The organism is Nocardia sp. NPDC101769, from assembly GCF_044766925.1.
GTDB lineage: Bacteria > Actinomycetota > Actinomycetes > Mycobacteriales > Mycobacteriaceae > Nocardia.
In genome coordinates, this window is sequence record NZ_JBIWMX010000043.1 from 1 (window position 1) to 50927 (window position 50927).

A 50927-nucleotide genomic window follows, 5' to 3' on the forward strand; every position below is an offset into this window, starting at 1 on the left:
ACCTGCATCGTTCACCTGCTGCGAGCCTCGTTCTCCTACGCCGGCCGCCAGCACTGGGCCGCGATCGCCGCAGCCCTCAAACCGATCTACACCGCACCGACCGAAGCCGCTGCGCTGGAACGGTTCTACGAGTTCAGCGAGGCATGGGGCACGAAATACCCTGCCATCGTGCGGCTTTGGGAGAACGCCTGGGCCGAGTTCGTGCCGTTTCTGGCGTTCGACACCGAGATCCGGCGGGTCGTCTGCTCGACCAATGCCATCGAGTCGGTCAATGCTCGCATCCGATGTGCCGTGCGGGCTCGCGGGCACTTCCCCAACGAGCAAGCCGCCCTGAAATGCGTCTACCTGGCCATCATGGCCCTCGATCCCACTGGGGCAGGCCAGAAACGGTGGATCACCCGATGGAAAGCGGCGCTGAACGCCTTCGACATCACCTTCGAAGGCCGACTCACCGCCGGACGGAAATAACCCAATCAACCCGAGTTACACCGTTATCTGGACAGACCCCAGCATGGCAGGCACCAAGAAATCCTCAACGTCTCGTATCTCCACCGGCACTGCGCATGGGAACAGGACGTGCGGGTAGGGACCTACACACGCCGCTCCACCACCGAAGACAACCAGCCCTACTCCATCGAAGCCCAGGACGCCCGCCTGGACTCCTACGTCGATTCCCAACCGGGCTGGCGACACACGACGTCCTTCACCGATGACGCCTCGGGTGCGAACACCGAGCGCCCCGGCTTCCAACGCGCGCTGCAAGCCGCGCGTGCCGGACTCATCGATGTGCTCGTGGTCTACCGGGTCGACCGGTTCTCCCGCAACCTGCGCGACCTGGTCACCCTGCTCGACGAGCTGGACCGCGCCAAGGTCGTGTTCCGCTCCGCCACAGAACCATTCGACACCTCCACGCCCATGGGTCGCATGCTGGTGCAAATGCTGGGCATGTTCGCCCAGTTCGAACGCGACACCATCATCGACCGCGTCATCGCCGGAATGGAACGCAAAGCCGCCAAAGGACTTTGGAAGGGCGGCAAACGGCCCTACGGATACCGGGTCGACAAAGCCACTCGAACCCTGGTCGTGGACGAGGCCGAAGCCGTGGTTGTGCGCATGATCTTCGACCTCTACGCCTGCCGCCGTCTCGGTGCCCGTGCCGTCGCCGCGGAGTTGAACGCACGCGGGCATCGCGCCAGCACCGGCCGCGAATGGTCCGGCCACCACGTCCTGCGCATCCTCAACAGCCGGATCTACCTCGGCGAGTTGACCTTCCGGGGCACCACTGTCACCGATGCCCACCCCGCCCTCATCGACACTGCCATCTTCGACCACGCCCAATCCGTCCTCGACGCGCGCGGGGAATCCCATGCCCACCGCGCGGCCAACTCCTCGGACTATCTGCTCACCGGCCGCTTGCGCTGCCCACGCTGTGGGCGGGCCATGATCGGCACTCGCGCCACCGGACGCTCCCGCACCTACCGCTACTACACCTGCTTCAACCGTGCCCGCTACGACAGCGACAAGTGCGACTTCACCCGCCTCGACGCCGACTCCGTCGACGCTGCCGTCCTGGAAGCCTTGGGCACGTTCTACCGCACTCAGCATGATCTGATCAGCCAAGCCGTCACCGCCCAGCATCGACGCCACCACGATTCGAGTAGTGACACCCGCGTCGAACTGGACGCCGTCACCGCCGAACTCGCCAAAGCTCAGCAGGCGATCGACCGCTATCTGAATGCCTTCGAAAACGGCGCCCTCGACCCTGAGCTCCTCGCCGGACGGCTCGGCGAATTGCGCACCAAGACAACCCAGCTCGCCACCCGCCGCGACCAACTCACGATCACGCTCGACAACGAGCCCGTCGCCCCCGGGACCGCCACGCTCGACGGCATCGCTGACCACATCGCAGAAATCATCGGCACCGGTACTCGCACCCAAGCCAAGGCACTCATCGAGGCCCTCGTCGCTCAGGTCGCCATCACCGGCCCCGACCGCCTTGTTCCCACCTTCCGCATCCCACAACCCGGAAACGACATTGGGGCTGGTACCGCTTCCGCGGTACCAGCCCCAATGGAGTCGGTTCGTGCAATGACACGATTGGTGGAGCTAAGGGGACTCGAACCCCTGACCCCCACACTGCCAGTGTGGTGCGCTACCAGCTGCGCCATAGCCCCGTGTTCACTTCTCCGCCAGCGGGGCGTTGCCCTGCTTGCTTGAACGAAGTTACACGACTGGTGTCGAACAAACCAAATCGCCTGTACAGAGGCTGGCGGCGGCGATCTTCTCGATGTAGTCTCGAACGCATGTTCGATAGCCGAGAGGTGGAGGCGATGGGCGAGGAAGAGCTGATCGACGCGCTGCGGCGGGCACACGGGGCGGCGGCGTTCGCACAGGCGGCGGAAATCACAGCGGTGCGGGAGGTGTATCGCCGGCATCGGGCCGAGAATGCCGCGCCGGGGACGGGCGGGGTGCGTGCCGGGGAGTTCGCCGCGGCGGAGATCGCCGTGGCGGTGCACGTGTCGGAGGCGGTGGCGGCGGCCCTCATCGATATCGGGTTGGCGCTGGATTCCCTACCGCAGACCAAACACGCCTTCGCGGCCGGGCGGATCGACCTGTCGCGGGTACAGGTGATCGCGGACAGTCTGCGCGGCCTGCCGCACGAGGTGCGAGAAGTGCTGGAGCCCAAGTTGATCGAGGCGGCTCTGCGCTCGGATCCGGCCCGATTACGTCAGACCGCCCAGCGCTGGGTCACCCGCCTGGATCCCGAGGGTGAGACCCGCCGCCGCGAGGAACGCGAGCAGGATCGCGATGTCCGGATTCGCGCGGTGCAGGACGGCATGGCCGTATTCGACGGCCTGCTGCCGGCCGCCGGAGCCCAGGCGCTCGCCATGCGGCTGCGCGAAATGAGCCTCCAGGTCTGTGAGGCCGATCCGCGCACCATGTCCCAGCGCCGCACCGACGCACTGGTCGCGCTCGCCGACGGTTCCGGTCGCCTACGCTGCGGCTGCGGCCGGAATCTCGACTGCCCGAAGGCCGATGCCCCCACCACGCCCCGCCGTCCGCTCATCCAGGTCGGGGTCTCCGCCGAAACCCTGCTGGGTCTGCGCGACGATCCGGCCTTCCTCGCCGGCTACGGCCCCATCGACGGCGCCCTCGCCCGCACCCTTGCCGAACACGCGCGTTTCCAGGTGATTCCGGAGTATTTCCCGAATGAGGCCACCCAGGAGACGAACGCAACGGACGGAGCGGCCACCCAGCGCCCCGAGCCGGCCGACGCGCCGGGCCTCCGCACCTCGCGCAGGCCGGAGTCACGGACCATCCCGGTTCGGCAGGCTCCCTGGGAACGCGCCATGACCGCTGTGGAGTCGAAACCCGTGGCGGTACGCGCTTTTTCGAGCGCGCCGCCCCGTGAGGTCCGCGCCGTCGATGGCCTGTGCCGCTTCCCCGGCTGCACCATGCCCGCGGCGGAAACCACTCTGGTCCAGTTCGAGCCGCATCCCTCGCGAGGCGCCACAGGCCCGAATCCCGCCTACCGCGCCGTCCTGTGCACCCATCACCATCGGCTGAAGTTACTGGCCGACAGGGGAAAACACCCCTGGCGCGTCTATCTCGCGGATACCGATCGCATGCGCTGGATCGACCCCAGTGGCGAATCGCACGAGACCGTCCGCGAGGGCGCGCGCTACCTGTTCCCCCACACCGATATCGACGCACCCGCCAGGCCACACCCCTTGCGCGTCGTTCCCGACCTCATCGAAACCGCCACGACTGGAGCGCCTTTCACCCAGGACCTGGCCTACCCGATGGAATCCCACGTCCTCATCCACCCCCAGCTGTCCCGCGCCACCCCGGACAACGACATCCCCGAAACCCCCACCCGAGCCGCATCCCGCTGACCCGTAAGGTCCCCTCCCCCGACCAAGGAGCCGAGCCTCCAGCCCGGCTCCCTACCCGGGGTGCGGCTCACTTCTCCGTTCCCCCGAGGGCCGCACCCCACCCATTCCGCCCGGCATGCGGTGGCGCACGAGAACATCCGACTTCCTGTGCGCCACCGCATGTCCGCGCTCCACTGCATGTTCTCGCGCACCACTGCATGCTGGTCGCATGAACGACCACGAACCGCGCGCGGACGCCGACCTGCGGGACCCGTTGCTGTTGGAGCAGCGGCGGCAGCTCCTGCAGGATCGCCTGCGGACCCTCCGTGCGGACCTGGCGGACCTGACCGCCGCCTACCGCGATCTCCCCGATTCGGGCCTGCTGCTCGATACGCCGGGCACCGGCGCACTCACCACCCCGGCCTACTGCGTCGCCGGCGCCGCCGAGGTGTTCGACGAGGCCCTCATCGAACTCGACGCCGCCGAGGACGCGCTGGGTCGGGCGGCCACGTACACAGGTCGTCTACGCCGGCCCGTCCTCGACGTCTGAAGCCTTACCGCCCAGCCTATTTCGCCGCGTCGAGGACCCAGTTCTTGTTGTTCACGTCGACCTTCTTGCCGTCGATGAACACCGACGGGGTGGCGGCGCGATTGTTGAGGGCGTCGTTGAGGGCCTTCAGCGCGGCTTCGGCGTGGGCGCGGCCGGTGTCGGCGCGGTCGCCGGAGGTGATGCATTTGGCGACGTCGTCACCGGCGCCCGCCTCCTTGGCGATGGCGGCCAGTTCCTTGTTGTCGTGGTCGGAACCGCCCTCGGCGGGCTGCTTGGTGGTGAAGAGCAGCGAGTGGAACTTCGAGTAGGCCGGACCATCACCGGCTTGGGCGACGCATTCGTTGGCGGCCACCGCGCGGGTGGAGTAGTCCTTGCTCGCCGACCGCGAGTCGAGGAAGTTCACCAGGCGATACCGCACCGCGATCTTGCCGAGGTCGACCTGCTGGGCAATCTCCTGGCCGTAGATCTTCTCCAGCTGACCACACGCCGGGCACAGCGGATCCTCGTAGATGTCAATGGTTTTCGCATTGGTCTTGCCCAACACAATGGCTCCATCGGAATCCAGCGCCACCGACACCGCGGGATCGTGCACCGGACCGTACCCGTCGTTGCGCACCTCGTCCCCGCCGCCGCGATTCCACAGGTAGAGGGCCGCCACGATCACCGCGACCACGACAACGGCCAGCCCGGCCAGCGCGTAGGTGGTCTTGCTCGAGACCGGCCGCGGTGTGTGCTTCGAAGTCGGTTTGCTCACCCGCAACACTCTGCCCGACGCCCCCACCCGAGCAACACCCACCCCGCCCCACCAAAATCTGTTGCCGACCCGCTAGACGGGGGTGGACGCGGCTGGTTCCCTCCGGCGGAGGGTTTCCGGCGCCACCAGCCACACCGCCGACGCCGAGGCCAGTACAGCGCCGGTCACTCCGAGGGCCACGCCGTAGGAGACGCGGTCGGCGAGCATGCCGATGGCGTAGGGGCCCAGGAAGGTGCCCAGGTCGGCGGACATCTGATAGCCCGCCAGGACCGGGCCGCCGCGGGTGCCGGGGCCGATGATGTCCGCGACCGCCGCCTGCAGGGCGGGGGTGAACATGCCGGAGCCGATGCCCGCCACGCAGGAGGCGGCCAAGAGCCAGACGAGCGTGGGCGCGAGGCCGATGCCCGCGGTGCCGACTGCGCAGACCAGGGTTCCCGCGATGAGGAAGGGCTTGCGGCCCGCCGTGTCCGACCACCGCCCGGACAGGAACAGGACCGAGGCATTGCCGAGCGCGAAGGCGGTCAGCGCCACACCCGCGAGCGCGGCATCCTGCTTCAGCACCTCCACCACGATGAGCGGCACCAGCGCCATGCGCACACCGAAAACGGCTGCGCCATTGCCGAAATTGGCCCACAGCGCGGCCCGGTACGCGGGCCGGGCCAGCCCCTCGCGGAAGGTCATCACGGGCGCGCCGTTCGATTTCTCCGGCAGCGCCAGCGGGGAATCGCGCAGCGCCACATACACGATGAGGCTGGCGATCAGCAGCGCCACGCAATAGATGAGGAACGGTGCGCGCAGGCCCAGGAAGGACAGCGCACCGCCGACCAGCGGCCCGCTGATGGACCCGATCAGGAAGCTCGTCGAGTACACCCCCGAGACCCGCCCGCGTTCGGCGGGCGGCGACATGCGGATGACCAGCCCCAGCGAGGACACCGTGAACATCGTCGACCCGATCCCGCCCAGCGACCGCAATACCAGCAGCTGCCAATAACTCTGGGCCAGCGCGCACGCACCGGTCGACACCGCCACGATCAACAGCCCGGTCAGATAGACCGGCCGCTCCCCGAGCTTCTGCAACAACCGACCCGCCAGCGGCGCGAAGATCAACCGCATCAACGCGAACGCGCTCACGATGAACGAGGCCGCCGCCACCCCCACATCGAAACTCCGCGCGAACTGCGGCAACGCCGGTGCCACCAACCCGAACCCGATGGCGATCGTGAACGCCGACCCCACCAGCACCCAGATCTCCACCGGCAGCCGATGCCGCCCGCCCACGGGCCCCTCGACCTCACTCACCGCAACGCACCGCCCACCCCGAACCGTCTGACGCACACACTGATCCATCCATTCGCCACACCTGACCGAAGGCCGAGCTATTCACCCGTGAGGGCGTGCCCGACGATCTCCTCGGCCGCGGCCTGGACCTGCACGAGGTGCTCCGGGCCCTGGAAGGATTCGGCGTAGATCTTGTATTTGTCCTCGGTGCCCGACGGGCGGGCGGCGAACCAGGCGTTCTCGGTGGTGACCTTGACGCCGCCGAGGGCCGCTCCATTACCCCGGGCTCGGGTCTGGATGCCGGTGATGGGCTCGCCGGCGATTTCGGTCGCGGTGATCATGTCCGGCGTCAACGCCGCCAGGCGGGTCTTCTGTTCCGGGGTGGCGGTGGCATCGACGCGGGCGTAGGCGGGTGAGCCGTAGCGTTTTTCGAGTTCGGTGTAGCGGGTGGACGGGCTCTGCCCGGTGACGGCGGTGATCTCCGCGGCCAGCAGCGCGAGCAGGATACCGTCCTTGTCGGTGGTCCACACGGTGCCGTCCATGCGCAGGAACGACGCGCCCGCGGATTCCTCACCACCGAAAGCCAGGCTGCCGCTGAACAATCCGGGCACGAACCACTTGAACCCGACCGGCACCTCGTACACGTCGCGGCCGAACACGCCGACCACCCGGTCGATCAAGGAGGACGTCACGACCGTCTTGCCGATCTTGGTGAGCGCGTCCCACCCCATCCGGTTGGCGATCATGTACTCGATCGCGACCGCCAGGTAGTGGTTCGGATTCATCAGTCCCGCATCGGGAGTCACGATTCCGTGCCGGTCCGCGTCCGCGTCGTTGCCGGTGGAAATGTCGTAATCATCGCGAATCGCCACGAGCGAGGCCATGGCGTACCGCGACGAGGGATCCATCCGGATCCGCCCGTCGGAGTCCAGCGTCATGAACCGCCAGGTCGGATCGACGAACGGATTCACCACCTCGAGCTCGAGGTCGTACCGCTGCCCGATCTCCTCCCAGTAGTCCACCGAGGCCCCGCCCATGGGATCCGCGCCCAGCCGAATCCCGGCGCCCCGAATGGCGTCCAGGTTCAGCACATTGGGTAGGTCCGAGATGTAGCGGTCCAGGTAGTCGTAGCGCTCCACATTGCCGGCCAGCGCCTGCGCCAGCGACGTGCGCTTGACGTCGGCGAGCCCGGTGCGCAGCAGCTGGTTGGCGCGCGCGGCAATGGCGTCGGTGGCGATGGTATCGGCGGGACCGCCGTGCGGCGGGTTGTATTTGAACCCGCCGTCGCGCGGCGGATTGTGCGAGGGCGTCACCACGATGCCGTCGGCCTGATACCGGGTCCCGCCCCGGTTGTGCCGCAGCACGGCGTGGCTCAAAGCCGGTGTGGGCGTGTACCTGTCGCGCGAGTCGATGACGGCGGTGACGTCATTGGCGGCCAGCACCTCCAGCGCGGTGGTCCAGGCGGGCTCGGACAGCGCGTGCGTATCCCGCGCCAGATACACCGGCCCGGTGATGCCGCGCGACGCACGGTATTCCACGATCGCCTGGGTGATGGCCAGGATGTGCGCCTCGTTGAAGGCGCAGTCCAGGCTCGACCCGCGATGACCGGAGGTGCCGAAGGACACCAGCTGCGCGGGATCCGACGGATCCGGAATCCGGCTGTAGTAGGCCGTCACCAAGTGCGCGATGTCCTCGAGGTCCGTGGCCCTGGCCGGTCGTCCGGCTCGATCGTGGGCCATGCTCGCACCTCCCTTCCGTATCGCCTGCGCCCGGCTCGTCATGAGAATCACGGCCATACCCACTGCCCGAGGAAGGCACCGAGGTAGGCCGCGGCCAGGCTTGCGCCGACGCCGATCACGACGTTCGCCACCGCATAGCTGTAAGCGCCCTCCTCGGCCAATCGAACCGTTTCGTAACCGAACGTACTGAACGTGGTCAGCGCGCCGCAGAACCCCGTTCCCACGGCAGCCAGGAGCCAATGATTTGCTCCCGCACCGATCAACGCGCCCAGCACGGCCGAACCGCCCATGTTCACCGCCAGTGTGCCCAGGGGGAGAACACTATCGAATCGATGGGCCAGCGCGCGATCCACCAGATACCGGGTGGGCGCCCCGAAGAGCGCGCCGAGGATCACCAGCAGCCCTGTCACCGCCGCACTCCGGCGAATACTTCGACCGGAGAGAGCGCCACCGTCACCGAATCCAGCAGGTCCGCATTGCTTTCCACGAAGGCCCGCAGCCGTGCGGTGTCGTCGATGATCATCACCATCACCGGCAACCGCTCGGCCAGATCGAGCAGCCGGGCGGTGTGGATATGGGAGGACACCCCGTAGCCCTCGACACCGCGCCAAACACTGGCCCCGGCCAATCCGGCATCCCGGGCACGCCGCACGATCTCGTGGTAACGGGGCCGATGCCGATAGGTGTCGTCCTCGCCGAGCAGCACCGTCAGCCGAGACGCGGGTACCCACTGCCGAACCATGTCACTCATCGTCTGCCCCCAATCGTCGTGCCGTCTCCGATACCCATCGTGTCGCACTCACGCCCAGCACGACCGAAATCAGCCCTGTCACCACAGTTCCCCCGAGGTAGGCCAGTCCGGCGCCGACCCGGCCCGATTCGAGCAGTGTACGAACTTCCACCGCGTAGGTGGACATGGTGGTGAATCCGCCGAGAATGCCGACTCCGAGAAAGGGCCGCAGCAGCCGGTGCGCCACCCAGATCTCGGTGATACACACCATCAGTACCCCGATGAGGAAGCAACCGATCACGTTGACCGCCAAGGTCTGCCACGGAATCGAACCGCGGTGCGGCACCCACAGGCTCGCGGCGTAGCGCGCTTCCGCACCGATCGCGCCGCCGAGGGCGATGACACCGAGCAGGGCGGTGTCCACACCTGCGACTCTCACTGCCACCGCCCCTCCTCTCCAATTAGCCAAATAGTTGCTGTTCGGTGTGTTACTGAAGCCGAAGAGCCGTCCGGAACTGCGAGGATAGTGCCGCTTGCCAGGAGTTGTCCCACCGGCCTCGAGGAGTCGCGTTGGCGGTGCGGCAGTCGATCAGAAAGCTGCTGGTCCAAGGGTTCGGAATCGCCACGGTACCGGTGGCCGCCATGGCTGCCGCCCCCGCCGCCCAGGCCGGGGCGATTTACCCGGTTTCCCCCCGGACGGGTTCGACTACGCCGCAGAGAATCTCGACGCCGCCCAGAACGGTGATGTCCCCAATGCCCGCCTGGCACCCAACCATCCCTGGCCAGGAGCGACGGTGTGGCAACTGCTGTTTCACTCCATCGCCCCGACTACGCGCCCGAGCTGCCGATCGTCGGCGTCGCGGAGGGCGGCGCACCGGTGAATCCGGCCTGGCCCCGCCCTCCAACTGCCGCTGATCACGGTAAGCCGAAAAAGAAGCGGCCCCACTCACTTTCGTGAGCGGGGCCGCTTCCATGTCCGGAACTCAGTGCGCCAGAACGGGTTCGCCCTCGGCCGGGACCGGCGCCTGGTTGGGCATGATCAGACCGGTGATCACCGCGCCGACCACGAAGATAGCGGCGGCCCACCAGAAGGTGGTGGTGTAGCTCTTCACGGCGGCCTCGGCCAGCACCGCCGCCGACGGCGGCACATGGCTCGACGCGTAGTTGTCGAAGGCCGTCGCGGCCAGCGTGCTCAGCAACGCGGTGCCGATGGAACCGCCGACCTGCTGGCTGGTGTTCACCATGGCCGAGGCGACACCGGCGTCACTGTGGTGCACGCCCGAGGTCGCACCGCTGAAGGCCGTCGACATCGCCATACCGAGACCCAGGCCCATCAGGACCAGGCTGGGCAGGATGTGGCTCGCGTAGCCGGTGTCCACGCCGATGCGGGTCAGCAGCACCATTCCCACTGTGGCGAGCAGGAATCCGCTCACCACGGTCACCTTCGGGCCCACCCGGGGAATCAGCAGGGCGGGCACGGTGGTGGAGGCCGCCACCATGCCGGCGACCATGGGCAGGAACGCCACGCCGGTCCGGATCGGCGAGTACCCCAGCTGCTGCTGCATGTAGTAGGTGAGGAACAGGAACATGGCGAACATGCCGATGCCGATGGTGAACACCGTGATGTAGGACGCACCGCGGGTCTTGTCCAGCACCACGCGCAGCGGCAGCAGCGGATGCGCGACCCGCTGTTCCAGCCAGGCGAACACGCCGAGCAGCACCACGCCGCCGATCAGGAAGGACAGCGTCAGGCCGTTGGTCCAGCCGTCCGACTCGGCGTGCGAGAAGCCGTAGACGATGGCGAACAGCGCGGCGGTCACCGCCAGGGTGCCGGGCAGATCCAGCTTGGGTCGCTCGGTGGCGGTGTGCTTGGCCAGCAGCAGCACCGCGCCGACCAGCGCGATGGCCGCGAAGACCAAGTTCACGTACATCACCCAGCGCCACGAGGCCCACTCGGTGAGCGCGCCGCCCAGCAGCAGGCCGAGTGCGCCGCCGGCGCCGGCGATGGCACCGAAGATGCCGAAAGCCTTTGCGCGCTCGGCGGGTTCGGTGAAGGTGACGGTCAGCAGCGAGAGCGCGGCGGGCGCGAGCAGCGCGGCGAACACACCCTGCGCGACGCGGGAGCCGACCAGCACCTCGAAGTTGCCGGCCGCGCCGCCGACGGCCGAGGCGACCGCGAAGCCGACCAGGCCGGTGATGAAGGTGGTGCGCCGCCCGAACAGATCGGAGAGCCGTCCGCCCAGCAGCAGCAGGCTGCCGAAGGCGAGCGCGTAGCCGGTGATGACCCACTGCCGATCGCCATTGGAGAAGCCCAGGTCGGCCTGCGCGTGCGGCAGCGCGATGTTCACGACGGTCGCGTCCAGCACGACCATCAGCTGGGCGACGCCGAGTACGGCGAGCACCCACCAGCGCAGCGCGTGCGATCCGCGCCGCGGCGCGGCGGCCGGTGCCGCGACCTCTTTCTCGAGAGCTGTCGTCATGGTGGTTTCCTCGTCCCCTAGGATTAGCGGAGAACCGTTCTCCGCTTACCGGTAAAAGCTATCAGCAAAACGGAGACCGGTCCTCCAGATAATCCCGATTGCTGTTAGGATCAGGGTGTGAATCACGTCACCACCGCGCCCCCACCTCGGCGTCTGCGCGCGGACGCCGCCCGCAATCAGCAGCGCATCATCGCGGCCGCCCGCGAGTTGTTCGCCGATCGCGGGCTGGAGGTCACCCTCGACGATGTGGCGGAACGCGCCGGCGTCGGCGTCGGCACCGTCTACCGCCGCTTCGCCAACAAGCAGGAGCTCATCTCCGAGGTCTTCGACCAGATGGTCACCGAGCTCGCCGGGGCCGTGGATGTGGCACTACACCATCCGGACCCGTGGGAGGGCCTGGTCGACCTGTTCGAGTACTCGTGCCGGCACGTCGCGGTCAACCGCGGCTTCGGCGAGGTCATCCTCGAATTACACGACAGCATGGATCGCTTCTGCGCCATGAAGGATCACATCCGGCCCGGCATGCAGGCGGTCATCCAGCGCGCCAAGGACGCGGGCGCGTTGCAGCCCGACATCGAGGCGGGCGACTTCTTCGCCTTGGTGAACATGGTCGACGGCATCGCCGGATTCGCCCGGCCGGTCAATCCCCAGGTCTGGGAGCGCTATATGGCGCTGATTCTCAATGGCGTGCGTGGCGACGGCGTGCCCCGCCTGGCACTGGCCCAGCCGCCGCTCACCGAGGACGAGGTGGAGCGGGCAAAAGCCGCGGCATATACCCCGCGCAAACGGTAGCGCACATCACACTCGCGGTTTAAAGTTGGTCGCATGACCAACTCTTGGGTGAACTGGGCCGGGGATCAGAGCTGTACCCCGGCGGCCATCGCCGAACCGAGCTCGCCCGAGGACGTCGCGGCAGTACTCGCACAGGCCGAAGCGAACGGCCACACCGTCCGGGTCGCCGGATCGGGACACTCCTTCACCGAGACCGTGCTCACCGACGGCACGCTCCTGCGCCTGAACAAGCTGGACCGGATCCTGAACGTGGACCGCGAATCCGGGCTGGTCCGGGCGGAAGCCGGTATCACGCTCAATGCCGCCAGCAATGCGCTGCATCCGCTGGGCCTGGCCTTCCCCAACCTCGGCGACATCGACGTGCAGTCCATCGCCGGCGCCACCGCGACCGGCACCCACGGAACCGGATCCAAGCTGCAGAACCTCTCGGCCGCACTGCATTCCGTCGAGCTCACGCTCGCCGACGGCAGCCGGGTCGAACTCAACGAGCAAACCGACCCCGACGGCTGGCGCGCCGCCCGCGTGAACGTGGGCGCGCTGGGAGTGGTCACCGCCGTAACCCTGCAGATGGTGCCGTCCTTCGTCCTCGAGGGCGTCGAACGGCCGGTCCCGGTCGAGGAGGTGCTGGCCGATCTCGACAGCTACGTCGAGGGCAACGAGCACTTCGAGTTCTACATGTTCGCGCACAGCCCGCTGGCAATGACCAAGCGCAACAACAGAGTCGAGCTGCCCGAGCAACCGCGCGGCAAAGCCGTGGACTGGTTCTCCGACATCCTCATGACCAACTACACCTTCGACGCGCTGTGCCGCCTCACCCGCCGCCGCCCGAGCCTGATCCCGCTGGTCCAGCGCAGCGCTGCCTACGCGGGCAGCTACCGCCGCCAGGTCGAGCGCTCCTATCGGGTCTTCGCCAGCCCCCGGCTGTTCCGCTTCACCGAGATGGAATACGCACTGCCACGCGAGCATTCGGCCGACGCCATCCGCGAGATCAAGGACGTGGCCAAGCATTTCGACACCCCGATGCCGATCGAGGTGCGCTGGGTCGCCCCCGACGACGCCTTCCTCTCCCCCGCCGGCGGCCGCGAGACCTGCTACATCGCCGTGCATCAGTACCAGGGCATGAACTACGAGCCGTATTTCCGCGCCTGCGAACGCGTCTTCGACCGCTACAACGGCCGCCCGCACTGGGGCAAGCGGCACTTCCAGACCGCCGAGACCCTGCGCGAGCGCTACCCGGACTGGGAGAAGTTCGCCGAGGTCCGCCGCCGCTTCGACCCGAAGGGGCGCTTCACGAACGAGTACATCGAGCGCGTCCTGGGTCCCGTGCACTGAAAGTGCTGGCTACCGTGCACTGAAATGAGTGCCGATGGCGCACCGAAAGAGGACTACTATCGGTTGCTAAAAGATCGCTGTAACTGCCCGAGCGTGACCAACGTAGGGAGGTTCCGATGTCTTCTTTCGGCGACGGGATGAACGAGGCGACCTCGGACATGTCCGGCAGGGCCCGTCACAGGGCCGAGGACATGACCGGCAATGCCGAGCACATGACCAAGCGGATGGAAGAGCGGCTCGAGCACGCCACCGACGACGTGAAGGACAAGGTCGGCGGGTTCATGGGCAGGATGAAGGAGAAACTGAGCGGCGGATCGAAGTAGAGGAACACGACAATGCCCACCAATGACGACTCCGATGACAAGGTCGAGCGCCTTGCCGATGACCTGCGCACCACCGCCGACGATCTGACCACAGACCTCGGGGTCACCGCCTCCGACCTGCGAGAGCGAGCCGAATCAGCGGCAGGAGCGCTGGCCGAGCGGGCCAGCGGAGCCGCCGCCGAACTGGCCGACCGGGCACAGAGCGCGGCCGCCGATCTCGCCGATATGGCGAAAGCCTTCGCCGACAAGATCACTCCCGAGGATCTCCAGAGCACCCTGGAAACGGTGCGCGCCAACCTCGACCACGCCGCCCAGGACGTGCTCGCCGCGGTCAACGAGATCGTCACCGCCCTCAAGAACAGGGCCGGCGGAAAGTAATCCGCCCAGCCCCGGTTCCGGGCCACACGGCCCGGAACCGGGGCTGTTCGCTTCTGCCCGCCGGCTTCGTTCGTTCCGGAGGGTGCACCTCCGGTGAGCGCAGCGCGCGGATGAACATGCTGTCCACGGGTGGCAATCCGGAACCGCCTGCCTGGAGCCGCGCCTTCTGGACCTGCGAGCAGGGTGCGGTGGCGTTGGCGCTCGTGAAGACCTTCCGGGCCGAGCGCGGGAGCTGACCCGGCCCGCGGATTTGCCAATTGTGTGCCAGACCCCGACCAACCGTCCGGAGTGATGCACGTCAAGGGGGGTATGCCATGGACACACCACTCCGCGACCAGCCCTTAAACTCCCATCCGAAAGATAACGAAAACGTCTCGGATTGGATCTGCGCGCATCATGCTCAAGGGCTTCAAAGACTTCCTGATGAGGGGCAATGTCATCGATCTCGCGGTGGCCGTGGTCATGGGCACGGCCTTCACCGCCATTGTGACCTCGGTGACCAAGGGTGTGATCGAGCCGCTCCTGGCCACCCTCGGCGGCAACAGGGAATACGGTCTGGGCTTCCAGCTCCTGTCCGACAAGCCGTCCACCTTCGTCGCCCTCGGTCCGATCATCAGCGCCGGCATCAACTTCCTGTGTGTGGCCGCGGTCCTCTACTTCGTGCTCATCCTCCCGATGAACACCCTCAGGAACCGGCTCGGCAAGCCCACCGCGGTGAAGGCCGATCCCACCGAGCTGGAGCTCCTCACCGAGATCCGCGACCTGCTGGCGAAGCAGAACGCGAACAAGTGAGCCGGGCACCCCGGGTAGTCTTAGCCAGGTTGTTGCCAGAAGCTTGACCCATGCCTAGCCGAGGAGGCGGAAAACGTGGGCCGCATCCCACCCCGGGAACAGCCGGACGATCTGGCGGACCGGGTGGCGCCCGCGCCGGCGAGCCGGTGGGCCATGCTCGCTGTGCTGTGCGCGAGCCTGCTGCTGGTGGCGATGGACGCGACGATCCTCAATGTCGCGCTGCCGTCGCTCATCGATCACATGGCACCCACTCCGATGGAACAGCTCTGGATCGTCGACCTGTACGGCCTGGTGCTGGGCGGCCTGCTCATCACCTGCGGCGCGATCGGCGACCGCTACGGCCGCAAGCGGCTGTTCCTGTCCGGCTTCGTGCTCTTCGGCCTGGCCTCGGTGGTGGCGGCGACCGCGCACACGCCCGCGCAGCTCATCGCGGGACGCGCGCTGCTCGGCGTCGGCGGGGCCATGGTGATGCCGTCCACACTCTCGCTGATCCGCAATATCTTCGCCGATGACCGGGAACGCACCCTGGCCATCGGCATCTGGGCCTCGGTGGCCGGTGCGGGCGCGGCCATCGGCCCGCTGGTCGGTGGCCACCTGGTCGAGGCGTTCGGGTGGTCGGCGGCCTTCTGGCTGAACGTGCCGGTGGTGATCGTCACGGTGGCCGCCGGACTGTGGTTGCTGCCGGAATACAAGGCGCCGCAGCGCGGCAGCCTGGACTGGGCGAGCGCGGCGCTGTCGGTGCTGGGCGTCGTGGCGCTGGCGTGGGGCATCAAGCATGTGTCCAAGGGCAATCCGGCCCCGATCGATCTGGTGATCTTGGCCGCCTCGGTGCTCCTGCTGGGGTTGTTCGCCTATCGGCAGCTGAAGTCGCCGGATCCGCTGCTGGATGTGCGGCTGTTCCGCAATCGCGCGTTCACCGCGGCGGCACTGGCCACCCTGCTGGCCATGCTGGCCATCGGCGCGGCACTGTTCCTGATCTCGTTGTGGCTGCAGTACATTCACGGCTACTCGCCCTCCCAGGCGGGCATGCGCACGCTGCCCGCGGCGCTGGCCACCCTGTTCGGCTCGCTGTCCACCCCGTGGCTCATGCAGCAGGTGAGCGTGCGCGCGCTGATGGGCGTCGCGCTGGGCGCGCTGGCTGGGGGCTTCGCGGTGCTGGCGGCGGTGCCGGACACCACCTATCCGATCGTCGCGCTGGTGCTGGTGTGCCTGGGCATCGGCGACGGCATCGCCATCACCACCGCCGCCGCGGTGCTGGTATCAGCGGTGCCGGCCGAGCGCGCCGGGCAGGCGGGCGCGGTCGAGGAGACCAACTACGAGCTGGGCATCGGCCTGGGCGTCGCGCTGCTGGGCAGCATTCACGGTCGTCTGTTCACCGGCCACATGACCGGATTGCCGCTACAGGGCAGCGATCTGGCCGAGGCGCGCGGCTCGGTGGGCGGCGCGGCCTATATCGCGGAGAAGATCGCCGGGCCCACCGGTGACGAGGTGCTGCGCATCGCCCAGCACGCCTACGATGCCGCGCTCACCACCACCTCCTGGATCTCGACCGCCATGGTGGGCACGGTCGCGGTGCTCACCGTGATCCTGGTCCCGCGTGGCTTCAAGGCCACCGCCACGCACTGATCGGCACGCCGTATCCGGTTATGCCAGTGACACTTTGAGCTGGGCCAGTGCCGAGCGGATGCGAGCCTTGACCGCCGGCAGCCCGATGCCCAGTCGCGCCGCGACCTGTGGGTAGGTGAGGCCGTCGTAGAACGCCAGCACCACCGACTCGCGCTGGTAGGGGGTGAGTGTGGCCAGGCCGCGGCGGATGGCGCGCTCGTCGTGGCGGCGCAGGATCTCCTCGGCCACCACATCGATGGCGGGCCGGTAATCGCAGAGGCCCCGGCGGTGTTCGTGCCCGGCCGCACTGCATTCGCGCCGCACCCGGTCCACCGCCTGATGGTGGGCCAAGGTGGTGAGCCAGGTCAGGGCATTGCCGCGGGCCGGGTCGAAGGCGGCGGCGCTGCGCCAGACCTGCAGGTAGACCTCGTGACAGGTTTCCTCGGCATATCCGGTGTCGCACACGATGTTCAGGACTCGCGAGTAGATGAGGCCGCGGGTGCGGCGGTAGAGCTCCTCGTAAGCATCCCGATCGCCGGCGCCGATGCGGCGCACGAGCTGGTCGAATTCACTGCCGCGCCGCGTGGATCGGGAGGTGGTGGGCCGGATGGATGGGGCGGGACTGGAATGAGTTACGGGATGGGTAGCGGAATATTGCGGTGCACGTGAGGAATTCACGATTGCCCCCAGATCGACGGAAAGCGAGTACAGACTTGCCGAACGAGCCGTCGAGGACTGGGACGGTCGCAAACCGCGAACGGAAACCGGCCGGGGACAGGGGCTTTCGGTTCCGCCAACTCTCCAGGCTACTCCACGATCACCCTATTCCCGCCAGGATCTATTTTCGGGGATGGAATTCCGGGCAAAGTGTGCGAATATCTCGCGGATCAAATCCGAAGGCCCAGTTCGACTATGCCCTGGGCGACCGCGTGCACGGTGACGCGATTGCGCCGTGCGTGGGCGCGGATGAGTGCGAAGGCGGCTTCCGGGGTGGTGTGGTGGGCGTGCGCGATCACGCCCTTGGCCTGTTCCACCACGATGCGGGTGGAGAGGGCGTGCTGTAGCTGCTCGGTCACCCGCTGATGGCGCTGCACCAGATTGGCGGTGACGATGTGGCCGGTGGCCATGCCCGCCAGCAGGGTGGCGACCGAGAGGTCCCTGCCGGTCCAGTGCCGCGGATCGCGCGAATACAGGCTCAGCACGCCGGCCTCGGTGTCGTCGAGGCGCATGGGGACGGCGGCTACCGAGGAAATCCGGTGCCGCCCGGCCAGACTCGTGTACTCCGGCCACATGTCGCCATAGCTACCGATATCGGTGACGGTCACCGGCGCGCCGCAGACGTGGGCGACCACGCCGGGTCCGCGAGCGTGATCGCGCTGGCAGACCTCGAGATCCAGCAGTTCCTCGGGGATGCCACCTAAGAGTTCCGACTGGTCACCCCGCAGTTTTGGGGACAGCGCCACCGTCACACCACCCGGTTCCAGCACATCGATGGCACTGTGCATCAATTCGTCCAGAATATGGGGCAGTTCGGTTGCCGCCGGTAGCAGGCGCGCGAACCTGGCCAGCACCGCCACCAGCAACTCACTGTCGGACACCGTAATCACCCCTCGGCAAACGCCGGGGCGCCCGCCATGAAAGTCTTCCTGTGCCGCTCTTGCCGTCAGCTCATGGTATTTGCCGGGCAGGGTGCTGCGGAACAGTTGCGCTCATTCGGCTTCGATCCGAATCTCACGCTCCACCACCCGCCGTGCCACCTCCACCAGGGAAAGCCCATGGGTGAAGGCGTATCCGCGCAGGCGGGCATAGGCATCGGCGATCTCGATGCCGAGCCGGGCGCCCGTCATCCCGGCCGCCTGGTGAATCCACCTGCTGGACAACGGCTGTGCCCACTGCCGGGCGTCGTCCCCGGTGGCCAGCACCAGACTGGCGGTGACCAGATCCGTGATGTGCAGCGCCGCCGACAGCAGTCGCGGCCCCGGCCGCCCGACCGAATCGCGGTACAGATCCACCGCGCCGAGCCGAATCGCTCCCAGCCGCAAGGGCACTGCGAACAGGGAACCCGACACCGGCTCCCCCGAGAGAGCCTCGGCGAACCCGGGCCAGTGCTCGCAGTCCGCGCTCAGATCGGTCACCACCACCGGCACCCCGTCGGCCACCGCAGAGACCGCGGGCCCCTCCCCCGCGGTGGCCTGCGCCTGCTCCACCCGCTCGGCGAATCCGTCACTGGCACACCAGGGTTGCATGCCGGCGTCGCGTTCCTCGAGCACGATGGCCGCGCGCCGGACCGGCAGCACCCGCACACACGCGGTGCACACCGCGCCCAGCCCGCCGCCGGTATCACGCACGGCGCGCAGGAACTGTCCCGTCAGCTGATCGAACTGCGACGAAGCCATCACCATCGAACCGCCCCACAATCATCGCCCGGCGATGGGTAATTCGGTGCCCGGGGCCAGTATCACCGTCACAGCTCGACACTGAACAGGGCCGAAAGTCACTGTGGCGGACGGTCGTCAGGGCTGGTGGGCCACGCCGAGCCGGGACAGGCCGCGCAGGTCGTAGGTGTGGGTGGCGACCGCGCCCAGTAGCAGACCCAGGGTCAGGCCGAACACCGTCATCCAGATGCCGGTGCTCAGACCCGCCTCCAGGTGCCCGTCGAAGAACAGGATGGCGCGCACCGACAGGTAGATCTGGTGCATGGGCTCGAAGCTGGACAGCGCGGCGATCCACCGCGGAATCGCCTCCACCGGAATCGAACCCGAGGAGGACGGCAGGCCCAGCACCACGAAGACGATCATGTTGATCAGCAGGCCCGCGGTGCCGAAGGCCGCCAGCACCGACAGCCCGGTCACCCCCACCGCGATGATGGCCAGCGCGCCGTAGAGGAACAGCGGCAGCGGCTGGTCGATCGGCATGCCGAAGATCCTCGCGATACCCATGAACATGCCCGAGAGGACCGGGGCGGTGATGATGGTGATGGCCCACTTCACCAGCAGGGTGTGCCAGCGGCTGATGGACGCCGGCTCCGGCGCGCGGAACCACGGGCCGAATTCGGCCGGGGCGTAACCGAGCACGTTGTCGATCATGGAGTGGATGATCATGGCGCCGCTGAAGCCCGCGAACAGCAGCACGAGGGTGTAGAAGAAGGCCGACAGGCCCTGGCCGGTGCCCGCGGGCAATGGCCGGTACGGGCTGACCACGATGTCGATGGGCTTGGCCAGCTGCAGCCGTGCCGCGCCGGACAATTCGGTGGCGGGAGCGCCCGCCCGGGGCGCCAGCTTGGCCTTCACCTGATCGGTGAGCTGCGTGCCGACGGTCGTATTGACCTGTGCCATCGCACGATCGGTGATGCGCTGCATGATCGAGGACGCGTAGGTGCCCGCACGCGGATTGGTCTGCACGGTGATGACCGGGCGCTCCACGTCGCCGGGGACCACCGAGGCCGCCGCCAGAATGGACAGCCGCTTGGTGAAGTCGCTCGGAATGATGATGGCGCCGTAGATCTGGCCGTTGCTCAGCTGCTGGCGGGCGTCATTGATGCCGACCAGCCGCAGATCGATCTTATTCTTCGGAATCTGCTCGGTCAGCGCGCCGGTGATCTGGTCGCCGACATTGACGGTCCTGCCGTCCATCACGTCGCCCACATCCTGATTGACCAGGGCGATTGGGAAGTTGTGCAGGTTCTTCTCCGGGTCGGAGGTGTAGCCGAGGTACATGGTGCCGATCAGCGCCGCGAGCAGCGTGAGCACCAGCATCGGGCCGATCCAGCCGCGCAGCGGCACGGCCCGCCGGGCCGGGGTCGCCGCCGGGGTCACCGTGGCCTCCGGGCCGGTGGGGGCACTGTCATTCGCCATGCGACGAATGTAGGCAGCGACAACAAAGTAGTCAACGTCAACATCTCCGAATGTGTCCTATATCCTGCTCTCACCATGAGCATCGCCAAGCGCAAAGCCCGCGAGGTGGTGGAGCGCGCGCGGTCCTACCACCACGGGGACCTGCGCGCCGAACTACTCCGGCGCGCCGAGGAGACCCTGCGCGGCGCGGGTGTCGACGGCCTGTCGCTGCGACAGCTCGCCCGCGACACCGGCGTCAGCCACGCCGCGCCGAGCCGGCACTTCCGCGACAAGCAGGCACTGCTGGACGCGCTGACCGTAGCCGGATTCGAGCGGCTCGGAGCCGGATTCGAACAGGCCGCCGCCACCGGCGCCTTCCTGGAGCGCCTGCGCGCCATGGCGCACACCTACCTGCGCTTCGCCATCGACAATCCGGCGCTGCTGGCACTCATGTTCGCGCGCAAGAACAGTCCGACTCCGGCCATCGGCGAGGCCGCCGCGCGCGCCTTCACCGTCCCCATCGAAATGGTCACCGACGCGCAGGCGAGCGGCGAGGTGGTGCCCGGCGACGCGCGGCGCATCTGCCTGTCGGCGGTCGCCGCGCTGCACGGGCTGGCCGCCATCATGGGTTCGGGCCTGGTCGACGCCGAGGAGGCCGACGGTCTCTTCGATGAGATGGTCACCCACATGATGAACGGTTTGCGTCCGCGACGCTGACGCCGCGTCCGCGAACCGGGCTGCGGAGGTCCGCGAACCGGAATCCGTGGGCCCGCACCCGTAACCTTTCAGGCGTGACGATCGAGAAACGACAGTGACGATCGAAGGCAGGCAGTACGGCGGACGCGCCGTGACCGAACGAAAAGCCGAGCGCCGGCAGCGCTTCCTCGACGCGGCCATCCAGATTTTCGGTGAGCGCGGCTACGCCAACTGTTCGCTGGCCGATGTGTGCGCGGCCGCCGGACTGTCCAAACGCCAGTTCTACGAGGAGTTCCAGACCCGCGAGGACGTGCTGGTCGCGGCGTACGACCAGATCCAGGACCAGGCCGGCGCCGCGCTGGCCACAGCCCTGAGCGCCATGGGACCGGACCCGGACCCGACCGACACCGTGACGCGGGCCCTCTCTGCGTTCCTCGGCTCGATCGGCACCGACCCGCACCGCGCCAAGGTCGCCTTCGTCGAGGTGGTCGGCGTGAGCGAGCGCATGGAGCAGCACCGGCGCGATCGACGGCACGCCTGGGTCGCCACCCTGTATCTGGCGGTGGAGCCGCTGGCCGGTTCGGGCGCGCGCGTGCGCGGCACGGGCGAGCTCGCGGGCAGCGCCCTGATCGGCGCAATCAACGGCCTGGCCCACGAGTGGCTGCTGTCCGAACCGCGCCCGCCGGTGAGCGACCTGGTGGAAGTGCTCGTCCCGATGGCGGTTTCGCTCATCGTGCGGGATCCGGCCTAGGCGGTCACCTCACACTGAGCCGGTCACATCAGCTGCCGTATGAAGTAGGTGTACTCCAGCGCGCTGGTGTGCGCCTTCTCGTCGTTGTTCGCGCCGGCCCCGTGGCCGCCCTGGGTGGCCTCGTAGAACAGGTACGGATCGCCGAATTCGGCTAGTCGGGCGGCGAATTTACGCGCGTGCTGGGGCCCGACCCGGTCGTCCTTGGTGGTCGTCCAGATCAGCGGCTCGGGGTACTTCACGCCCTTCTTCAGCTGTGCGTACGGCGAAATGGACGCGAGGAAGGCACGTTCGTCCGGATCGGCCACCGATCCGTACTCCCCCACCCAGGACGCGCCCGCCGCAATCTGCTCGTAGCGGACCATGTCCAGCAGCGGAACCTGGATGTCCACCGCACTCCACAGTTCCGGATGCTGCGTGAATTCGACACCCATGAGCAGCCCGCCATTGGACCCGCCCTGGATCCCCAGCCGCCGCGGCGAGGTGATCTTACGCGCGACGAGATCGCCGGCCACGGCCGCGAAGTCGTCGAAGGCCTTCTGCCGGTGGGTCTTCAGGGCCGCGTCGTGCCAGGCGGGCCCGTATTCGCCGCCCCCGCGGATGTTCGCGATGACATACGCGCCGCCGTGTTCCAGCCACGACTTGCCGAGCAGCCCGTTGTAGCCGGGCGTGGACGAGGAGGCGAAGCCGCCGTACCCCCACAGGATCGTCGGGGTGCTGCCGTCATAGGGCAGCGCGGCCGGATGCACGATGAAGTAGGGCACCTTGGTCCCGTCGGGCGAGGTGGCCTTCAGTTGCTCCACGACGAACCCGGACGAATCGAACCGTGCCGGTGCGGTCTTCACCTGGCTCAGCCGTCCGGCCGCGGTGTCCAGGCTCCAGATGGTGGCCGGGGTGAGCATCGAGGTGACCGAGAGGTAGGCCGTCTCGCCCTGGGAATCGGCGTCCACGCCGGAGACGGTCGCATTGTCCGGCAGGGGAACCGGTGTGGACGTCCAGTCGCCGTCGGGCTGTGGAGTGTAGACGGTGGCGCGGCCCTTCACGTCGTAGAGCGAGATCACCACGACGTGGTCCCGGGTCGTCATGACCCCTTCGAGGGTCTCCTGCGGCCCGGGGTCGTAGACGAGGGTGACCTTCGGCTGATCCGGGTGCGCGGTCAGGTCGTCGGCATCGAGGGACACCAGTGAGCCGGACTTGAAGGTAGCGCCACCGGTGGTCCAATCCTGTTGCAGCGCAACCAGGACCCGATTGCCGACCATGCCCTCGAGCCCGGACTTCGGCGGCAGCCCCAGCCGCACGGGCTGCGCGCCGGCGAGCAGGCTGACCTCCGACTCGTAGAACGACGGCCGCCGCTCCACCAGGTTCATCCGCCGCCCGGTCCCGTTGTCCAGCAGCACCGCCGCGGTGGCGAGCCCATCGCCCTGGCCACCGCGGGCGACCTCCACCGCCTGGTCGAGCCTCTGCCCGCGCCCCAGGCGCTTCACGACGTATGGATAGCCCGAGGTGGTCTTCTCCCCCGGCTGCCATTCCCGCGACACCAGCAGCGTGTCGGTGTCCACCCAGGCGGCGTTCTGCTTGCCGCGATCGAGCACGAATCCACCGGCCACGAACGTCCCTGTCCCCAGATCGAATTCGCGCAGTGTGACGGCGTCCTCGCCACCCTCGGACAGCTCGACCAGGCATCGCCGATGGGTGACCGGGTCGCAGGACATGCCCTTCCACACCCAGTTCTTGCCCTCGTCGCGGGCCAGGGCGTCCAGATCCAGGACGGTGCGCCACTGTGGTTGCGGCGATTCGTAATCCGCGACCGTCGTCTCCCGCCAGATGCCCCGCTGGTGGTCGGCGTCCTGCCAGAAATTGCCGATCATCCCGTCGTGGAACTCCGGCACCGGCAGGCGATCGGCCGCGTTCGCCAGCGCTTTCGCCTGGGCAAGATTGTCGGTGTAGTGCGGATCCTGTTCCAGCACATCGAGAGTCTTCGTGTTCTCGGCCGCCACCCACGATTGCACGCGAGGACTGTCCAGCTCTTCGAGCCACTGATACGGGTCGCTCGCCGTGCTCGATCCCCCGCACGCGGCCAGCAGAACCACCGCCAGACCCGCGAGGGCGGCCCGGATTCCGCTCTTGCTCCCCACCATGAAATCCCCCATCCCATGATCACGAGGCGACCCCGATCGGGGCGTCAGCGAGCCACCCTACCGCCGCCCACCGACAATCTGTCGGTGCCCACCCTCCGGCAACCTGTCGGTGCCGGGCGGCAAGATCACGGGCATGACCGACGAGGAGAGGCGCTGGGCCGATCCGCACGCCACCACGGCGGTGCGGAGATTCCTGCGTCGGCACCGTCGAGCGGTGGAGACCATGCTGATGGCGGCCCGGCTGGACCGGCTGGACGAATTCGCCGATGCCGCAGCGGAATACGCCGCCGACCCCGCCGGGTCGGTCACGCCCGAGGGCGCGGCGGTGGTGTTCGCCATCGCGCAGCGGGCGGCGATCGCGTATCGGACCGGGGCGCAGCGGGAGCAGGGGTTCATCGACCGGTTCGTCGACAGCTGGCTGAACGAGCACGGGTACGCGTTCGCGGCCGCGGTCGCCGAGACACGGCGGGGCCTGCGGATCGAGGATCCGGAGCCGCGAGCGGGACGGATGACACCGTGGCTGCGGGCGACCGCGCCCGGTGAGGAGCCCGAGCCCGCCGCGGAGACGTTGAGTCTGCGGGTGCATGCCCGGCTCGGGGCGCAACCGCCATCTCCCGGCGCGGGCACACCGCACGCCCCTCCGGACCCGAAATCGGTGACCACCGACCAGATTCGGCGACTGGAGGCGGCCATGGTGGACGGCAGGCGATGGCGGGCCGCCGCCCACCGGCGGCTGGTGCTCGACGATCCCGCGCTCGGTCAGCTGGCCCGGCGGCTGGTCTGGGCGAGCTTCGACGGCCGCGGCACCCTGACGGGCACGTTCCGGATCGATACCGAGGGCGTGCTCCGGGCCGTGAACGATGGGCCCGTCGAGCTCCCACGCGAGACGCTGGTGGGTGTGGCCCACCCGCTGCACCTCGCGGAATACCTGGAAGCATGGCGGAATTCGTTCGCCGGCAACCGGTTACGCCAGCCGTTCGAGCAGCTGGACCGGCGGACGTACGCTCTCACCTCGGAGGAGGCGGAAGCGGATCGTCTGTCCCGCTTCACCGATCGCCAGGTCCGCACCGATCGGGTGTTCGGACTGCAACATCTGGGCTGGGAGGTGTCAGGAGCGCTCCTGTATCGCCGGTTCGGTCTGTCCCGGGAGGTGGCCGTCACGCTGGACCCCGGGCTCGAGGGCGGCTATCGCTACGAGCCCGAGCTCCAGCGGGTGCTGGCAGTAGAGCTCCGGGGCGGCACATTCGGGTCGTTCGATGCCGTCACCGCCTCGGAGCTGATCCGTCAGCTGGAGCGGCTGGCGGCGTGACGTCCGGCGCGGCGGCCGAAGAAGGAACCCGCGCCGAGCTGCGTGCCGCTGGAATAGCCCTTGCCGTCCTGGGCCAGGGTGGAGGCGGTCGCGCCGGCCGCGTAGAGCCCCGGAATCGCTGATCCGTTGTCCCGCAATACTTCCGAGTCGGCGGAGGTGCGCAGGCCGCCGAGGGTGAAGCCCGCGTACAGCGCCTTGCCCAGGGTCAGGTCGAAGGCCGCCCATGGCCCGTGATCCTGCGGCTCGAGCCATTCGGCCGCCTTGTGGAAATCGGGGTCCTCGCCGCGGGCCGCGTTCTCGTTGTATCGGTCGAGGGTGGATCGCAGTGCCTCGTACGGGATTCCGAGGGCGGTCGCCATCTCCTCGACGGTCTCCCAGCCGTCGATGAACGGCGCGAGCGGGAACATGGGCCGTTCCATGTGCTCCGAGTCCACGATCAGGTAGGCCGCCGCGCCGGGCTGATCGAGCACGAAGGCGGAGGTCCGCGCGTGATAGGAGTCCTCGGCGACGAAGCGTTCGCCCCGCTGGTTCACCACGATTCCGGTCAGCAGCTTGGCGGGCGGATACACGGGCGCGGTGACGAAGGCCTGGTCCATCATGCGGGTCACGCCGCCCGCCGAGACGCCGAGCCGGATGCCCGAGCCGTCGTCGAAGGGCGTCCCGAGTACGAAGGGCTTCTCGGTCAGCCACGGCACGTGCTCGGCCACCATGTCGGTGTTCATGACGAAGCCGCCGGCGGCGAGCACCACCGACTTCGCCCGCACCGCACCGGTGGTGCCGAGGTGCTTCCAGCTCACGCCGGCCACACTGCCGTCGGCCTCGATGATCAGATTGGTCACGCCGGTCTCGTACCGCACCTCGACGCCGAGTGCGGCGGCCCGCTTCACCAGCAGCTCGATGATCATGGCCGCGCCCTGGGTGTCGCCGGGCACCGGAACCTTGTGCCCGCGCGGCGCGGGCGTCGCCTGATCCCGGTAGGGCCAGACCTTTTCGTTGCCGGTGTACATCAGCCCCTGGGTGCCGGGCTGGATGACCGCCTTCTCCGGGTAGTAGCTGCGCTCGAATTCGAAGCCCAGGCTCTCCAGCCAGCCGAAGTGCTCGACGCTGCCGTCGCAGTAGGCGCGGATCTTGTCCGGTTCGGGATCGCGCGCCACCGACAGCAGGTACTTGTACATCTCCTCGGCCGAATCGTCGTGGCCGGTGGCCTGCTGCACGGCGGTGCCGCCGCCGAGGTAGAAGTGCCCGCCCGCCAGCGCGGTGGTGCCGCCCGCGACGCCGGCCCGCTCCAGGACCAGCACGCGGGCCCCGTTGGCGGCAGCCTCGACCGCTGCGCAGCCGCCCGCGATGCCGAATCCGGCGACGACTACGTCGACCTCGTCGGACCATTCGGCAATCGACGCAGCCGCAAGGGTTTCCGGGATCTGTGTGCTCATTGCACATCCTTCTTGATCTGCTCGAAGAACAGCCGCATATTCGGCCCGATCTCGGCGAGTTCGATGAACGGCACGCCCGAGGCCGCGCCGTCGAGGTAGGCGAAACGCATCTGCCCGCTCATATCGCCCTGCTGCACCGCCGGGATCCCCTGCGCCGCGGCATCTTTCAGCGCCGCATCGAAGTCGTCGGGTTCCAGGCAGATGTGATGCAGGCCGGGCCCGCCGCGTTCGAGGAATTCGGTGTAGATGGAGCGGCCGCGCACCGGCTGAATTAGTTCGAGCTGGGTGTCGCCGCTGTAGGACAGCGAGATGTGCGCGGTGAAGTCGGCGGGTTCGCCACGGTAGACGCAGCTCTCGGGCCCGAAGTGGACCTCGGGCATGCGCATCCAGCCGCCGGCGCCCATGATGGTCTTCAGGAACTGTTCACCGGCCGCGATGTCCTCGACCACCCAGGCGATCTGGGTGACCGGGCCGCGGGCCACACTTGTGCTGTCCACCCCGGCAGTTAATCACAATCGCTTAAATTGGCAAGGGCTACTCTTCGTCGGGATCCGGATCGGACGGCGCGGTCCACCCTTTGTTGCTCAGGCCGTAGAACGTCGAGACCAGCAGATACAGCACCAGAGCCGTGATCGGCGACAAGAATCCGACCCCGATGCACACCGCGTAGACCAGGATGCCCGGCCAGGCCCGCCAACTCTCGCGCCGCGCGTAATCCGCACCCAGACCGGGCTTCAACATTTCCGGCCGCTTCGCCAGCCGCCACCACATGGGCGCCCACGGCACGGTCATCATCACCCCGACGATCCCGTACAGCGCCACCGCCACCACCGCGTCCCGGCGCGTCCCGTGCACCACATTGTCGGCCACCACGATGGTCGGGAACGGCACCAGCGAAATGCCCAGCAGCAGCATCAGATTCCACCACCGCAGCACGTGGTCGATGCGCCGCAACCGCCCGAAGAAGGTGTGGTGGTTCATCCACACGACGCCGATCGTCATGAACGACGCCAGATAGGCCACGTACGACGGCCAGGTATGCGCCAGCGCCTGCAGCAGGCGCCCGGGCTCGTGGTCGGGCACCCTGATATCCAAAATCAACAGGGTGATGGCAATCGCCATCACCCCGTCGCTGAACGCTTCCACCCGGGCGGTTCCGGCGAGCGTGCGATCCGGAACCGATCCGTCACTCATGGACCGAAGCGTAACCCGATTCCGTGATCGCCTCAGATCGCTTGACCCGCTTGATGGTTCGAACCGTGATCGCCATCAGCAGCACGGTGACGCCGATCATGAGCGCGCTCGACAGCCAGGCCATGGTGTGGATGGGCAACCGGTAGGCGAGCACCACCCGCAACACGGACTCGCCGACCAGGCCCACGCCCCACATCCCGGCGATCCGGTTGTGCACGTGGCGCACCAGCGGGTCGGTGTGGAACTTGTGCTCCATCTCCGCCAGCTTCGCCGGTGAGTTCGCGAAGGCCTTCCGGGCCGCCATGTAGGTCAGCGGCCTGCCCAGCAGCGCGCTCACCCCGAATGCCAGCCCGATGACAGCGGTGGTGAGCGAGTCCCGCACGATCATCATCCGGGCGTCGCCGCTGATCAGCGAGCTCGCGATGCCGAAGACGAAGCCGGCCAGGATGAGTGCGGCCAGGACGTCGACGCGCCGGGCCCGGATCACCTCGACGAGGACCACGACGCCGGAGAACACCGCGCCCGCCAGCAGCGCGAGGAAGTCGGAGTACCCGGCCCAGTGCAGGAGGTAGTACGCCGCGAGCGGCACCGCGATGTCACGGGCGGTGGGTGCGAGCATGCGCAGCAGGTTCGGCCGGACCTGCGACTGCGGCGCGGGCACTGCGGTGATGTTGTCGGCCATGGTCGGAACTCCTGTAATCGGTTCGTGCGCTACAGGAATGACGCTACGGTCGCGCCGACCTCGCCGAATCTGCCAACCATCACCTTCCGGCCATGACAGTTGTCATGCCGGTTCCGGACACGCCGTTCGCTGCCATCCCAGCTTCGGGCGGACCAGCGACGATGATTTCCGGACCGGGCGTCGTCTCCATTCCCGGGGACCGAAACACCGATTCGAGGAGTTGACCATGTCCTACGTGACGCAGCCGGGCGATCCGGTCTGGACCGATCTCTTCACCACCGACACCGACAGCGCCATCGATTTCTACGGCGAACTGTTCGGGTGGAGCGCCGATGTCGCGCCCGAGTACGGCGACTACATCACCTTCCGCAAGGACGGCCGGGCCGTGGCGGGCGGGATGCGTAACGGCGGGAACAGCGGGCCCAATCAGTGGACCGTGTACCTTGCCAGCCCGGACGCCGAGGCGACCTCGGCGGCCGTGATGGCGTCCGGCGGGATGATCGCGGCGCCGGTGACGGCGGTCGGGGCCCTCGGCAAGTTCGGGGTGTTCGGGGACAACGGCGGGGTCGGGATCGGCGTGTGGGAAGCCGGCACCATGGCCGGGTTCGAGCAGCGCGGCGTGGTCGGCGGCGGGCACTGGGAGGGGCACGTGGGCGCACCCTCGTGGTTCGAACTGCACACCCGCAGCTATGACGACGCCCTGAAGTTCTATCGCGAGGCCTTCGGCTGGAAGGACCCCTTCGCGATCGCCGATACGCCCGAATTCCGGTACACCACCATACATTCCGTGACGCCGATGCTGGGCGGCGTGATGGACTCGACCAGCTTCCTGCCGCCGAGTGTGCCCGGATACTGGACCGTCTACTTCGGCGTCGAGGACGTGGACGCCGCCGTGCGCAAGGTGGCCGAGCTGGGCGGCAGCGTGGTGCGGCCCGCCGAGGACACCCCGTACGGCCGCCTGGCGGCGGTGGCCGACCCGTCCGGCGTGCGATTCAGCCTGGGCGGCAACAAGTCCTGACCGGGCGCACTGCTGCGTGCACCCGCTCGATACCGGCCCTGCACAGGACGAACGGCCCGGTCCCCACAGTGACCGGGCCGTCCGGAACATCCCGCGGCGACGTGGTCGGCGCCCCAGCAGCGATTCGGACGCCGCCGCGGGAAACTCAGCCGCCGGTGACGACGGAGCCACGCACGCCGGTGGCCAGGGTCTGCTGCCTGCCCAGTCCGGCGACCTCCACGACCACGACATCGCCGTCGCGCAGATAGGGTTTCGGCTCCGGCCGGCTGACCGCGACGCCGCCCGGGGTTCCGGTCAGCACCAGGTCGCCGGGTTCCAGGGTCATCAGCGTGCTCAGGTACCGCAGCAGTTCGCCCACTCCGGCGACCATGCTGCCGGTCGTACCCGCCTGCCGCTGTTCGCCGTTCACCCACAGCTGCAGGCTCAGCGCCTGCGGTTCGGCGACCTCGTCGGGTGTCACCAGCCACGGGCCGATGGGGGTGAAGGTGTCGAACGATTTGCCCTTCACCCAGGTCGGTTCGCCCGCAATGCCATTGCGCTCGGTCACGTCGTTGGCGGTGACATAGCCGCCCACCGCCCCCAGCGCGGTGGCGGCGTCCGGGCAGTCACGCAGCGCGCGGCCGATCACCACGCCCAACTCCACCTCGTGGTCGGTGGCGCGGCTGCCGGGCGGCAGCTCGATGGCATCGTAGGGACCGCTCACCGTGGTGCCCGGCTTCAGGAACACCACGGGCCGTTCGGGAATGGCCGCGCCGATGGCAGCGGCGTGGTCGGTGTAGTTGAGCCCGATGCCGATCACCTTGCCGGGCCGGGCAATCGGTGCGCCGACCCGCGCGGCCGGATCCACCTCGGGCAGGTTTCCGGCGGCGAGCGCGGACCGCACCGCGCTCAACGCCGCCGGATCACCCAGCAGCCGGCCGTCGATATCGGCGGTGACGGACGACAGATCGCGCAGCGCGCCCTCATCATCGATGGCCACGGGACGCTCGGCGCCCCGGGCCCCTACGCGCAGCAGTTTCATACGTCGCCTCCCGGCTGCTTCATTTCTCGGCCCCCGATTGCTCGGCGGCCACGGCCGCCACCCCCGCGCCGCCCGGCAGGTGTTCGTGCGCGATGCAAATACCCAACTGCTGCAACAGCATTGCTCCGGCGCTCAGGCAGCGCTGTTCGTCCGGCTCGATCTCGATGAGCGAATACGCAGCGGCGAAACCGGTTTCGCGCAACCGGTCCTCCGGCAACGTGTTCCGGCCGCACACGGCGACCACCGGCACACCCGCGGCCCCCGCGGCGGCGGCGACGCCCGCGGGCGCCTTGCCGTGCAGGGTCTGCTCGTCGAGCTTGCCCTCGCCGGTGACGACCAGGTCCATGCCGGCCAGCTGCGCGTCGAAACCGACCAGCTCCAGCATCAATTCGATGCCGGGACGCAGGGTCGCGCCGAGGACGGCGAGCGCGGCGAATCCGACACCCCCCGCGGCGCCGGCCCCCGCCGCGTCGCGCCGATCCGACCCGAGTTCCGCGGCCAGCCGCTGCGCCCACTGCCCGAGCGCGGCGTCCAGCTGGGCCGCCTGGGCCGGATCGGCGCCCTTCTGCGGCCCGTAGACCGCAGCGGCCCCATAGGGCCCGGTGAGCGGATTGTCGACATCGCAGGCCACCGTGACCTCGACGCCGTCCATCCGCTCGCGCAGGGCGGTCAGGTCGATGGAGTGCACCCGGGTGAGAGCCGCCCCGCCGTCGCCGATGGGCTGCCCATCCGCATCCAGCAGCCGGGCGCCGAGCGCCTCCAACAGACCTGCGCCGCCGTCGGTTCCGGCGCTGCCGCCGATGCCGAGCACGATGCGGCGGCACCCGGCCGCGACCGCGGCCGCCATCACCTCGCCGGTGCCCCGGCTGGTGGCGGTCATCGGTCGCAGCCGGCCTTCCGGCAGCCGCACCAGGCCCGATACATCCGCCATCTCCACGACCGCGAGATCGTCGCGGCGGGCGTAGGCGGTCAGCACCGGTTCCCCGGTCGGCCCCGACGCGGTCAGCGGGACCGCGTCGAAACCGGCTGCGAGCGCGGCGGCGACGGTGCCGTCACCGCCGTCGGCCACGGGCACGACCGCCACCGAGGCGTCCGGACGCGCCCGCCGGATTCCGGCTCGCACGGCGGCCCCGACCTGCGCCGCGGTCAGCGAGCCCTTGAATTTGTCGGAGGCGATCAGCACACGAGCCATGAGAATCCTCTAGTCCAGCGGGACGGTTGCGGTCGGGGCGTCGACGAAGGCCGAGGCCAGTTCCTCGAACTCCATGACCTCGTTGATCTCACGCGCGCCCATGGACACATTGGTGACGCGCTCGAGAATGCACTCGACCACGACGGGCACCTTGAATTCGGCCATCAGCGACTTGGCCTTCTCGAAGGCGGGACCGATGTCCTGCGGCTCGAAGACGCGAATCGCCTTGCAGCCCAGACCCTCCGCAACCTTGACGTGGTCCACGCCGTAGCCGTTGACCTCTGGCGAGTTGATGTTCTCGAAGTCGAGCTGGACGTAATAGTCCATCTCGAACGCCCGCTGTGCCTGCCGGATCAGCCCCAGGTACGAGTTGTTCACCAGCACATGGATGTACGGGATGTTGAACTGGGCGCCGACGGCCAATTCCTCGATGAGGAACTGGAAGTCGTAGTCACCGGACAGCGCGACGACCTGCTCGTCCTTGCACGCGGTAGCGACACCCAGCGCGGCGGGCAGGGTCCAGCCCAGCGGACCGGCCTGACCGGCGTTGATCCAGTGCCGCGGCTTGTACACGTGCAGCAGCTGCGACGCCTGAATCTGCGACAGGCCGATGGTGGTGACGTAGCGGGTGTCCCGGCCGAACGCCTTGTTCATCTCTTCGTACACGCGCTGCGGCTTCAGTGGCACGTTTTCGAAGTGCGTCTTGCGCTGACCGGTCGCGCGGCGGGCACGCACTTGCTCGACCCAGTCGCCGTGGTCGGTCAGGCCACCCACGGCGTCAAGGGATTCCGCGACGGCAATGAACTGCTCCAGGGCCGCGCCGGCGTCGGAGACGATGCCGTAATCGGGCGCGAAGACCCGGCCGATCTGGGTCGGCTCGATGTCGACGTGCACGAACTTGCGGTCCTTGGTGTAGGTATCGAGACCACCGGTGTGGCGGTTGGCCCACCGGTTACCGATGCCCAGCACGAAGTCGGCGGCCAGCATCGACTCGTTGCCGTAGATGTGGGAGGTCTGCAGACCCACCATGCCCGCGTTCAGCTCGTGGTCATCCGGAATGGTGCCCCAGCCCATCAGGGTCGGGACCACCGGAACACCGGTCAGCTCGGCGAACTTCACCAGCAGCTCGTCGGCGTCGGCATTGATGATGCCGCCACCGGCCACGATCAGCGGGCGCTCGGCGGCGTTCAGCATCGACAGCACCTTGGCGGCCTGCGCCTGAGTGGCGGCCGGGCGGACGACCGGCAGCGGCTCGTAGGTGTCGATGTCGAACTCGATCTCGGCCAGCTGCACGTCGATCGGCAGATCGATGAGCACCGGGCCCGGACGGCCTTCGCGCATGAGCCAGAACGCCTTCTGGAAGGCGCCGGGCACCTGAGCGGGCTCGAGCACGGTGTGCGCCCACTTGGCCAGCGGCTTCGCGATGGACGCGATGTCGACGGCCTGGAAGTCCTCCTTGTGCAGCTTGGACACCGGGGCCTGGCCCGTGATGCACAGGATCGGAATGGAATCCGCGCTGGCGGCGTACAGACCGGTCACCATGTCGGTGCCCGCCGGGCCCGAAGTCCCGATGCAGATGCCGATATTGCCGGGCTTGGCCCGGGTGAAGCCCTCGGCCATGTGCGAGGCGGCCTCGACGTGGCGGGCCAGCACATGCTTGATGCCGCCGTGGGCCTTCATGGCGCTGTAGAACGGGTTGATCGCGGCGCCGGGCAGGCCGAAAGCCTGTGTGGCCCCTTCCTTTTCCAGGATCAGGACCGCCGCGTCGACGGTGCGCATGCGCGCCATAATCAGTTCTCCTTGTCCAGCTTGCCGCTCAGGCGCTCGACGCCGCGCAGCAGTGCAGAGTGGTCCAGGTGGCCGTCACCATTGGCGCGGGCCGAGGCGACCAGCTGCGCGATGAGCGAGCCGGCCGGGGTCACCAGACCGGCCTCCCGGGCGGCGGTGGTGAAGATGCCCATGTCCTTGTGGTGCAGGTCGATGCGGAAGCCCGGCGCGAACTCGCGGTTGATCATCTTGTCGCGCTTCTGGTTCAGCACGGCCGAACCGGCCAGGCCGCCGCCGAGCACGTCCAGGGCGGGGCCCAGCTCGACGCCGTAGGCCTCGAGGAAGACCACGGCCTCGGCCACGGCCTGGATGTTGCTGGCCACGATGAGCTGGTTGGCGGCCTTCACGGTCTGGCCCGCGCCATTGGTGCCGACGTGCACGATGGTCTTGCCGACGGTGTCGAAAACCGGCTTGGCGGTGGCGAAATCCTCGGCCGAGCCGCCGACCATGATGGACAGGGTGGCGTTCACGGCGCCCGGCTCGCCGCCGGAGACGGGGGCGTCCAGCAGGCGGAAGCCACGCTCGGCGGCCTGCCCGGCCAGCTCCTGGGTGATATCCGGGCGGATGCTGGAGAAGTCGATGATCAGCGCGCCGGGCTCGGCGGTCTCGAAGACACCCTTCTCACCGGCCAGTACCTCCTGCACGTGCGGGGAGTCCGGCACCATCACGGCGATGACCTCCGCGCCGCGCACGGCGTCGGCGATCGAGGTGACGGCCCGGCCGCCCGCGTCGACCAGTGGCTGGGCCTGGGCCGGGTTGCGGTCGAAGCCCTTGACGGCGTGGCCCGCGTTCTGGAGGTGGACGGCCATCGGGCTGCCCATGATGCCGAGGCCGATGAAAGCGATGTTGGTCATGATCTGTTCCCTAATCCTCTGTCTTGCACGTTCTCTGGGTCTCTGGACGGCGGACTACTTCGCGGCGCGTCGTTCGCGCGGCAGCCATTCGAAGGCGTCCTCGGAACGGCCGGACGGCTTGTACTCGAGACCGACCCAGCCCTGGTAGCCGCGCGACGCGAGGTCGGTGAGCTGAAGCTCGAGCTGGAGCTCACCGGTGCCCGGCTCGTTGCGGCCCGGGTTGTCGGCGATCTGCACGTGGGCGATCCGGTCGGTGTACTCGGAGATCACCTTGTCCACGTCGTCACCGTTCACGGCGAGGTGGTAGAGGTCGGCGAGCAGGCCGATATTGCTGACGCCCGCGTAGGCCTGCACCTTGTCGATCACGGCGAGGCCGTCGACGGCCTTCAGCAGCGGGTAGCGCGGCGCGCCGGAGGCGGGCTCGACCAGGATGGTGGCCCCGATCCGGGAGGCGGCCACGGCCGCCGCCGCCAGATTCTCGACGGCCAGCTCGTCCTGCCGCTCCGGGGTGGCGTCGTCGACACGGTTGCCGTAGAGGGCGTTGAAAGCCCTGGTGCCCAGTCGTTCTCCGATGCCGACCGTGACGTCGATATTGTCCTTGAACTCCGCGGACCGCGACGGCCAGGAGACCAGGCCGCGGTCGCCGCCGGCCATGTCACCGGCGAAGAAGTTGAGGCCGATCAGCTGCACGCCCGCGTTCTGCACGGCGGCGACGAGGGCGTCCACGTCCCGGTCCGACGGGACCGCCTCGGCGAACGGCCACCAGAACTCGATGGCGTCGAATCCGGCCTGCCGCACGGCTTCCGGGCGCTCCAGGATGGGCAGCTCGGTGAACAGCAGCGAGCAGTTCACGGCGTAGTCGAGCGAGTGGGTCATCAGGAATCCCTCCAGTTCGTTCCCGCAGCGTTTCCGCTATTTTCCATAATGCGGAAATATTTTTTCGGGATATGAAAAGGCTAATGCTCCCGAAACAACCCCGTCAAGAGAGTTCCGGGAGCTACCGGCCAGTACGGCACGAGATATACGAAATAGCCGATTCGGTCGCGGATGTCGTCGACTCAGCCGCGGATATCGTCGTCCAGACGATCGCCCAGATCGTCCTTGCGATCCTCGGCAGCCGCGAACACCGAAGCGCCCGGCTTGTTTCCGCGTTTGATCTCGTTGAACAGCAGGTTCAACATGATCGCCACGATGGCCGTGGCCGAGATGCCGGAGTGCATGATCACTCCGAGCCAGGTCGGGAACTTGTCCCAGAACGTCGGCGCGGCAATCGGAATCAAGCCCACGCCGATGGCCACCGCGACGATGACCATGTTGAGGTTGTCGGTGAAGTCCACCCGTGCCAATGTGCGAATGCCGCTCGCCGCTACGGATCCGAACAACACGATGCCCGCGCCGCCGAGGACCGGATAGGGAATCCCGGCCACCACCGCGCCCACAATCGGGAACAGTCCCAGCACGAGGAGCACCAAACCGCCTGTCGCGACCACGAATCGGCTCTTGATGCCGGTCAGCGCGACCAGCCCCACGTTCTGTGCGAACGCGCTGCACGGGAAGCTGCTGAACAGCGGTGCAACCGCGGAGGAGAGCATATCGGCCCGCAGACCGGCCGCCACCCGCTTGGAATCCGCCTCGGTACCAACGATCTCGCTGATCGCGAGGACGTCGGCCGTGGTCTCGACCATGATCACAACCATCACGATGGTCATCGACACGATCGCCCCGACCTCGAAGATCGGCCCGCCGAAGTGCAGGATCGGTGGCAGCGCCATGATCTTCGCGTCACCAACCGCGGAGAAGTCGGCGCGGTGGGTGAACACCGCGATGATCGTGCCGATCACCAGACCGATGAGAATCGACAGCCGCGAGATCGCGCCCTGGAACAGGCGGCTGATCACCAGGATGATGACCAGGGTCAAACCCGCGAAGCCGATATTGCCCATGGAGCCGAAATCGGCGGCCTTGGCATCGTTGCCCATCGCCCACTTGAAGGCGGTGGGCAGCAACGAGAGCCCGATCACCGTGATGATCGATCCCGTCACCACGGCCGGGAACAGCCGCACCAGTTTCGCGAAGAAACCGGATAGCAATAGACCGATCGCGCCGGCGACCATGATCGCGCCGAAGACCGGGCGAAGTCCGCCGTTGCTGGCGATGGTGACCATCGTCGAGACACTGACGAACGAAATACCCTGCACGATCGGCAATCTGGAGCCGACCGGCCCGATGCCCAGGGTCTGCAACAGGGTGGCCAGACCGGAGATGAATAGGCCGGCTGTTACCAGCAGCGCCATGTCCGTCGCCGAGAGTCCGGCCGCACCTCCCACGATGAGCTGCGGTGCGATCACACCGCCGTACATAGTCAGGATGTGCTGAGTTCCGTAGACCAGCGTCTGCCCGAAGGGATATCGCACATCTTCGGGACGGGTCACGGTCACTTCCACGCGTCTATGGTCATCACCCATCGCCACACCTCCTGGATCAGCAAAAACCGGGTGTGGCCAGCCAGGCGTTCCCCGCCTCGTTGGCGTCGTCACGCTCGACGGTGGCCTCGATGAGGCCGTACGGACGGTCCGCAGCGATGAAGACCTCGCCCGGGTTGTCCACATGGAAGGGGCTGAGGTCCACCAGGAAGTGGTGCTTGTTCGGCGCCGAGAGGCGGATCTCCGCGACCTCGGTGAACTGCTCGAGTACCGAGCGACCCATCGAGTAGAGGGTCTGCTGCAGGGCGTAGGAGTGCACGACGGCGAACTGACGCAGCAGCACCTTGAGGATGGCGTCGTAGGTCTTGTCCCAGTCGACATTGGTGTGGTTGTAGCGCCACTTGGCCACCAACGAGGTCGCCATGATGCGGTCGTTGGTCGGCTGCAGGGTGGTGTACTTGTCCTTGAAGAAGCCGTGGAACTCCGAGCCGGTGGTCTTGAGCAGCGTCAGATCCTTCACACCGGAGACCACGTGGGCCTTGCGGTCGGGGCCGACGCCGTCGATGTTGACCACGGTGGTGCGAATACCCTGGCCCGACTTCACGAACGAGTGATCATGCGGCCGGCCGTCGACCTCGATGCGATCCCAGGCGTACTCCTCAACCTCGATGCGCGCACCGGTGGCGGTGGGGGCACGGGAGATGAAGTGGTCGGCCAGGCTGATGCCGTACTCCTCGATGGAGTGGACGCCCTTCTCCTTGGCGAAGGCGAAGGCGGTGTTCTTCTGGGTGTCCGTGGGCAGCACGTCGGCCTGGTCACCGGTGATGTGGGCGTCGGAGAACTCACCGCGCAGCGACGTGGAGACGTTCAGGTCGCGGATCTGGTGGCGCGGGGTATCGCGGTAGACGCGGACGACGCGGTTCTCGGCCTTGCCGTACTGGTTCTGTCCCAGCTTGATTGCCATGTGCGTTCAGCTTCCTCGGTAGGTGGAATAGGCGAAGGGGCTCATGAGCAGGGGCACGTGATAGTGCTCGCCCGCCTCCCCGGCGACCTTGAAGGTGATGGAGACCGACGGGTAGAAGTAGGTCTGATTCGTTGCGGCGGCATAGCTTTCGATATCGAAGGTGAGCCGGTAGACACCGGCCGCGAGCCCTTCGGGGCCGAGTTCGCGCACTCGGCCGTCGTCATCGGTCTTGCCCTCGGCCAGCACCCGGGCATCCGGGCCGACCTGTTCCAGCCGCACCTCGACACCGGCCGCGGGCTTGCCCAGCGCGGAGTCCAGGATGTGCGTCGTAATGGTGCTCACTGCTCGAATACCTTTCGCAGGCGCAGGACCGCGATCTTGCGCAGCTCTTCGGCCACCACGGCCGCCTCGGCGGCGGCGTCGTTGGCGAGGCGCTGGTGCAGGCTCGCCAGAATCTGCTCGGCGGACAGGCCGGTGGCGCAGATCAGGAAGACCCGGCCGAAACGCTTCTCGTAGGCGCGATTGCCATCCAGCAGCTGCGCGGCGATGGCCACGTCCTGACCGACCCCGGCCTGCTCCTGGCGCGACCACGCGGATCCGGTGTCTGTGCCCGACACACGGTCGCCGATGCGGGGGTGCGCGGCCAGCGCGCGATTCACCTCGGCTCCGCTCAGGGTGCCGGCCAGCTCGCCGGCCCGGGCGAGCACGCTGTCGATATCGGCATAGGGCCGGGCCGCCAGCACACCGTCGGCCCAGGCGGGCACATCACAGCAGGTCAGCAGGTCCGGCCGGAGTTGTTCCCCGGCTGTCGAATTGAATTCGCTCAACGTCACCATCGGCGCTACCTCTCTCGGATAGCGGAAGGGTGATTCCGCTACTCGAGAAGAGTGGCACGGGCCACAACAAGCCGTCAACATTTTGTTGAAGATATACAGATACCGCAGGTCAGGACACTAGCCTGGCATACGTGCCAACCAACCCGAAACGACGACAGCGACGGAGGGCCGACCACTGCCGACCCTCCGTCGCCGATCATCACACCGGCGTCGGTCAGGTATTCCGCACAGCCGGTGCCGCCGCCAGGGCGGCGCTGGTGCGGGATCTGAACAGCTGGTGCAACACCAGGGCCGCCAGACAGCCCGCACTGATCCCCGACGCCAAGATGATCGACACCGGTCCCGGCAGACCGGCGTAGAACGAGGGCGCGACCGTCGGTGTCATGCCGATGAACAGCGCGACGCCCACGATCAGGGAGTTGATCGGATCGTGCAGATCCGCCTTGGCCAGGGTGCGGATGCCGCTCGCGGCGACCGTGCCGAACAGTACGAGACCCGTTCCGCCCAGGGCCGGTTTCGGCACCAGCTCCACAATGGCGCTCGCCACCGGGAACAACCCCAGCAGCACCAGCAGCGCACCGCTGGCGGCCACCACGAAACGGCTGTACATGCGGGTGAGCGCCACCAGTCCGACGTTCTGCGCGAAAGCGCCACAGGCGAATCCACCCATGACCGAGGCCAGCATGGTGCCGACACCGGCCGCGCGCAGACCACCCGCGATGTGCTGCTCCTCGGCGGGCCGGTCCACGATCTCGCCGAGCGCGATCATGGTCGCGGTCGACTCGGTCATCACCACGAGCATCACGATGCACAGCGAGACGATCGCACCGACCTGGAACTGAGGTGCGCCGAAGTGCATGGGCGGTATGAAACCGACCAGCGAGCTATTGCGCACCGGGCCTGTATCCAGCAGTCCCAGTGGCCATCCCGCCACCGAACCCGCGACCAGTCCGATCAGCAGAGCCAGCTGCCGCCCGAACCCTTTCAGAAACCGATGGCACAGCAGCACGACCACCAGAGCGATCGCCGCGTCCAGCAGGTTCTTCAGCGGCACATGCGCCGAGCCCATGGAGCCCTCGCCAGCGCCGCTGATCCAGCCGAGCGCGACCGGCAGCAGCGACAGGCCGATGAGCGAGATGACCGTGCCGCCCACGATCGGCGGGAAAAGCCGATGCAGCCGTGAGAAATACGGGGCGGCGAGGACAGCCAGCGAACCCGCCACCAGGGTGGCCCCGAAGATGACCGGGAGCGCCTCGCCCGGCGCGGCGTCCTTGGCGATGGCCAGGATCGGTCCCACCGCCGCGAACGATCCGCCATTGATGAGCGGCAGCCGCGCGCCGAACTTCCACCAGCCCAGGGACTGCAGCAGGGTGGCCAGTCCCGCGGTGAACAGGCTCGCGGTGATGAGTATGACCGTGTCACGGGTGCCCAGGCCGACCGCGGCGCCCACGATCAGCGGCGGCGCCACGACGCCGGCGACCATGGCGGCGATGTGCTGCAGGCCGCCGGCGAGCAGCTGCCAGGGTGGCGGGACGACATCGACCGGATGTCGTTCGGGCGCTTCGGGTTCCAGGACCACGGGTGCGGTGGACTCCGGCGTGGAGGGAGTACCCGGGACGCCGGGTGCGGATTCAGCAGTCACGGGCGGGCCGGCCCCCTCGATCAGCGGAGGAAGCAGCACTTCCGTCGCGTAGTCGGCCCGATCGCGACGGCCGGACGACCGTCGAAAGTCTTCGGTACGGCGTCGAAACTCTTTGGCCCGCAGGTGAACCGCGTTCGCTCAACGTCTCCATTGGCGCAACCTCTCTCGGATAGCGGAAGGGTCATTCCGCTATCCGAGAAGAGTGGCACGGGCCACATTGGCCGTCAACAATTCGTTGAATATATATCGGTCGGCCGACAGTCCGGTCAGGCGCGTTCGCGGTTCAGGTAGTTGTAGACGGTGAAGCGGGTGACGCCCAGTGCCGCCGCCACGGTCTCCGCGGACTTGCGGAACGTGAACGCGCCCCGCTCTTCCAGCAATCGCACAGCACGCTGCTTGTCGACGCGCGGCAGACCCGCCAGCGGCCCACCCAGCTCCGCCGCCACCTCGTCCAGCAGCCGCTCCAGGCCGCCGAGGCTGTCGGACTCGGGCTGACCGAAACGCACGCAGGCCAGGGTCGCCCCTTCCCAGACCAGGGGGACATCGTCGGCGGTGGCCTCCCGCGCGGGAACCAGGCGGCCACCGGTTCTCTCCAGCAGCGGGGCGAGGGTCACCAGCACGGGGTGCGACTCGTCCATCGGCGAAAGCTCAGTCATCCTGCTCGACCTGCATGGTTACCCGGGTCGCCCCGTGCGCGAAGGCGGTCACCATGATCTCGCCCAGCACCGGCAGCAGTCGGTCGTCGGTTCCGGCCACCGAGGTACCGAGCGGACCGAAATCGCATTCCAGACCGGCCGACTCGGCGAGTTCGAGGGCCGCTCTGGCATGCGGCGGCGTCTCCCCTTCACCATGGAACGGTTCGGTCGTGAACTCCGCGCGTAGCCGCATGGGCCTCAGGCTACTGGGCAGAACAGGTGATCTACGATCTGCCCTAGAATTCCGGCATTCGGAAAAACTGAGGAGGACCGGGGTGCCAGCAGCGAAGGAGCCCAAGAGCGGCACCGGGGGCGTGCAATCCATCGAGCGCGCGTTCGGCCTGCTGGAGCTCATGGCCGACGAGGGCGGCATGATGGGCCTGTCCCAGCTCGCCACGAAGTCGGGACTGCCGCTGCCGACCATTCACCGGCTGGTGCGCACCCTGGTGGATCTGGGCTACCTGCACCAGGAGCCGTCGCGCAAGTATGTGCTGGGCCCCAAGCTGATCAAACTCGGCGAGAGCTCCTCGCAGATGCTGGCGGTGCTGGCCCGCCCGCACCTGGCCCGGCTGGTCGACGAGCTCGGTGAATCCGCGAACATGGCAATGCTGGACGGCGATCAGATCGTCTATGTGGCGCAGGTGCAGTCGCGGCACTCCATGCGCATGTTCACCGAGGTGGGCCGGCGGGTGCTGCCGCACTGCACGGCCGTGGGCAAGGCCATCCTGGCCGGTTCTGCGCCGGACCTGACCCGGGAGCTGTTGCAGCGCACCGGAATGCCGCGCTACACCGACAACACCATCACCGATCCGGAGGAGTTCGCCCGGCAGCTGGACGAGGCCGCGCGCACCGGATACGCCATGGACGAGGGCGAGCAGGAGCTCGGCGTGCGCTGCGTGGCGGTCGCGATACCCAAAGCGCCCGCCCGGCTGGCGATTTCGGTGTCCGGTCCGGTGGGGCGGATGACCGAGGAGCTCATCGAACGCGCCGCACCGCTGCTGACAGAGGTCGCCGCCGCCCTGTCCGACGACCTCCGATAGCCCGGCTCTACAACCTCCGGCGCGTCACGGCACGACGAAGGTGGCGAAACCGGGTGTGCAGGTCCCGCCCGGCGCGAGCATCACCACCGCCTGGCCGGCGCCCGTGTACAGCGTTGCGGGCGAAGGGATTCCGTTCAGGCCATCGGAGAGGGTCGCCACCCCGGTCGCCCCGGTCGACAAATCGAGCCGGTTGACCGGCGTGGAGATGGAGCACCCCACCCGCTCGGCTCGGCCCCGGTGACCACGACGACTCCGGACTGGTCAGCGACCACGGGCGAACGCCGCACCGACAACAGCAACCTTGCGAACGAACGTCCTGTCTCGAATCTGCTACGCAGCAATCTCACCGGCGGTTCTCGGTCGCTTACCAGACAGCGGTGTCGTAATCGACCTCATACGACTCGCGAAAAACTCGCGGACCAGGCAATTCGAAAAGGATTCCGCCATGACGACTCCCGAACCGGCCGCAACGCCCGACGAGCCCCGAACAACCGAGCTCCCGGCTGCGGCGCCGACTCCAGCAACCACACAGCGACCCATTACTCGCCCGCCGAACAATATCGGCTGGGCCGTTGCCTCCCTCCTGTTCTTCTGGCCCCTCTCCTTCTCCGCGTTCACCCACGCCCTGAACGTCTTCCCCCTGTGGACCGAAGGCGACGCCGACGCCGCCCGCCACGCCTCGCACCGAGCCCGATACCTCGGCATCCTCTCCCTCTGGATCGGCGGCGCCCTCTTCGTCCTGTTCGCCATCCTCTACATCGTGGGCATGCTGGTCCTCATGCACCACGGCCATCACGGCCACCACAATTGGGGCGGCCCGGGCCCGCGGATGCGCCGCGGCTGACGGTTCCGGGGCCCGTGCACGACCGTGCGCGGGCCCCCAATTTCTTCCTGTACATCCCACAACCGATCGCTGCCAACAATTTCCATAGTCGGGACAGATCCGAGAGGGTTCCGGTTTCGAATCCTGATGCGAAGCCATCGACATCTCCGAATGAGGTTCCATATGGGCACAAGGCAGCCCACCAGTTCGGTTCACCTCCTCCGTCGGCGTGCAGCCCGGGTCGCCGTCGCAGGGGCTCTTCCCCTCTCCCTGGTTCTCCTGGGAGTAACGCCCGCCCTGGCCGACGAGGCGCCACCGGCCGTGACGACCCAGCCGGCCCTGGATATCCCGGACTCGTCGATTCACATCGGCACCCTCCAGTTCGACCGGCCGTTCTTTCTGACCCCCGAGCAGACCCAGCAGATCAATACCGCGACCACGGGCACGGAAACCGCTCTGGCACAGTCGCTCGAAGCGGCCGGGCTCGACCATGCCCACGCCACCGGTGTCGCGAAGGCTGTCCTCGGTGACGCGGCCATCGGCGCGTCGATCGGGTCCGTCCTGGCCAGTCCGATCGCGTGGACCGGGGCCCTGGTCGGCGTGGTCTCGGGCGCGATCGCCGGGCTCCCCTTCGCGCCGATCGGCCTGGTCATCGTCCCCGTCGTCGGCGCCGCCATCGGCTATGCCATGGTCGCCGCACCGTTCATCGCGCTCGGCGCAGGTGTCGGAGCGGCCGTCGGCGTGGCGGACGGTCTGCTCAATCCGGCGCCGACAACCCAGCCTGGCCCGGCCGACGCGACCCAGCCCAGCTGAACACTGTGCAGCTCAGCTGAACCCTATTGCGAGACGACGAGTTCCAGCAGCGTGTAGAGCTCGCGCTGCTGGTTCGCGTTCAGCACGGCCAGCGCCGGTACCGACCCGAAGGACCGCCGGTTTCGGCATGGGCCTGGGGTTCGTCACCATCGCCGCCGTCGGCGAAACCCACGCCGACATCACCGGCCTGGCCTCCGGTTTCGCCACCACCACCCAGCAACTGGGAGGAGCCCTGGGACTAGGCGTCCTGACCACCGTCGCCATCCACCACCGCACCACCCGGCTGGCCGCCGGAGCCTCCCCCAGCGAGGCCCTGTCCCAGGGTTTCCAGCTCACCTACCTCGTGAGCGCGGGAATCCTCACCCTCGCAGCCCTTCTCGTCGCCGTCGGCATCACCGCGACGGCAGGCGCCGCCCGCCCCGACCTGGTGCCTGTCGCCTGACCGACCCGCGAAATCCCGGTACCCCGGTGATCCGTGGAGATCATCGGGGAAGGCGTGCTCAGCGGATAGGCTGAGCGCGACGCCCGGGTCCTGACGCACGTCGGCCGAGAGGAGTTAGCGATGAGCGCCGAGGATGCCGCCACCGCACCGGCCCTGGCCGGTGACCTGTCGGGAATCGTCGGGCGACATCTGATCTATGCGTACGAGAACGGCTGGAAGTACGAGCTCTACGTACGCAATTCGCAGACCGTCGCCTTCCGCTGCCTGATGGGACCGATGTTCGGGCGCTGGTCCACGGCGCAACCGGCCAAGATGATCCAGCTCAGCGGCGATATGTACAAGCTCGCCTGGGTGGAGCCGACCGGGACGGTCACCGTGCTCATCGTCTGGCTCTGCGAGCGCCGGGTGCACACGACGATCTGCTATCCGCAGTGGATGCTCGACTTTCCCGAGAGCACCCTGGGCCACTACGAGGACGACCTCCCGCAGCTCATCGCCGACCGCGACGAGGGCCCGACCTACCCGCAAACCCTGGTCGCCTCCACCGGCCGCATCACCTACCTCGAAACCCGGAAACCCGACGACGACACCGTCATCGACCGCCCACCGGCCAAACTCCCGCACGATTACGCGAATCGCACCAACTGATTCGACGACGCTCACCGATGAGTTCTGCGCGCCCGCGGCGTCCATACCTACAACACGCACTCTGTGAACCCGGTGAAGGAGGACCCAGTGAGCACCAACCCGCTGCCGCCCGTCGTCGACATCGACACCTGGCGGACCGAACTCGAAGCACTGCGTATCCGTGAGAAGGCCGCGACCCGCGAACTCGACGCCATTGCCGCCCAGCGCCGCCGCCTGCCGATGGTCGAACTGCCCGACTACACCGTGGAAGGCGAGGACGGCCCGGTCCGCCTGGCCGACGTCTTCGCCGGAAAGTCCCAATTGATCGTCTACAGCCACATGTGGTTCCCGGGCGAGGAATGGCAATGCCCGGGTTGCACCGGATTCACCTCGCAATTCACCCGTTTGGAGTTCCTGGACCTCTACGACGCCCGCTTCGTCATCGTCACCCAGGGCCCGATCGACGAGGCCCTCGCCTACAAACGCCGCGTCGGCAACCAGATGCCCTGGTACTCCACAGCCAACAGCCCATTCGGCGCGGACATCGACGCCCCGCCCGGCGGCGGCTTCGGCGTCAACGTCTTCCTCCGCGACGGCGACACCGTCTACCGCACCTGGCACACCAACGGCCGCGGCGTCGAACAACTCACCCACACCTTCTCTCTCGTCGACCTCCTCCCCTACGGCCGCCAAGAAGAGTGGCAAGACGTCCCAACCGGCTGGCCCCAGTCCCCCACCTACAACCGCTGGCCCAGCTCCAAGGACATCGCCGCCACCTACGGCACTCCGAATTCCTGAGGCCGCCAAGCAAATAATGCCCGCCTCGCCGATCACGAATCGAGTTTTGTTCCATTCCAACATGATTCACAGCAAACCGACGGTTCCGTTCATTGTTTTGTAACAGGTTCCAGTTAGGGTCTGGGGTGTGTTCCTTCGACGTGATCGTTCGGGCCTGTCCGAGCTGGCGCGCGATCCGCGCGCCGACCACTATCCGATGCCGACGGTGCCCGAGGGGTGGTATGCGGTGCTGCGCAGCAAGCACCTCCGGTCCGGAAAGATCGTGAATCTGCACTACTTCGGCAGGGCACTGATCGCCTTCCGAGGTAGCGATGGCCGGGCTACCGTCCGCGACGCACACTGCCCGCATTACGGCGCCCATCTCGGGGCCGGGGGCCGGGTGGTGGACGGGCTGGTGGAGTGCCCCTTTCACGGCTGGCGTTTCGACGCCGACGGCGCCTGCGCCTCAGCGCCTTTCGCGTCCCGACCGCCGCGCGTGACGCTGGGCGGATTCCCGGTGCGCGAGCACAGCGGGCTCATCTTCGTCTACTCCGGCGCCGGCGAACCGGTGTGGGAAGTGCCCGAGATTCCCGAGGCCACCGATCGTGCCTTCGCCCGCCCCATCGACGATGTCCTGCAATCGCGCATCCACATCCAGGAGATGCGCGAGAACATCGTCGACGAATCCCACTTCCACCACATCCACGGCCAGAGCGAGCCCCCGGTCCAGGACCTCATCCCCAACGGCCCCTTCGCCGAAATCCACACCCGCTTCTGCAAACCCGTCCTCGGCTATCCGGTCGACAACAGCTTCGATGTCTTCATGTACGGCCCCGGCGTCATGGTCGTCCGCACCACCGGCGCACTGATCACCATGACCGCCATCGCCCTCACCACCCCGATCGACGACGCCACCAGCGAACTCCGCATGCTCTACTACATCCGCCGCCGCCCCGGATTCCCCTTCGCCGCTCCAATTCTCAAACTCGCCCTCCGCCTGGTCGCCTTCGGCGAGGTTCGCGAAGAACTGGCCATCTGGGACCACAAGATCCACCGCCCCCGCCCCGTCCTCCTCCCCCACGAAAAGGGCATCAAGTCCCTCCGCCGCTGGTACACCCAGTTCTACCCACCCCAATCACCCCAGGACCTGGAAGATCTGGCACTGCCCGGCACCGCCCGCGACCTGGAACCCCTCGGCTGAAGGACCACCCCGTACCGGCCCGACGAAACGAGCAGGCACCAAGGCATCCCCACCGGCGTGACCGCTCGCGTCGGCCGCCTGCGACTGAGCAGGTCGGGAGGTCAGGTCCGGCTGGTACTGGAGGGTGATGACCATCGGTACCGTGGTGCGATGCCCGCAAGTCTTTGACGCCCCTATGTTTCCGGTATGCGAGTGTTGATGGTCGCGTGGCTGGTCCTGCTGTGCTTCGGAATCGGTGGCGGCAGGGCCGAAGCGCATGCCGGACCAGCGGATCCCGAGCAGGAGCAGGTGGCGTTCGACAGCGACGGGGTGACGCTGCACGGTGCGGTCTATCGGCCCACCGGCGACGGGCCGCATCCGGGGATCGTGCTCATCGGCGGATCGGGCCCGGGGCCTCGGGCCGAATACCAACCCGAGGCCTTGGCTTTCGCGCGCGCGGGCATCAGCACACTGGTCGTGGACAAACGCACTGTCGGATACTCGACCAGCCACCGGGACTTCTCGGTACTGGCCGACGATGCGCTCGCTGGAGTGCGGCTGCTCCGGGCTCGGCCGGATGTGGATGCCCAGCGGGTTGGCCTGTGGGGATTCAGCGAGGGCGGCTGGGTAGCGACACTCGCGGCGTCTCGATCCGCGACGGTCGGGTTCGTGGTCACCATCGGCGGGTCCGGACTGACACCCTTGCGCACTCAGACCTGGTATCTCTCGAATCTACTGCGGCACAACGGTATTTCGAGCCATCTCGAGGAGGCAGTGGGCGGCCCCGGCGCTGCCGTGGTCGACGGACTCGGGGCGTTCCCGGAGGCGGACTTCGACCCGGTGCGCGCACTGCGGCAGGTGCGGGTCCCGGTGCTGGCGCTGTGGGGTGACCACGATGTGAAGGTGCCGAGCGGCGAGAGCGCGGCGATCTTCCAACGTGAACTGGCATCCGCCGGAAACCACTCGGTGACAACACGTTTCGTACCGAATGCCGGCCACAACGGACATCGCACCACCGATGGCTTCGACAGCATCGGCGGCGAGCTCTTCGAGGGCAGGCCGCTGGGTGAACTCGACCCCGGCTACACCGACGTCATGACCAACTGGATCCATGCGGTCGCCGCCGATCAAGCACCGCCCACCAGCGCCGCCGCCCCACCCCAGCAACCAGCCAGCCGCACGCCAGGCACCCACCCCGCTCTCGAGTACGCGGCACCGGCCGCACTACTACTCGGCTTCGCCGCCTACCCACTCTCCGCCCTCGGCCGGATAATGCTGCGACGCAGACCATCCGAGGCCGGCCACGGACCACGCCGATCAGCGCGGGCGGTATCGGCCATCGGACTGCTGGCAACCCTGGGCGCCGTATCCTACGTCGTAGGCATCCTGGCCGTAGGTGGCAAGCTACCGCCGACAGCCTTCGCCGTCGGCCAGCCGCTCCCCTGGCTCCTGCTCCACGCGCTGGCATTGGCCCTCCCCGCAACCGCAGCCATCCTGGCCCTGTCAGCGTGGCGCGCGCGGGCCCAGATGCCCGCACCACTGCGTCGGCAGACGCTCGTACTGCTCGCAACTGCAATGGCATTCGTGCCCTGGGCCCTGCATTGGCAATTGTTCAGCCGATGAACCAGCTCACCACCACAATCCGGCGATCCGTCTCTCAGCGAACATCCTCTGATCAACCAGACAGCAGCGCCAGGTTCGTCATCCTCCGTGCCACCGCCCCAACTTCGGCCGCGGACGGCGGTAGCGAAATATATTGGCAGGCAGCAACATCAGCGCCATTGCCGAGTATTCGACGAACTCACAGAGATAGGCGAGCCTACCTGCCAGGCGAAGTCCCGTCTCCTCCAGCAGTTCCCGATCGAGAGCATCCAGACGCCCTTCTCCTGGCTCGAGACCGCCACCGGGTAAATCCCATCTCCCGTTCTGCCCGGTACCATCTCGAACAAGCAGCACCGCCTTGTCGCAAGGTGCCACGAGGTACACGGACGTCCGTTGAACCAGTTCAGTTTCGGGCACCAGCTGAGCATCGCCATTGATGTCACTGCACAGATACATCCTGCTCATGCGGTCTCCGGGTCGGGCCGAACCTCCCACGGACACAAGTAAATCTGGGCCCAGCCTCACCGAGCGCCATGGTGAGCATGATCCGCTCGCGTTTGGCAACACGCCAGAGGCGAAACGCAACGATAGGCTAGGTCCATGGCCGACGAACAGGAAGTCCCAGCCGAACATCTCGCGGGTGATGCTATCGAGTCGCCGGAGGAGGCGACCAAACGTAAGTTCCGGGAAGCACTCGAGCGAAAGAATGGCCACGCCTCCGCGGGCGGTTCCGCCCAACACTCCGCCAGGGTGCGCGGCACACACGCTCAGGCAGGCGGCAAACGCACCTTCCGCCGCAGAGCAGGCGGCTGACGCGGGAGCGTCACCGTAACTCTGGCTGCCACGTGAACAGCAGAACGACGAAGGCCCGGTCCGTGTGGACCGGGCCTTCTCAGTGGAGCTTGCGGGAAGGTACTCGGAACCAGACGTGCTGCTGAAGCAGCTGGTCAAGGCATCCGAGCATGCAGATCAGGGCACCATGCCGATCGAGCCATCCCTGCCCCTACCGACCGCAGGAAGCACACATGACGGCCGCAACAGCGTTGGTAGCTGCTGCGTTGCAGAACTTCGTAAGAAACCGAGAAGCCCCATATCGGAACCTTTCTCTCGTCAACCAGGAAACCCGAGGAGAAAGGGTCGACCCCATGTCAACCAACCGCACCAAACTCGTTGCCCATGCCTCGGCCGTCGCAGCCGTCGTGGGTCTCTCCGCACTCGCGGGCCGGCCCTCACGAAGAAAGTCCGACATCAGGAACGCTCGTCCACGATGGACCCGCATTGGAATGCGCTTGGCGATCGGAGCCGCAGCCCTGGTTATGCTGCCCTTCAGCGCTAGAGTCGCTTCCGCGGCGGGGTTGACCGCAGGTTTCGACCCTGGACCGAGCGGCGGCTACAAGGCCCAGATCAGTGGTCTGAGTTCCGACGATAAATGTGAAATCTGGTTCGGCAACGACGCAGGTTTGAACGGTGCTCCCACTGCCGGGGGCAACGGCTCGAGCAACGGAACCCTGACCTTTGGCCCGGTCGACGTGGATAGCAACGGATACACCCAGGTGGCAATCCGCTGCACACATAAAGACGGCAGCAAGGTGTTCGACGACTACTTCGCGAACTGGGATTCGCACCACGAGATCACCCTCCAGCAGGGCGGGCCGGACGCTGCCCCGGTGAACAACCCGCTGGGCACGCAGTGGTCGGTGAGCGACACCGGTGGCGCCCCCCAGCCCTGGATCGGCAACTGGACCCAGCAGCCCGACGGAACCTGTGTCAATGGCCATATGGAAGTCGCCGCTGGTGGCCGGGTGAGGTATCCACTGGTGGCCAGGAAGAGTCCCCACCCCTTTGCTGGGGTGGGTGGTTAGTTCAGGGTTGTTCACCTCGCTTGGTTCGGGTTCTCATGCGGTAGGAGTCGCCGTCGGTGATGACGACGGTGGCGTGGTGTAGGAGCCGGTCGAGGATGCTGGCGGCGGTGGTGTGTTCGGGCAGGAACCGGCCCCATTGCTCGAACGGCCAGTGCGAAGCGACTGCCAGGGAGCGGCGTTCGTAGGCGGCCGCGACCAGACGGAACAGCAGTTGGGTGCCGGTGTCGTCCAAGGGTGCGAACCCGATTTCGTCGAGGATGAGCAGGTCCGCGCGTAGCAGGGTGTCGATGACTTTGCCGACGGTGTTGTCGGCCAGGCCGCGGTAGAGGGTGTCGATCAGGTCGGCGGCGGTGAAGTACCGGACCTTGTGCCCGGCGGTGACCGCGGCGTGCCCGAGTCCGATCAGGGTGTGGCTCTTCCCGGTTCCCGGCGGGCCGATCAACGCCAGATTCTGTTGCGCGCGAACCCATTCCAGGTTCGACAGGTAGTCGAATGTTGCTTGCGGGATCGAGGAGGCCGCGACGTCGAAGCCATCGAGGGTCTTGGTGATAGGGAACGCGGCGGCCTTGAGCCGGTTGCGGGCGTTGGAGGCATCGCGGGCGGCCAGTTCGGTGTCGAGCAGGGTGCG

54 protein-coding genes, 1 tRNA gene and 1 pseudogene are annotated in these 50927 nt (G+C 67.6%); 24 read left to right on the forward strand and 32 right to left on the reverse strand.

Annotated features, from left to right (window positions below):
* Positions 1 to 468: transposase (locus tag ACIRRA_RS40290; RefSeq protein WP_402779726.1), on the forward strand; the 468-nt coding region annotated here is incomplete at its 5' end.
* 108 nt (positions 469 to 576) lie between these two features.
* Positions 577 to 1521, forward strand: a pseudogene (locus ACIRRA_RS40295) (recombinase family protein); the annotation flags it as partial.
* A gap of 577 nt (positions 1522 to 2098) precedes the next feature.
* Here ACIRRA_RS40295 and ACIRRA_RS40300 read toward each other — a convergent pair.
* Positions 2099 to 2174 (reverse strand) — tRNA-Ala (locus ACIRRA_RS40300).
* A 129-nt stretch (positions 2175 to 2303) separates the two neighbouring features.
* Here ACIRRA_RS40300 and ACIRRA_RS40305 point away from each other — a divergent pair.
* Both ACIRRA_RS40305 and ACIRRA_RS40310 read left to right on the forward strand, forming a co-directional pair.
* A complete protein-coding gene (locus ACIRRA_RS40305; RefSeq protein ID WP_402779728.1) occupies positions 2304 to 3896 on the forward strand; it encodes a DUF222 domain-containing protein in 1593 nt (530 codons plus the stop codon).
* Positions 3897 to 4104: 208 nt separating this feature from the next.
* Complete coding sequence (locus ACIRRA_RS40310) at positions 4105 to 4425, forward strand: hypothetical protein (RefSeq protein ID WP_402779730.1); 321 nt, start codon at positions 4105 to 4107, stop codon at positions 4423 to 4425.
* A 16-nt stretch (positions 4426 to 4441) separates the two neighbouring features.
* Here ACIRRA_RS40310 and ACIRRA_RS40315 read toward each other — a convergent pair whose 3' ends face one another.
* From ACIRRA_RS40315 to ACIRRA_RS40345, 7 genes are all read right to left on the reverse strand, one after another.
* Positions 4442 to 5179 (reverse strand): DsbA family protein, encoded by a 738-nt coding sequence (locus ACIRRA_RS40315; RefSeq protein ID WP_402779733.1) that lies wholly within the window; start codon positions 5177 to 5179, stop codon positions 4442 to 4444.
* 72 nt (positions 5180 to 5251) lie between these two features.
* Positions 5252 to 6478 (reverse strand): MFS transporter, encoded by a 1227-nt coding sequence (locus ACIRRA_RS40320; protein WP_402779735.1) that lies wholly within the window; start codon positions 6476 to 6478, stop codon positions 5252 to 5254.
* Positions 6479 to 6555: 77 nt separating this feature from the next.
* Complete coding sequence (gene pgm, locus ACIRRA_RS40325; RefSeq protein WP_402779737.1) at positions 6556 to 8196, reverse strand: phosphoglucomutase (alpha-D-glucose-1,6-bisphosphate-dependent); 1641 nt, start codon at positions 8194 to 8196, stop codon at positions 6556 to 6558.
* Positions 8197 to 8243: 47 nt separating this feature from the next.
* Complete coding sequence (crcB, locus tag ACIRRA_RS40330; RefSeq protein WP_356999605.1) at positions 8244 to 8606, reverse strand: fluoride efflux transporter CrcB; 363 nt, start codon at positions 8604 to 8606, stop codon at positions 8244 to 8246.
* Positions 8603 to 8947, reverse strand: a complete 345-nt coding sequence (locus ACIRRA_RS40335; protein ID WP_356999608.1) for a DUF190 domain-containing protein — start codon at positions 8945 to 8947, stop codon at positions 8603 to 8605. Before ACIRRA_RS40335 ends, crcB (ACIRRA_RS40330) begins: the two co-directional genes overlap by 4 nt.
* Entirely contained in the window at positions 8940 to 9371 is a 432-nt protein-coding gene (crcB, locus tag ACIRRA_RS40340; RefSeq protein WP_402779741.1) for a fluoride efflux transporter CrcB, read from the reverse strand. The genes ACIRRA_RS40335 and crcB (ACIRRA_RS40340) overlap by 8 nt, the downstream gene beginning before the upstream one ends.
* 538 nt (positions 9372 to 9909) lie before the next feature.
* Positions 9910 to 11406, reverse strand: coding sequence for an MFS transporter (locus tag ACIRRA_RS40345; RefSeq protein ID WP_402779743.1), 1497 nt, complete (start codon positions 11404 to 11406; stop codon positions 9910 to 9912).
* A gap of 117 nt (positions 11407 to 11523) precedes the next feature.
* On the opposite strand from ACIRRA_RS40345, the gene ACIRRA_RS40350 reads away from it, so the two are divergent.
* From ACIRRA_RS40350 to ACIRRA_RS40375, 6 genes are all read left to right on the forward strand, one after another.
* Positions 11524 to 12198, forward strand: a complete 675-nt coding sequence (locus ACIRRA_RS40350; RefSeq protein ID WP_402779745.1) for a TetR/AcrR family transcriptional regulator — start codon at positions 11524 to 11526, stop codon at positions 12196 to 12198.
* A gap of 33 nt (positions 12199 to 12231) precedes the next feature.
* Positions 12232 to 13530: a D-arabinono-1,4-lactone oxidase gene (locus ACIRRA_RS40355; protein ID WP_402779747.1), complete on the forward strand. Its 1299-nt coding sequence runs from the start codon at positions 12232 to 12234 to the stop codon at positions 13528 to 13530.
* 116 nt (positions 13531 to 13646) lie between these two features.
* Positions 13647 to 13853 (forward strand): hypothetical protein, encoded by a 207-nt coding sequence (locus ACIRRA_RS40360; protein ID WP_402779749.1) that lies wholly within the window; start codon positions 13647 to 13649, stop codon positions 13851 to 13853.
* 12 nt (positions 13854 to 13865) lie between these two features.
* Positions 13866 to 14231 carry a hypothetical protein gene (locus ACIRRA_RS40365; protein WP_402779751.1) on the forward strand — a complete coding sequence of 122 codons (366 nt, stop codon included), beginning with the start codon at positions 13866 to 13868 and terminating at the stop codon, positions 14229 to 14231.
* 396 nt (positions 14232 to 14627) lie between these two features.
* Complete coding sequence (mscL, locus tag ACIRRA_RS40370; RefSeq protein ID WP_402779753.1) at positions 14628 to 15023, forward strand: large conductance mechanosensitive channel protein MscL; 396 nt, start codon at positions 14628 to 14630, stop codon at positions 15021 to 15023.
* A gap of 75 nt (positions 15024 to 15098) precedes the next feature.
* The gene (locus ACIRRA_RS40375; protein WP_402779755.1) at positions 15099 to 16649 is read left to right on the forward strand and encodes an MFS transporter; all 1551 of its coding nucleotides are present in this window, start codon (positions 15099 to 15101) and stop codon (positions 16647 to 16649) included.
* Between the two features lie 18 nt (positions 16650 to 16667).
* Here the strand turns inward: ACIRRA_RS40375 and ACIRRA_RS40380 are convergent, their stop codons facing one another.
* From ACIRRA_RS40380 to ACIRRA_RS40395, 4 genes are all read right to left on the reverse strand, one after another.
* Entirely contained in the window at positions 16668 to 17183 is a 516-nt protein-coding gene (locus ACIRRA_RS40380; protein ID WP_402779757.1) for a sigma-70 family RNA polymerase sigma factor, read from the reverse strand.
* Positions 17184 to 17515: 332 nt separating this feature from the next.
* On the reverse strand, positions 17516 to 18226 hold the full coding sequence (locus ACIRRA_RS40385) for an ANTAR domain-containing protein (RefSeq protein WP_402779759.1): 711 nt from the start codon (positions 18224 to 18226) through the stop codon (positions 17516 to 17518).
* Between the two features lie 111 nt (positions 18227 to 18337).
* Positions 18338 to 19024 carry a GAF and ANTAR domain-containing protein gene (locus ACIRRA_RS40390; protein ID WP_402779761.1) on the reverse strand — a complete coding sequence of 229 codons (687 nt, stop codon included), beginning with the start codon at positions 19022 to 19024 and terminating at the stop codon, positions 18338 to 18340.
* A gap of 117 nt (positions 19025 to 19141) precedes the next feature.
* Complete coding sequence (locus ACIRRA_RS40395) at positions 19142 to 20482, reverse strand: DUF3533 domain-containing protein (protein WP_402779763.1); 1341 nt, start codon at positions 20480 to 20482, stop codon at positions 19142 to 19144.
* Between the two features lie 75 nt (positions 20483 to 20557).
* Between ACIRRA_RS40395 and ACIRRA_RS40400 the strand changes: the two genes are divergently transcribed.
* Both ACIRRA_RS40400 and ACIRRA_RS40405 read left to right on the forward strand, forming a co-directional pair.
* Positions 20558 to 21178 carry a TetR/AcrR family transcriptional regulator gene (locus ACIRRA_RS40400; RefSeq protein ID WP_356999648.1) on the forward strand — a complete coding sequence of 207 codons (621 nt, stop codon included), beginning with the start codon at positions 20558 to 20560 and terminating at the stop codon, positions 21176 to 21178.
* Positions 21179 to 21308: 130 nt separating this feature from the next.
* Positions 21309 to 21908 (forward strand): TetR/AcrR family transcriptional regulator, encoded by a 600-nt coding sequence (locus ACIRRA_RS40405; RefSeq protein WP_402779766.1) that lies wholly within the window; start codon positions 21309 to 21311, stop codon positions 21906 to 21908.
* Positions 21909 to 21931: 23 nt separating this feature from the next.
* On the opposite strand, the gene ACIRRA_RS40410 is transcribed toward ACIRRA_RS40405, so the two are convergent.
* Positions 21932 to 24043, reverse strand: coding sequence for a prolyl oligopeptidase family protein (locus ACIRRA_RS40410; protein WP_402779768.1), 2112 nt, complete (start codon positions 24041 to 24043; stop codon positions 21932 to 21934).
* Between the two features lie 133 nt (positions 24044 to 24176).
* Here ACIRRA_RS40410 and ACIRRA_RS40415 point away from each other — a divergent pair, with 133 nt between their 5' ends.
* Entirely contained in the window at positions 24177 to 25352 is a 1176-nt protein-coding gene (locus ACIRRA_RS40415) for a DUF4132 domain-containing protein (protein WP_402779770.1), read from the forward strand.
* Here ACIRRA_RS40415 and ACIRRA_RS40420 read toward each other — a convergent pair.
* Genes ACIRRA_RS40420 through ACIRRA_RS40435 form a run of 4 tightly spaced genes read right to left on the reverse strand, consistent with a single transcriptional unit; the run spans position 25328 to position 28661 of the window.
* Complete coding sequence (locus tag ACIRRA_RS40420) at positions 25328 to 26785, reverse strand: FAD-binding protein (RefSeq protein ID WP_402779772.1); 1458 nt, start codon at positions 26783 to 26785, stop codon at positions 25328 to 25330. The genes ACIRRA_RS40415 and ACIRRA_RS40420 overlap by 25 nt on opposite strands.
* Positions 26782 to 27282, reverse strand: a complete 501-nt coding sequence (locus ACIRRA_RS40425; RefSeq protein ID WP_402779774.1) for a VOC family protein — start codon at positions 27280 to 27282, stop codon at positions 26782 to 26784. Before ACIRRA_RS40425 ends, ACIRRA_RS40420 begins: the two co-directional genes overlap by 4 nt.
* Positions 27283 to 27319: 37 nt before the next feature.
* Entirely contained in the window at positions 27320 to 27979 is a 660-nt protein-coding gene (locus tag ACIRRA_RS40430; RefSeq protein ID WP_356999663.1) for a TMEM175 family protein, read from the reverse strand.
* On the reverse strand, positions 27972 to 28661 hold the full coding sequence (locus ACIRRA_RS40435) for a VC0807 family protein (protein WP_402779777.1): 690 nt from the start codon (positions 28659 to 28661) through the stop codon (positions 27972 to 27974). The genes ACIRRA_RS40430 and ACIRRA_RS40435 overlap by 8 nt, the downstream gene beginning before the upstream one ends.
* Before the next feature lie 226 nt (positions 28662 to 28887).
* Here ACIRRA_RS40435 and ACIRRA_RS40440 point away from each other — a divergent pair, with 226 nt between their 5' ends.
* Positions 28888 to 29679, forward strand: coding sequence for a VOC family protein (locus ACIRRA_RS40440; protein WP_402779779.1), 792 nt, complete (start codon positions 28888 to 28890; stop codon positions 29677 to 29679).
* Positions 29680 to 29824: 145 nt separating this feature from the next.
* Here the strand turns inward: ACIRRA_RS40440 and ACIRRA_RS40445 are convergent, their stop codons facing one another.
* The 12 genes from ACIRRA_RS40445 to ACIRRA_RS40500 all read right to left on the reverse strand — a co-directional run bounded on the left by ACIRRA_RS40445 (position 29825) and on the right by ACIRRA_RS40500 (position 41326).
* Positions 29825 to 30700 carry a fumarylacetoacetate hydrolase family protein gene (locus tag ACIRRA_RS40445; protein ID WP_402779781.1) on the reverse strand — a complete coding sequence of 292 codons (876 nt, stop codon included), beginning with the start codon at positions 30698 to 30700 and terminating at the stop codon, positions 29825 to 29827.
* 19 nt (positions 30701 to 30719) lie between these two features.
* Positions 30720 to 31892: a glycerate kinase gene (locus ACIRRA_RS40450; RefSeq protein ID WP_402779783.1), complete on the reverse strand. Its 1173-nt coding sequence runs from the start codon at positions 31890 to 31892 to the stop codon at positions 30720 to 30722.
* 9 nt (positions 31893 to 31901) lie between these two features.
* The gene (gcl, locus tag ACIRRA_RS40455) at positions 31902 to 33680 is read right to left on the reverse strand and encodes a glyoxylate carboligase (protein ID WP_402779785.1); all 1779 of its coding nucleotides are present in this window, start codon (positions 33678 to 33680) and stop codon (positions 31902 to 31904) included.
* 2 nt (positions 33681 to 33682) lie between these two features.
* A complete protein-coding gene (locus tag ACIRRA_RS40460) occupies positions 33683 to 34573 on the reverse strand; it encodes a 2-hydroxy-3-oxopropionate reductase (protein WP_402779787.1) in 891 nt (296 codons plus the stop codon).
* 54 nt (positions 34574 to 34627) lie between these two features.
* A complete protein-coding gene (locus ACIRRA_RS40465) occupies positions 34628 to 35449 on the reverse strand; it encodes a hydroxypyruvate isomerase family protein (RefSeq protein WP_402779789.1) in 822 nt (273 codons plus the stop codon).
* Between the two features lie 182 nt (positions 35450 to 35631).
* Positions 35632 to 37005, reverse strand: a complete 1374-nt coding sequence (locus ACIRRA_RS40470) for a nucleobase:cation symporter-2 family protein (RefSeq protein WP_402779791.1) — start codon at positions 37003 to 37005, stop codon at positions 35632 to 35634.
* 49 nt (positions 37006 to 37054) lie between these two features.
* Complete coding sequence (gene pucL / locus ACIRRA_RS40475; RefSeq protein ID WP_402779793.1) at positions 37055 to 37960, reverse strand: factor-independent urate hydroxylase; 906 nt, start codon at positions 37958 to 37960, stop codon at positions 37055 to 37057.
* 6 nt (positions 37961 to 37966) lie between these two features.
* Positions 37967 to 38311: a hydroxyisourate hydrolase gene (gene uraH / locus ACIRRA_RS40480; RefSeq protein WP_402779828.1), complete on the reverse strand. Its 345-nt coding sequence runs from the start codon at positions 38309 to 38311 to the stop codon at positions 37967 to 37969.
* Positions 38299 to 38796: a 2-oxo-4-hydroxy-4-carboxy-5-ureidoimidazoline decarboxylase gene (gene uraD, locus ACIRRA_RS40485; protein ID WP_402779795.1), complete on the reverse strand. Its 498-nt coding sequence runs from the start codon at positions 38794 to 38796 to the stop codon at positions 38299 to 38301. The genes uraH and uraD overlap by 13 nt, the downstream gene beginning before the upstream one ends.
* 214 nt (positions 38797 to 39010) lie before the next feature.
* Entirely contained in the window at positions 39011 to 40438 is a 1428-nt protein-coding gene (locus ACIRRA_RS40490; protein ID WP_402779797.1) for a nucleobase:cation symporter-2 family protein, read from the reverse strand.
* 266 nt (positions 40439 to 40704) lie between these two features.
* Entirely contained in the window at positions 40705 to 41094 is a 390-nt protein-coding gene (locus ACIRRA_RS40495; protein WP_402779799.1) for a helix-turn-helix domain-containing protein, read from the reverse strand.
* Positions 41087 to 41326 carry a thiamine-binding protein gene (locus tag ACIRRA_RS40500; RefSeq protein WP_356999696.1) on the reverse strand — a complete coding sequence of 80 codons (240 nt, stop codon included), beginning with the start codon at positions 41324 to 41326 and terminating at the stop codon, positions 41087 to 41089. Before ACIRRA_RS40500 ends, ACIRRA_RS40495 begins: the two co-directional genes overlap by 8 nt.
* A gap of 82 nt (positions 41327 to 41408) precedes the next feature.
* On the opposite strand from ACIRRA_RS40500, the gene ACIRRA_RS40505 reads away from it, so the two are divergent.
* On the forward strand, positions 41409 to 42173 hold the full coding sequence (locus ACIRRA_RS40505; RefSeq protein ID WP_402779802.1) for an IclR family transcriptional regulator: 765 nt from the start codon (positions 41409 to 41411) through the stop codon (positions 42171 to 42173).
* 24 nt (positions 42174 to 42197) lie between these two features.
* Here the strand turns inward: ACIRRA_RS40505 and ACIRRA_RS40510 are convergent, their stop codons facing one another.
* A complete protein-coding gene (locus tag ACIRRA_RS40510) occupies positions 42198 to 42332 on the reverse strand; it encodes a hypothetical protein (RefSeq protein WP_402779804.1) in 135 nt (44 codons plus the stop codon).
* 286 nt (positions 42333 to 42618) lie between these two features.
* Here ACIRRA_RS40510 and ACIRRA_RS40515 point away from each other — a divergent pair, with 286 nt between their 5' ends.
* The 7 genes from ACIRRA_RS40515 to ACIRRA_RS40545 all read left to right on the forward strand — a co-directional run bounded on the left by ACIRRA_RS40515 (position 42619) and on the right by ACIRRA_RS40545 (position 48458).
* The gene (locus tag ACIRRA_RS40515) at positions 42619 to 43017 is read left to right on the forward strand and encodes a CD225/dispanin family protein (RefSeq protein WP_402779806.1); all 399 of its coding nucleotides are present in this window, start codon (positions 42619 to 42621) and stop codon (positions 43015 to 43017) included.
* Between the two features lie 300 nt (positions 43018 to 43317).
* Entirely contained in the window at positions 43318 to 43809 is a 492-nt protein-coding gene (locus ACIRRA_RS40520; protein WP_402779808.1) for a hypothetical protein, read from the forward strand.
* 127 nt (positions 43810 to 43936) lie between these two features.
* A complete protein-coding gene (locus ACIRRA_RS40525; protein ID WP_402779810.1) occupies positions 43937 to 44251 on the forward strand; it encodes a hypothetical protein in 315 nt (104 codons plus the stop codon).
* A 120-nt stretch (positions 44252 to 44371) separates the two neighbouring features.
* Entirely contained in the window at positions 44372 to 44899 is a 528-nt protein-coding gene (locus tag ACIRRA_RS40530; RefSeq protein ID WP_402779812.1) for a phenolic acid decarboxylase, read from the forward strand.
* 87 nt (positions 44900 to 44986) lie between these two features.
* Positions 44987 to 45676 (forward strand): DUF899 domain-containing protein, encoded by a 690-nt coding sequence (locus ACIRRA_RS40535; RefSeq protein ID WP_402779814.1) that lies wholly within the window; start codon positions 44987 to 44989, stop codon positions 45674 to 45676.
* A 127-nt stretch (positions 45677 to 45803) separates the two neighbouring features.
* A complete protein-coding gene (locus tag ACIRRA_RS40540) occupies positions 45804 to 46856 on the forward strand; it encodes a Rieske 2Fe-2S domain-containing protein (protein ID WP_402779816.1) in 1053 nt (350 codons plus the stop codon).
* Positions 46857 to 47042: 186 nt separating this feature from the next.
* Positions 47043 to 48458 carry an alpha/beta hydrolase family protein gene (locus tag ACIRRA_RS40545; RefSeq protein ID WP_402779818.1) on the forward strand — a complete coding sequence of 472 codons (1416 nt, stop codon included), beginning with the start codon at positions 47043 to 47045 and terminating at the stop codon, positions 48456 to 48458.
* Between the two features lie 78 nt (positions 48459 to 48536).
* Here ACIRRA_RS40545 and ACIRRA_RS40550 read toward each other — a convergent pair whose 3' ends face one another.
* The gene (locus tag ACIRRA_RS40550; protein WP_402779820.1) at positions 48537 to 48902 is read right to left on the reverse strand and encodes an NUDIX domain-containing protein; all 366 of its coding nucleotides are present in this window, start codon (positions 48900 to 48902) and stop codon (positions 48537 to 48539) included.
* A gap of 135 nt (positions 48903 to 49037) precedes the next feature.
* On the opposite strand from ACIRRA_RS40550, the gene ACIRRA_RS40555 reads away from it, so the two are divergent.
* Positions 49038 to 49250, forward strand: a complete 213-nt coding sequence (locus ACIRRA_RS40555; protein ID WP_402779822.1) for a DUF5302 domain-containing protein — start codon at positions 49038 to 49040, stop codon at positions 49248 to 49250.
* Positions 49251 to 49582: 332 nt separating this feature from the next.
* A complete protein-coding gene (locus ACIRRA_RS40560; protein WP_402779824.1) occupies positions 49583 to 50299 on the forward strand; it encodes a hypothetical protein in 717 nt (238 codons plus the stop codon).
* 1 nt (position 50300) lies between these two features.
* Here the strand turns inward: ACIRRA_RS40560 and istB are convergent.
* Positions 50301 to 50927 (reverse strand): IS21-like element helper ATPase IstB (istB, locus tag ACIRRA_RS40565; protein ID WP_402779826.1); only part of this gene is annotated, 627 nt, incomplete at its 5' end.

Bases quoted from the DNA above. Each gene is read 5' to 3' on its own strand.
- ACIRRA_RS40545 (WP_402779818.1), top strand. From the start codon at position 47,043: ATGCGAGTGTTGATGGTCGCGTGGCTGGTCCTGCTGTGCTTCGGAATC.
- ACIRRA_RS40550 (WP_402779820.1), bottom strand. From the start codon at position 48,902: ATGAGCAGGATGTATCTGTGCAGTGACATCAATGGCGATGCTCAGCTG.
- ACIRRA_RS40310 (WP_402779730.1), top strand. From the start codon at position 4,105: ATGAACGACCACGAACCGCGCGCGGACGCCGACCTGCGGGACCCGTTG.
- ACIRRA_RS40440 (WP_402779779.1), top strand. From the start codon at position 28,888: ATGTCCTACGTGACGCAGCCGGGCGATCCGGTCTGGACCGATCTCTTC.
- ACIRRA_RS40395 (WP_402779763.1), bottom strand. From the start codon at position 20,482: ATGGCGAATGACAGTGCCCCCACCGGCCCGGAGGCCACGGTGACCCCG.
- uraD (WP_402779795.1), bottom strand. From the start codon at position 38,796: ATGGTGACGTTGAGCGAATTCAATTCGACAGCCGGGGAACAACTCCGG.
- ACIRRA_RS40400 (WP_356999648.1), top strand. From the start codon at position 20,558: ATGAGCATCGCCAAGCGCAAAGCCCGCGAGGTGGTGGAGCGCGCGCGG.
- ACIRRA_RS40420 (WP_402779772.1), bottom strand. From the start codon at position 26,785: ATGAGCACACAGATCCCGGAAACCCTTGCGGCTGCGTCGATTGCCGAA.
- ACIRRA_RS40445 (WP_402779781.1), bottom strand. From the start codon at position 30,700: ATGAAACTGCTGCGCGTAGGGGCCCGGGGCGCCGAGCGTCCCGTGGCC.
- mscL (WP_402779753.1), top strand. From the start codon at position 14,628: ATGCTCAAGGGCTTCAAAGACTTCCTGATGAGGGGCAATGTCATCGAT.
- ACIRRA_RS40415 (WP_402779770.1), top strand. From the start codon at position 24,177: ATGACCGACGAGGAGAGGCGCTGGGCCGATCCGCACGCCACCACGGCG.
- ACIRRA_RS40500 (WP_356999696.1), bottom strand. From the start codon at position 41,326: ATGCGGCTACGCGCGGAGTTCACGACCGAACCGTTCCATGGTGAAGGG.
- pucL (WP_402779793.1), bottom strand. From the start codon at position 37,960: ATGGCAATCAAGCTGGGACAGAACCAGTACGGCAAGGCCGAGAACCGC.
- ACIRRA_RS40450 (WP_402779783.1), bottom strand. From the start codon at position 31,892: ATGGCTCGTGTGCTGATCGCCTCCGACAAATTCAAGGGCTCGCTGACC.
- ACIRRA_RS40360 (WP_402779749.1), top strand. From the start codon at position 13,647: ATGTCTTCTTTCGGCGACGGGATGAACGAGGCGACCTCGGACATGTCC.
- ACIRRA_RS40335 (WP_356999608.1), bottom strand. From the start codon at position 8,947: ATGAGTGACATGGTTCGGCAGTGGGTACCCGCGTCTCGGCTGACGGTG.
- ACIRRA_RS40560 (WP_402779824.1), top strand. From the start codon at position 49,583: ATGTCAACCAACCGCACCAAACTCGTTGCCCATGCCTCGGCCGTCGCA.
- ACIRRA_RS40555 (WP_402779822.1), top strand. From the start codon at position 49,038: ATGGCCGACGAACAGGAAGTCCCAGCCGAACATCTCGCGGGTGATGCT.
- ACIRRA_RS40530 (WP_402779812.1), top strand. From the start codon at position 44,372: ATGAGCGCCGAGGATGCCGCCACCGCACCGGCCCTGGCCGGTGACCTG.
- ACIRRA_RS40465 (WP_402779789.1), bottom strand. From the start codon at position 35,449: ATGACCCACTCGCTCGACTACGCCGTGAACTGCTCGCTGCTGTTCACC.
- ACIRRA_RS40515 (WP_402779806.1), top strand. From the start codon at position 42,619: ATGACGACTCCCGAACCGGCCGCAACGCCCGACGAGCCCCGAACAACC.
- pgm (WP_402779737.1), bottom strand. From the start codon at position 8,196: ATGGCCCACGATCGAGCCGGACGACCGGCCAGGGCCACGGACCTCGAG.
- ACIRRA_RS40525 (WP_402779810.1), top strand. From the start codon at position 43,937: ATGGGCCTGGGGTTCGTCACCATCGCCGCCGTCGGCGAAACCCACGCC.
- ACIRRA_RS40365 (WP_402779751.1), top strand. From the start codon at position 13,866: ATGCCCACCAATGACGACTCCGATGACAAGGTCGAGCGCCTTGCCGAT.
- ACIRRA_RS40345 (WP_402779743.1), bottom strand. From the start codon at position 11,406: ATGACGACAGCTCTCGAGAAAGAGGTCGCGGCACCGGCCGCCGCGCCG.
- ACIRRA_RS40410 (WP_402779768.1), bottom strand. From the start codon at position 24,043: ATGGTGGGGAGCAAGAGCGGAATCCGGGCCGCCCTCGCGGGTCTGGCG.
- ACIRRA_RS40305 (WP_402779728.1), top strand. From the start codon at position 2,304: ATGTTCGATAGCCGAGAGGTGGAGGCGATGGGCGAGGAAGAGCTGATC.
- ACIRRA_RS40460 (WP_402779787.1), bottom strand. From the start codon at position 34,573: ATGACCAACATCGCTTTCATCGGCCTCGGCATCATGGGCAGCCCGATG.
- gcl (WP_402779785.1), bottom strand. From the start codon at position 33,680: ATGGCGCGCATGCGCACCGTCGACGCGGCGGTCCTGATCCTGGAAAAG.
- ACIRRA_RS40430 (WP_356999663.1), bottom strand. From the start codon at position 27,979: ATGAGTGACGGATCGGTTCCGGATCGCACGCTCGCCGGAACCGCCCGG.
- ACIRRA_RS40355 (WP_402779747.1), top strand. From the start codon at position 12,232: ATGACCAACTCTTGGGTGAACTGGGCCGGGGATCAGAGCTGTACCCCG.
- ACIRRA_RS40435 (WP_402779777.1), bottom strand. From the start codon at position 28,661: ATGGCCGACAACATCACCGCAGTGCCCGCGCCGCAGTCGCAGGTCCGG.
- ACIRRA_RS40390 (WP_402779761.1), bottom strand. From the start codon at position 19,024: ATGGCTTCGTCGCAGTTCGATCAGCTGACGGGACAGTTCCTGCGCGCC.
- ACIRRA_RS40495 (WP_402779799.1), bottom strand. From the start codon at position 41,094: ATGACTGAGCTTTCGCCGATGGACGAGTCGCACCCCGTGCTGGTGACC.